Source organism: Enterobacter cloacae complex sp. P14RS (assembly GCF_014895895.1).
In the GTDB taxonomy this organism is placed as follows: Bacteria; Pseudomonadota; Gammaproteobacteria; order Enterobacterales; family Enterobacteriaceae; genus Enterobacter; species Enterobacter bugandensis.
The window spans coordinates 211159-268829 of record NZ_JADBQM010000011.1 but is presented as its reverse complement, the minus strand read 5'-3'; the positions used below and the strand labels follow the sequence as shown (position 1 = coordinate 268829).

At 54.7% G+C, this 57671-nt stretch carries 50 protein-coding genes (2 of these 50 only partly in view); 23 read left to right on the top strand and 27 right to left on the bottom strand.

What is annotated here, in order from left to right; all coding sequences use genetic code 11:
- The 5 genes in view from IM295_RS10520 to IM295_RS10500 are tightly spaced (at most 34 nt apart) and all read left to right on the top strand, a layout consistent with a single transcriptional unit that may run on beyond the window.
- Positions 1 to 2366, top strand: the 3' portion of a protein-coding gene (locus IM295_RS10520; RefSeq protein WP_193066654.1) for an outer membrane usher protein. It extends 214 nt beyond the left edge of the window; 2366 of the gene's 2580 nt are visible here — the last part of the coding sequence; the start codon falls outside the window, past its left edge; the stop codon is at positions 2364 to 2366.
- Between the two features lie 13 nt (positions 2367 to 2379).
- Positions 2380 to 2958 carry a fimbrial protein gene (locus IM295_RS10515; protein ID WP_028015546.1) on the top strand — a complete coding sequence of 193 codons (579 nt, stop codon included), beginning with the start codon at positions 2380 to 2382 and terminating at the stop codon, positions 2956 to 2958.
- Between the two features lie 23 nt (positions 2959 to 2981).
- Complete coding sequence (locus tag IM295_RS10510; RefSeq protein WP_028015545.1) at positions 2982 to 3539, top strand: fimbrial protein; 558 nt, start codon at positions 2982 to 2984, stop codon at positions 3537 to 3539.
- Complete coding sequence (locus IM295_RS10505) at positions 3539 to 4171, top strand: fimbrial-like protein (protein ID WP_367117729.1); 633 nt, start codon at positions 3539 to 3541, stop codon at positions 4169 to 4171. Before IM295_RS10510 ends, IM295_RS10505 begins: the two co-directional genes overlap by 1 nt.
- Positions 4172 to 4205: 34 nt before the next feature.
- Positions 4206 to 5288 carry a fimbrial protein StkG gene (locus IM295_RS10500; RefSeq protein WP_193066652.1) on the top strand — a complete coding sequence of 361 codons (1083 nt, stop codon included), beginning with the start codon at positions 4206 to 4208 and terminating at the stop codon, positions 5286 to 5288.
- 1 nt (position 5289) lies between these two features.
- Here IM295_RS10500 and IM295_RS10495 read toward each other — a convergent pair whose 3' ends face one another.
- The 4 genes from IM295_RS10495 to IM295_RS10480 all read right to left on the bottom strand — a co-directional run bounded on the left by IM295_RS10495 (position 5290) and on the right by IM295_RS10480 (position 8839).
- Entirely contained in the window at positions 5290 to 6537 is a 1248-nt protein-coding gene (locus IM295_RS10495) for a polysaccharide deacetylase family protein (RefSeq protein WP_193066675.1), read from the bottom strand.
- A gap of 63 nt (positions 6538 to 6600) precedes the next feature.
- On the bottom strand, positions 6601 to 7041 hold the full coding sequence (locus IM295_RS10490) for a PTS sugar transporter subunit IIA (protein WP_028015541.1): 441 nt from the start codon (positions 7039 to 7041) through the stop codon (positions 6601 to 6603).
- 104 nt (positions 7042 to 7145) lie between these two features.
- A complete protein-coding gene (locus tag IM295_RS10485; RefSeq protein WP_193066651.1) occupies positions 7146 to 7916 on the bottom strand; it encodes an ABC transporter permease in 771 nt (256 codons plus the stop codon).
- Positions 7913 to 8839: an ABC transporter ATP-binding protein gene (locus IM295_RS10480; RefSeq protein WP_028015540.1), complete on the bottom strand. Its 927-nt coding sequence runs from the start codon at positions 8837 to 8839 to the stop codon at positions 7913 to 7915. The genes IM295_RS10485 and IM295_RS10480 overlap by 4 nt, the downstream gene beginning before the upstream one ends.
- A 107-nt stretch (positions 8840 to 8946) precedes the next feature.
- On the opposite strand from IM295_RS10480, the gene can reads away from it, so the two are divergent.
- Positions 8947 to 9609 carry a carbonate dehydratase gene (gene can, locus IM295_RS10475; RefSeq protein ID WP_014882586.1) on the top strand — a complete coding sequence of 221 codons (663 nt, stop codon included), beginning with the start codon at positions 8947 to 8949 and terminating at the stop codon, positions 9607 to 9609.
- A 61-nt stretch (positions 9610 to 9670) separates the two neighbouring features.
- Here the strand turns inward: can and hpt are convergent, their stop codons facing one another.
- Positions 9671 to 10207 (bottom strand): hypoxanthine phosphoribosyltransferase, encoded by a 537-nt coding sequence (gene hpt, locus IM295_RS10470; protein WP_032644976.1) that lies wholly within the window; start codon positions 10205 to 10207, stop codon positions 9671 to 9673.
- 208 nt (positions 10208 to 10415) lie between these two features.
- Between hpt and IM295_RS10465 the strand changes: the two genes are divergently transcribed.
- On the top strand, positions 10416 to 12806 hold the full coding sequence (locus IM295_RS10465) for a glucose/quinate/shikimate family membrane-bound PQQ-dependent dehydrogenase (protein ID WP_045259476.1): 2391 nt from the start codon (positions 10416 to 10418) through the stop codon (positions 12804 to 12806).
- A 74-nt stretch (positions 12807 to 12880) separates the two neighbouring features.
- Here IM295_RS10465 and cueO read toward each other — a convergent pair whose 3' ends face one another.
- Positions 12881 to 14440: a multicopper oxidase CueO gene (gene cueO / locus IM295_RS10460; RefSeq protein WP_193066650.1), complete on the bottom strand. Its 1560-nt coding sequence runs from the start codon at positions 14438 to 14440 to the stop codon at positions 12881 to 12883.
- Positions 14441 to 14585: 145 nt separating this feature from the next.
- Here cueO and IM295_RS10455 point away from each other — a divergent pair, with 145 nt between their 5' ends.
- The 3 genes from IM295_RS10455 (at position 14586) to speD (ending at position 16713) form a co-directional block, all read left to right on the top strand.
- Positions 14586 to 14933 carry a YacC family pilotin-like protein gene (locus IM295_RS10455; protein ID WP_014882582.1) on the top strand — a complete coding sequence of 116 codons (348 nt, stop codon included), beginning with the start codon at positions 14586 to 14588 and terminating at the stop codon, positions 14931 to 14933.
- A gap of 115 nt (positions 14934 to 15048) precedes the next feature.
- Complete coding sequence (speE, locus tag IM295_RS10450) at positions 15049 to 15918, top strand: polyamine aminopropyltransferase (RefSeq protein ID WP_193066649.1); 870 nt, start codon at positions 15049 to 15051, stop codon at positions 15916 to 15918.
- Complete coding sequence (gene speD / locus IM295_RS10445; protein WP_028015535.1) at positions 15919 to 16713, top strand: adenosylmethionine decarboxylase; 795 nt, start codon at positions 15919 to 15921, stop codon at positions 16711 to 16713.
- 31 nt (positions 16714 to 16744) lie between these two features.
- Here the strand turns inward: speD and yacL are convergent, their stop codons facing one another.
- On the bottom strand, positions 16745 to 17107 hold the full coding sequence (gene yacL / locus IM295_RS10440) for a protein YacL (RefSeq protein ID WP_041911228.1): 363 nt from the start codon (positions 17105 to 17107) through the stop codon (positions 16745 to 16747).
- A 190-nt stretch (positions 17108 to 17297) separates the two neighbouring features.
- Complete coding sequence (acnB, locus tag IM295_RS10435) at positions 17298 to 19895, bottom strand: bifunctional aconitate hydratase 2/2-methylisocitrate dehydratase (protein ID WP_193066648.1); 2598 nt, start codon at positions 19893 to 19895, stop codon at positions 17298 to 17300.
- Between the two features lie 893 nt (positions 19896 to 20788).
- Here acnB and IM295_RS10430 point away from each other — a divergent pair.
- Together IM295_RS10430 and IM295_RS10425 are read left to right on the top strand one after the other, a co-directional pair.
- A complete protein-coding gene (locus tag IM295_RS10430) occupies positions 20789 to 22336 on the top strand; it encodes a DUF3300 domain-containing protein (protein ID WP_193066647.1) in 1548 nt (515 codons plus the stop codon).
- Between the two features lie 10 nt (positions 22337 to 22346).
- The gene (locus IM295_RS10425; protein ID WP_193066646.1) at positions 22347 to 23138 is read left to right on the top strand and encodes a DUF2950 family protein; all 792 of its coding nucleotides are present in this window, start codon (positions 22347 to 22349) and stop codon (positions 23136 to 23138) included.
- A gap of 48 nt (positions 23139 to 23186) precedes the next feature.
- Here IM295_RS10425 and IM295_RS10420 read toward each other — a convergent pair whose 3' ends face one another.
- The 5 genes from IM295_RS10420 to pdhR all read right to left on the bottom strand — a co-directional run bounded on the left by IM295_RS10420 (position 23187) and on the right by pdhR (position 31912).
- Positions 23187 to 24581: a hypothetical protein gene (locus tag IM295_RS10420; RefSeq protein WP_226859467.1), complete on the bottom strand. Its 1395-nt coding sequence runs from the start codon at positions 24579 to 24581 to the stop codon at positions 23187 to 23189.
- A 266-nt stretch (positions 24582 to 24847) separates the two neighbouring features.
- A complete protein-coding gene (gene lpdA / locus IM295_RS10415; protein ID WP_193066673.1) occupies positions 24848 to 26272 on the bottom strand; it encodes a dihydrolipoyl dehydrogenase in 1425 nt (474 codons plus the stop codon).
- A 175-nt stretch (positions 26273 to 26447) separates the two neighbouring features.
- Complete coding sequence (gene aceF, locus IM295_RS10410; RefSeq protein ID WP_045259471.1) at positions 26448 to 28346, bottom strand: pyruvate dehydrogenase complex dihydrolipoyllysine-residue acetyltransferase; 1899 nt, start codon at positions 28344 to 28346, stop codon at positions 26448 to 26450.
- A 14-nt stretch (positions 28347 to 28360) separates the two neighbouring features.
- Positions 28361 to 31024, bottom strand: a complete 2664-nt coding sequence (gene aceE / locus IM295_RS10405) for a pyruvate dehydrogenase (acetyl-transferring), homodimeric type (RefSeq protein ID WP_028015529.1) — start codon at positions 31022 to 31024, stop codon at positions 28361 to 28363.
- Between the two features lie 123 nt (positions 31025 to 31147).
- Positions 31148 to 31912, bottom strand: a complete 765-nt coding sequence (gene pdhR, locus IM295_RS10400) for a pyruvate dehydrogenase complex transcriptional repressor PdhR (RefSeq protein WP_006173806.1) — start codon at positions 31910 to 31912, stop codon at positions 31148 to 31150.
- Positions 31913 to 32175: 263 nt separating this feature from the next.
- On the opposite strand from pdhR, the gene IM295_RS10395 reads away from it, so the two are divergent.
- From IM295_RS10395 to IM295_RS10380, 4 genes are all read left to right on the top strand, one after another.
- Positions 32176 to 32403, top strand: coding sequence for a hypothetical protein (locus IM295_RS10395; protein ID WP_071993741.1), 228 nt, complete (start codon positions 32176 to 32178; stop codon positions 32401 to 32403).
- Between the two features lie 46 nt (positions 32404 to 32449).
- Complete coding sequence (gene aroP / locus IM295_RS10390; protein ID WP_028015528.1) at positions 32450 to 33820, top strand: aromatic amino acid transporter AroP; 1371 nt, start codon at positions 32450 to 32452, stop codon at positions 33818 to 33820.
- Between the two features lie 164 nt (positions 33821 to 33984).
- The gene (locus IM295_RS10385; RefSeq protein WP_028015527.1) at positions 33985 to 35382 is read left to right on the top strand and encodes a glycoside-pentoside-hexuronide (GPH):cation symporter; all 1398 of its coding nucleotides are present in this window, start codon (positions 33985 to 33987) and stop codon (positions 35380 to 35382) included.
- 10 nt (positions 35383 to 35392) lie between these two features.
- A complete protein-coding gene (locus tag IM295_RS10380; RefSeq protein ID WP_048960896.1) occupies positions 35393 to 36343 on the top strand; it encodes a family 43 glycosylhydrolase in 951 nt (316 codons plus the stop codon).
- Positions 36344 to 36361: 18 nt separating this feature from the next.
- Here the strand turns inward: IM295_RS10380 and ampE are convergent, their stop codons facing one another.
- Together ampE and ampD are read right to left on the bottom strand one after the other, a co-directional pair.
- Entirely contained in the window at positions 36362 to 37216 is an 855-nt protein-coding gene (ampE, locus tag IM295_RS10375) for a beta-lactamase regulator AmpE (protein WP_193066645.1), read from the bottom strand.
- A gap of 9 nt (positions 37217 to 37225) precedes the next feature.
- Entirely contained in the window at positions 37226 to 37777 is a 552-nt protein-coding gene (ampD, locus tag IM295_RS10370) for a 1,6-anhydro-N-acetylmuramyl-L-alanine amidase AmpD (RefSeq protein ID WP_028015524.1), read from the bottom strand.
- 87 nt (positions 37778 to 37864) lie between these two features.
- Between ampD and nadC the strand changes: the two genes are divergently transcribed.
- The 4 genes from nadC to hofC all read left to right on the top strand — a co-directional run bounded on the left by nadC (position 37865) and on the right by hofC (position 41937).
- Positions 37865 to 38758 carry a carboxylating nicotinate-nucleotide diphosphorylase gene (nadC, locus tag IM295_RS10365; protein ID WP_045259465.1) on the top strand — a complete coding sequence of 298 codons (894 nt, stop codon included), beginning with the start codon at positions 37865 to 37867 and terminating at the stop codon, positions 38756 to 38758.
- A gap of 174 nt (positions 38759 to 38932) precedes the next feature.
- Positions 38933 to 39370: a prepilin peptidase-dependent pilin gene (ppdD, locus tag IM295_RS10360; protein WP_045259464.1), complete on the top strand. Its 438-nt coding sequence runs from the start codon at positions 38933 to 38935 to the stop codon at positions 39368 to 39370.
- A gap of 10 nt (positions 39371 to 39380) precedes the next feature.
- Entirely contained in the window at positions 39381 to 40763 is a 1383-nt protein-coding gene (gene gspE / locus IM295_RS10355; RefSeq protein WP_193066644.1) for a type II secretion system protein GspE, read from the top strand.
- Positions 40753 to 41937: a protein transport protein HofC gene (gene hofC / locus IM295_RS10350; RefSeq protein ID WP_193066643.1), complete on the top strand. Its 1185-nt coding sequence runs from the start codon at positions 40753 to 40755 to the stop codon at positions 41935 to 41937. The genes gspE and hofC overlap by 11 nt, the downstream gene beginning before the upstream one ends.
- 41 nt (positions 41938 to 41978) lie before the next feature.
- Here the strand turns inward: hofC and IM295_RS10345 are convergent, their stop codons facing one another.
- Positions 41979 to 43022, bottom strand: coding sequence for a GMP reductase (locus tag IM295_RS10345; RefSeq protein ID WP_193066642.1), 1044 nt, complete (start codon positions 43020 to 43022; stop codon positions 41979 to 41981).
- A 228-nt stretch (positions 43023 to 43250) separates the two neighbouring features.
- Between IM295_RS10345 and coaE the strand changes: the two genes are divergently transcribed.
- From coaE to yacG, 3 genes are read left to right on the top strand one after another with little or no spacing between them, the layout of a single operon-like run.
- The gene (gene coaE / locus IM295_RS10340) at positions 43251 to 43871 is read left to right on the top strand and encodes a dephospho-CoA kinase (RefSeq protein WP_028015518.1); all 621 of its coding nucleotides are present in this window, start codon (positions 43251 to 43253) and stop codon (positions 43869 to 43871) included.
- Entirely contained in the window at positions 43871 to 44614 is a 744-nt protein-coding gene (gene zapD, locus IM295_RS10335) for a cell division protein ZapD (RefSeq protein ID WP_193066641.1), read from the top strand. The genes coaE and zapD overlap by 1 nt, the downstream gene beginning before the upstream one ends.
- A gap of 9 nt (positions 44615 to 44623) precedes the next feature.
- Positions 44624 to 44818, top strand: a complete 195-nt coding sequence (gene yacG, locus IM295_RS10330) for a DNA gyrase inhibitor YacG (RefSeq protein WP_028015516.1) — start codon at positions 44624 to 44626, stop codon at positions 44816 to 44818.
- Between the two features lie 34 nt (positions 44819 to 44852).
- Here yacG and mutT read toward each other — a convergent pair whose 3' ends face one another.
- The 11 genes from mutT to ftsW all read right to left on the bottom strand — a co-directional run.
- The gene (mutT, locus tag IM295_RS10325; RefSeq protein ID WP_028015515.1) at positions 44853 to 45245 is read right to left on the bottom strand and encodes an 8-oxo-dGTP diphosphatase MutT; all 393 of its coding nucleotides are present in this window, start codon (positions 45243 to 45245) and stop codon (positions 44853 to 44855) included.
- Between the two features lie 57 nt (positions 45246 to 45302).
- A complete protein-coding gene (gene secA / locus IM295_RS10320) occupies positions 45303 to 48008 on the bottom strand; it encodes a preprotein translocase subunit SecA (protein ID WP_193066640.1) in 2706 nt (901 codons plus the stop codon).
- A gap of 58 nt (positions 48009 to 48066) precedes the next feature.
- Positions 48067 to 48570 carry a secA translation cis-regulator SecM gene (secM, locus tag IM295_RS10315; RefSeq protein ID WP_028015513.1) on the bottom strand — a complete coding sequence of 168 codons (504 nt, stop codon included), beginning with the start codon at positions 48568 to 48570 and terminating at the stop codon, positions 48067 to 48069.
- 280 nt (positions 48571 to 48850) lie between these two features.
- Positions 48851 to 49768, bottom strand: coding sequence for a UDP-3-O-acyl-N-acetylglucosamine deacetylase (gene lpxC, locus IM295_RS10310; RefSeq protein ID WP_006810110.1), 918 nt, complete (start codon positions 49766 to 49768; stop codon positions 48851 to 48853).
- A gap of 101 nt (positions 49769 to 49869) precedes the next feature.
- Complete coding sequence (gene ftsZ / locus IM295_RS10305) at positions 49870 to 51021, bottom strand: cell division protein FtsZ (protein WP_008501978.1); 1152 nt, start codon at positions 51019 to 51021, stop codon at positions 49870 to 49872.
- 63 nt (positions 51022 to 51084) lie between these two features.
- On the bottom strand, positions 51085 to 52341 hold the full coding sequence (gene ftsA / locus IM295_RS10300; RefSeq protein ID WP_006173845.1) for a cell division protein FtsA: 1257 nt from the start codon (positions 52339 to 52341) through the stop codon (positions 51085 to 51087).
- Entirely contained in the window at positions 52338 to 53180 is an 843-nt protein-coding gene (gene ftsQ / locus IM295_RS10295) for a cell division protein FtsQ (RefSeq protein WP_045259458.1), read from the bottom strand. Before ftsQ ends, ftsA begins: the two co-directional genes overlap by 4 nt.
- A gap of 1 nt (position 53181) precedes the next feature.
- Complete coding sequence (locus IM295_RS10290; protein WP_047367325.1) at positions 53182 to 54102, bottom strand: D-alanine--D-alanine ligase; 921 nt, start codon at positions 54100 to 54102, stop codon at positions 53182 to 53184.
- On the bottom strand, positions 54095 to 55570 hold the full coding sequence (murC, locus tag IM295_RS10285) for a UDP-N-acetylmuramate--L-alanine ligase (RefSeq protein WP_028015510.1): 1476 nt from the start codon (positions 55568 to 55570) through the stop codon (positions 54095 to 54097). Before murC ends, IM295_RS10290 begins: the two co-directional genes overlap by 8 nt.
- 56 nt (positions 55571 to 55626) lie before the next feature.
- Positions 55627 to 56691 carry an undecaprenyldiphospho-muramoylpentapeptide beta-N-acetylglucosaminyltransferase gene (murG, locus tag IM295_RS10280; protein WP_028015509.1) on the bottom strand — a complete coding sequence of 355 codons (1065 nt, stop codon included), beginning with the start codon at positions 56689 to 56691 and terminating at the stop codon, positions 55627 to 55629.
- A protein-coding gene (gene ftsW / locus IM295_RS10275) for a cell division protein FtsW (RefSeq protein WP_028015508.1) crosses the window boundary here: on the bottom strand, positions 56688 to 57671 show its 3' portion. The gene runs 261 nt beyond the window's last position; 984 of the gene's 1245 nt are visible here — the last part of the coding sequence; its start codon lies beyond the right edge, outside the window; its stop codon occupies positions 56688 to 56690. Before ftsW ends, murG begins: the two co-directional genes overlap by 4 nt.

Below are 57671 nucleotides of genomic sequence, written 5' to 3'. Positions count from 1 at the left end.
CCATTACCACGGATCTTGTGTTTAAGGAGAATGGTACACCGCGCGCTACGCCCTGCATCACGCGTAAACTGCTCACCCAGACAAATGTAGCAACCGAGCAACTTAAACCAGCCGGAGATGATTCCGAAGATACGTGCATCTCTGTGTCAGACGCCTATCCCGGCTCACGTGTGGCTTACGATCCTTCCACGCAGGAGTTGGACCTTTCTATTCCTCAGGCTTTCGTCATTCAGCGCCCGGCGGGATTTGTCGATCCTTCACTTTGGGAAGACGGGATCCCGGCGGCGATGCTCTCCTGGGATCTTAACGGCTGGCACGCGGACACGTCTGATTACAGCACCGATACGGCCTACGCAGGGTTACGCTATGGAGCAAACCTGGGCCCGTGGCGGCTCCGGGCACGAGGTAATCTGAACTGGGATCGGGATTCCGGTACCCATTACGCCAGCCAGGACATTTATCTCCAGCGTGATATCACGCCGCTGAAAGCACAGTTTATCGCGGGAGATTCCTACACCCGTGGAGATGCTTTCGATTCCATTAGTCTGCGCGGGGCGCGTTTATATAACGATGATCGTATGCTTCCTAATGGCATATCGACTTATGCGCCGGTGATTCGGGGTGTGGCAAACAGCAACGCCAAAGTCACGATCGCCCAGAGCGGAAACACGATTTACGAAACCTCCGTCCCGCCGGGGCCCTTTGAAATCTCAGATCTCAGTACGACGGGTTATGGCAGCGATCTTATCGTCACTGTAGAAGAAGCGGATGGCAGCAAACGTTCCTTCTCGGTCGCGTATTCCTCGGTCGCGCAAATGCTGCGCCCAGGCTACTCCCGATGGGATGTCGGCGTGGGTGAACTGCGTGACGATAACCTACGTGACAAGCCAAAGGTAGGTTACGCCACGGGCTATTATGGATTATCCAATACCTTCACAGGTTATGCGGGTCTGGAGTACACCGATAGCGATTTTTACGCCGCATTGGTGGGTTTGGCTATGAACACCCGCATTGGCGCATTCGCCTTTGATGTCACGCATTCAGATGCCCGGATCGACGGCTTACGGCATCTTAAGGGTGAGAGTTATCGTATCTCGTACAGCAAACTCATGGAAGCCACGAATACCTCTTTCAACGTAGCAGCATACCGGTTTTCGACATCTGACTATCTCAGCCTGAGCGATGCAGCTTCCTTGACCAACGAGATCAAATACCGTGACAGGGAGCTTAACCCTGACCGCGATAACAGCGATGTGTACCAGACTTTTCAGCGCATGAAGAACCAGATCCAGGTGAACATCAGCCAGCCGTTGGCCTTTAACGGCCTTGATTTGGGATCGCTGTATGTCAACTCCACCTGGCAGGACTACTGGAATGAAAGCAGCTCATCAGCGCAGTACTCGGTTGGCCACAGTCAATCGTTAAGCTGGGGAAGTTACAGCCTCTCCGTGCAGCGCACCTACAACGAGTTCGGGGAAAAAGATGATAGTGTCTATTTGAGCCTCACAATTCCTTTCGACACGCTGATGGGTAACGGCAAGCGTGCAGGCGGGTTCTCATCCCTCACCACGGGCATCGGCAGCGATCTAAAAGGCGGTGGAAGTTTTAACGCCAGCGCCAACGGCAACACCGAAGATAACCGGTTCAGTTACAGCATAACCGAAAGCACCACGCGTAACGACGATACATTAAATCAGCTAAGCGGTTATGGGAGTTATAACGGCCCGCATGGACCGGTGAGTCTTTCCGTCTCCGCATCCGATGACGATAGCCGACAATATTCCGCCAGCTATAGCGGCGGGATGATTCTGCACTCAGGTGGCATAACACTCGCCCCTGGCAGCATTAGCGAAAGCGATACGCTTGCGCTGATTAAAGCTGAGGGAGCAGAAGGTGCCCGAGTTTCCATCGGTAACGGTGAAATTGGCTCTTCAGGCTATGCCCTTATGCCCTATCTGTCTGCCTACCGTGAAAACAACGTCGGTCTTGATATCAGCGATATGCGCTCTGACGTTGAAGTGAAAAATACCCGTTCCACTACTGTCCCGCGTAGCGGTGCCGTTGTGCTGGTTAATTTTGAGACCGATCAAGGGCGTTCAGTGTTAATGGAACTGACGCGTGACGACGGTGGGTTTATTCCGCTAGGTGCCGATGTTCAAACGGAGCAAGGCGTATCCGTTGGTAGCGTAGGCCAGGCCGGGCAAGCCTGGATTCGCGGAATTGAAGATAAAGGGTTGTTAAAAATCGTCTGGGGAAGTGAGTCCGGCACATCCTGTACTGTCTCCTATCAGATTCCGCCCAATGCGAAAAAGATTGGACCAACAACGCTGCTGACAGGCCAGACCTGCCGCATCACAGTATTATAAAAGGAGTTAGAGCATGCTTTTTAAACCTGGGAAAAAAACAGGATTATGGGTATTAAGTTCGAGTCTGATGGCGCTGTCGCTTGGAACATACGCCGATAATCTCGATATTACCTTTACCGCTAATATCCGTGACACCACCTGCGATATGAAAATTGAAGGTGGCAGCGGTGATGGCTCCAGCAACGTTATTCCCATTGGCACCGACGGCAAGGTGCGCCTGGATTACATCATCCTCAAAAATGCCAAAGCAACAACAAATTTTAAACTCAAAATGGTCTCATGCCCTTCGAGTCTGACAAAGCTGAACACGACCATTAGCGGTAGTGCCAGCCCACTGAATACGGCAATTAAAAATTCACTCTCCGGTGAGGGCAGCGCAGAAAATATTGGCGTGGCGATTTCCCGCACCGCCACTCCGGATGACCCTTTTGTCATCAATTCATCCACTGATACTCAGCGCCTCGTCTGGTCGAGCGGAGAAATAAGTGCTGGCGAAGTTCAACTCCTGGCGACGCTGGTGGAAACTGCAAGCGGGCAAGGCATGACCGGCAACTTTAGCGGTATCGCTACGTTTAATTTCACCTATGAATAACTGGCGCAATACGGAGCGTTAATATGAAAAAGAAAATGACATCACTGGTGTTTGCGATGACTGCCATCCTGCCTTCCGTTTGTTTAAGCGCCATTACGGGTACGACGAGCGTTCAGGCCACCTTTACGTCCACCATTGAAGCCGGAACCTGTAATGCCGAGATTCAGGATGCGAGCGGGGCTCCCATTAGCATTTTGCCGTTTGGCGATGTATTTAAGTCCGATCTGGTGAGCCAGAACCGAACAGGGGCATTCAAAATCGCGTTCACTAACTGTGCCGGGGTCAAAAATGCCTCCGTTCAAGCCACGCCGGGTGCTGGCGGGTCCTGTACTGGCAATGCCAAAAATGGGAACTCATATGCAGCCGGGCATAACGTTGGTTTTGAAATCTGGAAAGGTTCTGTCGACTCAGGTTCCCTGCTGAACTGCGCCACGGCCCCAACTTCTATCGTCAACCTGTCTGACGGGGCGGGAAAATTTGAAATGGATGCGCGCATCGTTATTGCTAAAGATAAAACCATTTCTGACGTGACCACTGGTTCGGTCAGCGCCCCTGTGACTTTTATCGTGACCTATCAATAATGTTTATTAAGACTGGTAGCTTTAACAGGATGTTCCACTCCCGCTTAAACTTTAGAAGTGCGATGTTATGGCTCGCCTGCTGTCTGGGGTTTCCCGCAGCAGGTTTTGCCTCGAGCCTGGAGATGGATATGACGGCAAACATCATCAACAATACGTGTCAGGTAAGTATTCCGAATGATGGCAAAGTTATTTTACCGATCGTTGGCAAAGGTTGGTTTTATAACTCCGACGGCAGCCCACGGCTACAACCCGGTGACGCAGCTGGGGGAACTCGCTTCGAAATACAGCTGAAAAGCTGTGCGGAAAGTGAATCTGGACTGGCAAAAACCCTGCATTTTGAGTTTAAACCTCAAAGTGGGATAGTTATCGGAAGCTCTCAACAGGTGTTCGCCAATGAAATTCCCGCCTCTGGGGGGGGAGCAGAAAACGTCGGCGTTGTGATTTTCTCAGAAAAAGACAATACCAATGTGGTCAATGCGTCAGGAACGTCAGATGTTATTTTTGATGTATCTAACCAAACCGAAAGCCAGTATTTAACAAATTATAATTTCTATGCCCGTTATCAAGACACAGGGATTGTCAGCGCGGGGAAAGTTACCACAAGCGTGCTGGTCAGCGTTATTTACAATTAAAATATACCAAGCATCCGATATAAGGAATTTTTGAATGTGTTATATAGCAGGAGCCGGAAAAAGTCATTTCTTCATAAAAGGTGCAGGCCTTGCTTTGTCAATTCTTGCAATAAGTTTTTCTGCATCGGCCGATTTGTATGAATGCAAATTTAATGGTTACAGTGTTCAGCCTATTTCGGATGTCAAAGGTGCTAAGCCCAAGATCGTTCCCCTGGAGAGCGTCAGCGCGCCAACAAAAATAAGCGGCCTTATTGATTTGCAGGTGAATCCGGGCCTCTACTCCTGGTGCTCAATGGGTAAAGATGGCGAGCGCGTCTATCAGAAAACGGACAGTACACTGGTCGTCGGTGGCGTGGACGGTAAAGCACTCTTTAAAACTAACGTAACGGGGATCGCCTATACGCTGGCCATGTACCCGGCCAACAACGCTTTTAACGCCTTTTTCCCTTCGACTACAGGAAGTTACGTAGAAACGGCCAATCAGGGTGATAATTCAGATCTGGTTAAAGCAGTATGGTGGTATGCCCGTATGGAATTTTATCAATTACCCTCATATGCTGGCGTGCCCGCAAGCGTCACACAGATAGGTCCAGTGGCCGGGAATATTGGCAATATTGTCGTAGGTAACCCCAACACATCAGATGAACAGGACCATCCACGTCCGTTAATCACGATACCCGATATGGCCTTCAATGTTCCTGTTGAAAAACCGACCTGCACTCTTACGGCCCCTAAAAGCGTAGATCTGGGGGAGTATGATGTTTCCGATGTCGAGAACGATAACACGCAAAAAGTCTCTGCTACCGTGTCAGGGAATTGCACCAACACACGCAAAATTACGATGAAGTTGACCACCAGTAAGACAACCGGGACTGATGGCTCTTTACTCGCGAACACCGCATCGTCGAATGCGGCAAAAGGCGTGGGCGTGTTGCTGAAGTGGCCGGACAACAGCCTGGCGGTGCCTAATTCTACTAACAACTATGCGACAAAAGGGAACACTATCATCCCGTCATTTAGCGAGTCTCTCACGGCTCAGTTGGTTAAATCTGGTACAGAAAAAGTCACTTCAGGAACGTTCAGCGCCATCGGCACGTTGCAGATCACCTACGAATAGCTTATCCCTGCGGCTGATTGCTGATCAGCCGCGACATCGTCTCCAGCGAATCCGTTCTTAAGATATAGAGTCGTTTCAGTAAGAACGGATTATCCCCCGGCTTCACCTTCCCCTTCACCGTGGTCACGGCCAGATGGAAACCGGCATCATTCGCCGCCTTGACCGCCTTATTGTCATAGCCGCCAAACGGATACGAAAGGTAGAGCACACGCGGGTTGAACTGTGACAGCGCGCGACGAGAACGCTCAAAATCAAACAGGATCACGTGATAGCTGCGGCTCAGTAAGATCGGGTGTTTATACCCGTCCACGCGGTGCAGGAAGTGCGTGTGCGACTGAATGTCGAACACATCCTGAATGCCTTTGATTTCCTGAACGCTCATAAACTGCAGCGATTTCGGATCCCACTTCTGCGGATGGCCTTTAATACGTGACGAAATGATAAACGCCGTCGCGTTGAAGCCATACTCTTTCAGCACAGGATACGCGTAGCGGCTCACCGACTTCAGGCCGTCGTCAAAGGTAATCACCACCGCCTTCGCGGGCAGGTTCAGCTTGTTGCGCCCGTAGCCTTCCAGCTGATACATCGTCAGCGTGGTGTACCCCTGGTCGCGAAGCCAGGTCATCTGGTTGCTGAACGCGCGCACGCTGGTGGTGGTAGAGGTATGACGAAAACGGGTGTTCTCCTCATCGCGCAGGATATGGTGATAGGTCAGAACCGGAATGCCGTTATCTTCCTGCGCGTCCAGGCTGCTTATCCACGCCAGGCGGTTGCCGATGCGGATCTGATACCAGGTCTGGTTCAGGCGGTCTTTGAGTTTATTCAGAATGGGATAGCGCAGGTTGGCGCTCAGGGTGCCAAAGGGCGCGCTTCCGCTATTGGGCGCGTTATAGACGGGCGTATCTTTCCAGGTGATGAGGTTCTGGTTACTGAGCGGCTTGTTCAGGTCGCCCAGGCTGTCCTCAACGCGTTGCTTGCCCTGCACTTTCTCAAGGTGGTCTTTATCAATAAAGCCGGTACCGAACCCGAAGCGAAATTCGTAATAATCCGCCGCCGCGGGAAAGACCGCGATGATCTGCCCTGCGCGAATATTGCCCACATTAACCACAGAGTTACCTACCTGAGCCCAGATGGCAGCATCCTCAGTGGTTTGCATATATTGAGCAGGAAGCCCTTGCTGACTTATCAGGCTGGCAGACGCCCCGCCGGAAACCAGCAGCAAAAGGAGAAAGAACACGCGCATGAACATAGGATATAAATCGACACGGGAAATCAGTCGCCATTGTAGCAAAAGCGACATCAATACCAATGTTTAATGCTTATACAGATCGTGAAGCAGAACGAAAGGCGGGTTTTTCTGCTGCTGGTGCCACAGGCTGCTCACCTCCGGCTGTCCCTCCGCCACGATAGCGTGCCGAAACTCTGCGCTGCTCAATGAGGCGCGAAGCGGATAGAGGGCTTCGAGTAAAGGCAGGCTGATACCGGAGATCACTTCACAATTATCATGCTTGTGGCTCAGCAAAGCGGCCGCGCGGTAAGGCGCCGCGCCGGATTTATCGGTAAGAAAAATCACCCCATCACCGGTATCCGTTTCATGCAGGGCATCGCACATCATCCGGCTGAGCATGTTGGTGCTCAACCCGCGCCAGTAGTTAACCACCCGGCATTGCGCCAGCGGGCCAAATTTGGCCTCAAGCGTATCCAGCATGTCCTGCGCTCGTTCATCGTGGCAGGTGATCACCCATCCCAGCATAACTCTCTCCTTAGCAGGCAAGTAGTTTAGCGGAGTGAAGGTTTGCTTACGGTGATAACCGTCAAAGAAAGTGCCCGGCAACCAGAGCGTCGCCGGGCAGAGGGTTAACTACGCAGACCGCGCCCGCGCTGGATCAGATACCAGCACAGCAGGTAGAAGGCGATGATGAACACCACCAGCACCGCCACCGTGTTAAACAGCGGAACATCGGTAATGCCGAGGAAGCCAAAGCGGAAGCCGCTGATCATGTAGACGATCGGGTTCAGATGCGACAGCGCCTGCCAGAACGGCGGCAGCAGCGTCAGGGAGTAGAACACCCCGCCGAGATAGGTCAGCGGCGTCAGCACAAAGGTCGGGATCAGACTGATGTCGTCAAACGTTTTAGCGAACACCGCATTCAGCAGACCGGCCAGCGAGAACAGAATTGCCGTCAGCAGCAGAGTCAGCGCCACGAACAGCCACGAGTGCACCTGGAACGGCACGAAGAACAGCGAAATCGCCGTCACCAGGATGCCCACGCACAGCCCGCGCGCCACGCCGCCGCCCACGTAACCGGCTATGATGACGTGCGTTGGCACCGGCGCCACCAGCAACTCTTCAATATTGCGTTGGAACTTAGCGCTGAAGAACGACGAGGCCACGTTTGCGTAGGCGTTGGTGATCACCGCCATCATAATCAGGCCCGGCACGATAAACTGCATATAGGTAAAACCGTGCATCTCACCAATGCGGGAACCAATCAGGTTGCCGAAGATGATGAAATAGAGCGTCATGGTGATGACCGGCGGTACCAGGGTTTGCACCCAGATACGCATAAAGCGGTTAATCTCTTTCGCCCAGATACTTTTCAGCGCGACCCAATAAAGATGCGTCATGCCTTGTCTCCTTGTTTATCCTGCACCAGAGAGACAAACAGCTCTTCCAGTCGGTTCGCTTTGTTACGCATGCTTAAAACCTGAATCCCCTGCGCGCTCAGTTGGGAGAACACGCTGTTGATCCCCTGCTCGCGCAGCACTTCCACTTCCAGCGTTGAGGTATCAACCAGGCGATACTGGTATCCTTCAAGCTTCGGTAGCGGGCTTTTTGCCGCCAGATCGAGAATAAACGTTTCGGATTTCAGCTTGGAGAGCAGATCCTTCATCGAGGTGTTCTCCACCAGCTCGCCGTGCTGAATTATGCCGATGTTTCGGCATAGCATCTCTGCTTCTTCAAGGTAGTGGGTGGTCAAAATGATGGTGGTGCCTTTGTCATTAAGATCCTTTAGGAAACCCCACATAGAACGACGCAGTTCGATATCCACGCCTGCGGTGGGTTCATCAAGGATCAGCAGCTTCGGCTCGTGCATCAGCGCACGGGCAATCATCAGGCGGCGCTTCATCCCGCCGGACAACATCCGCGCACGTTCGTTACGCTTTTCCCACAAATCGAGCTGTTTCAGGTACTTTTCGCTACGCTCAAGCGCCTCTTTACGCTCAACGCCGTAATAACCCGCCTGGTTAACGACAATCTGCTGCACCGTCTCAAACGGGTTGAAGTTGAACTCCTGCGGTACCAGCCCCAGCTGGCGCTTGGCGTTTACCACATCTTTTTGCAGGTCGTAACCAAAGACGCTCACCCGTCCGGACGTTTTATTCACCAGCGAGCTGATGATCCCGATGGTGGTGGATTTCCCCGCCCCGTTCGGCCCCAGAAGCGCGTAAAAATCCCCGGCCTCTACTTTTAGATCTATCCCGCGTAGCGCCTGAACGCCACCCGGATAGGTTTTTTTAAGCTGCTCAAGCTCCAGTGCAATTGCCATGAATTTAACTTACCTTCAGTTCTTACACACGTTGTGTGGTTTCATTAAAAGTCGGGTTACCCTATAGTAGCGCAACGCAATTACTCGGTTACAGGTCGCTAACCTCCATGAACGACATAGATACACTCATTAGCAACAATGCACTATGGTCAAAAATGCTGGTGGAGGAAGACCCCGGATTTTTTGGAAAACTCGCACAAGCCCAGAACCCGCGCTTTCTCTGGATTGGCTGTTCAGACAGCCGCGTACCTGCCGAGCGTCTGACCGGCCTTGAGCCCGGCGAACTGTTTGTTCACCGCAACGTCGCCAACCTGGTGATTCATACCGATCTCAACTGCCTTTCCGTGGTTCAGTATGCCGTTGACGTCCTGGAAGTCGAGCACATCATTATTTGCGGCCACTACGGCTGCGGCGGCGTGCAGGCGGCGGTTGAAAACCCGGAACTGGGTTTAATTGATAACTGGCTGCTGCACATCCGCGATATCTGGTTCAAACATAGTTCACTGCTCGGCGAAATGCCGCAGGAGCGACGCATGGACACGCTGTGCGAGCTGAACGTGATGGAGCAGGTATATAACCTTGGGCATTCGACCATCATGCAGTCGGCGTGGAAACGCGGGCAGAAGGTATCAATCCACGGCTGGGCGTACGGTATTCACGATGGCCTGCTGCGCAATCTGGAAGTCACCGCCACCAACCGCGAAACGCTGGAGCAGCGTTACCGTTCGGGGATTGCCAACCTCAAGCTTAAGCATGTGAACCATAAATAAAGCCGGGGGTTTTCGCCCTCTCCCCGTGGGAGAGGGTCGGAGTGAGGGCATCAGCCCGCAATTACTCGTCCAGCAATACCACTTTCCCAACATACGGCAGATGACGATAACGCTGCGCGTAATCAATGCCGTAACCCACCACGAACTCGTCCGGGATGGAGAAACCGACAAACTCCACCGGCACCTGCACTTCACGACGCTCCGGTTTATCCAGCAGCGTACAAATCGCCAGCGATTTTGGCTCGCGCAGGCTCAGGATCTCGCGCACCTTTGAAAGGGTGTTGCCGGAGTCGATAATGTCCTCAACGATCAACACATCTTTGCCACGAATATCTTCATCCAGATCTTTCAGGATTTTCACATCACGGGTTGTGGACATGCCGCTGCCGTAGCTGGAAGCGGTCATAAAATCGACCTCGTGCGGTACCTGCACTTCACGGCACAGGTCTGCCATGAACATGAAAGAACCGCGCAGCAGACCAACCAGCACCATTTCGCTGCCGCTGTCCTTGTAATGCTCGGTGATTTGACGACCCAGTTCGGCGATACGCGCTTTGATCTCGGCTTCCGGGATCATCACTTCAACAGTATGTTTCATATTACTAACCAAATGATTTTGATGAAAATCTTTCAATGCGGATGAATCTTGCTCCGGCATCGATACGCAAGCCAGCCATTATATCAGTAAATGGATAAGCCTGGCGTATGAGTTATAAAAAGCAAATATTGTGATTCCGATCACACTTGTTAACACCTATAATTAGTTGCTAGCAAATTATTAACAAAAACTGACGAGTACACTTTTTATGGCTGAAACAAACACTAAACAGCCGCGTCTACTGGTGACACTAACAGCGCTATTCGCCGCCTTCTGCGGCCTGTACCTGTTAATCGGTGGCGTGTGGCTGGTCGCGATCGGCGGCTCCTGGTACTACCCGATTGCGGGCCTGGTTATGCTTGGCGTAACCGTCCTGCTCTGGCGTAGAAAACAATCCGCACTGTGGCTGTATGCCGCCCTCCTTCTTGCCACCATGCTCTGGGGCGTCTGGGAAGTCGGTTTCGATTTCTGGGCCCTGACGCCGCGCAGCGACATCCTGGTCTTCTTCGGTATCTGGCTGATCCTGCCGTTTGTCTGGCGCCGCCTGATTGTCCCTTCCAGCGGTGCCGTTGCAGCCCTGCTGGTGGCGCTGTTAATCAGCGGCGGCATTCTCACCTGGGCTGGCTTTAACGACCCTCAGGAGATCAACGGTACGCTGAACGCGGAGTCCACGCCTGCGGCAGCTATCTCGCAGGTCGCTGACGGTGACTGGCCTGCTTATGGCCGTAACCAGGAAGGTCAACGTTACTCCCCGCTGAAGCAGATCAACGCGGACAACGTTAAGAACCTGAAGGAAGCCTGGGTATTCCGTACCGGCGACCTGAAGATGCCGAACGATCCGGGTGAACTGACCAATGAAGTGACGCCAATTAAAGTCGGCGATATGCTCTACCTGTGTACGGCGCACCAGCGTCTGTTCGCGCTCGACGCGGCCACCGGTAAAGAGAAATGGCACTTCGATCCGCAGCTAAACTCCAACCCGTCCTTCCAGCATGTCACCTGCCGCGGCGTTTCTTACCACGAAGCGCGCGCCGATAATGCCAGCCCGGAAGTCATTGCTGACTGTCCTCGCCGCATTATGCTGCCGGTGAACGATGGCCGTCTGTTTGCCATCAACGCTGAGACCGGCAAGCTGTGCGAAACCTTCGCCAACAAAGGCATTCTGAACCTGCAGACCAACATGCCGGACACCACGCCGGGTCTGTATGAGCCAACCTCCCCGCCAATCATCACCGATAAAACCATCGTGATTGCCGGTTCGGTAACGGATAACTTCTCTACGCGTGAAACCTCCGGCGTTATCCGTGGTTTCGACGTGAACACCGGTAAACTGCTGTGGGCTTTCGACCCGGGCGCGAAAGATCCAAACGCGATCCCGTCTGACGAGCACACCTTTACCTTCAACTCGCCGAACTCCTGGGCACCAGCCGCGTATGACGCGAAGCTGGACCTGGTCTACCTGCCGATGGGCGTATCCACGCCGGATATCTGGGGCGGTAACCGCACGCCGGAGCAGGAACGTTATGCGAGCGCTATCCTGGCGCTGAACGCAACCACCGGTAAGCTGGCGTGGAGCTATCAGACCGTTCACCACGATCTGTGGGATATGGATATGCCGTCCCAGCCGACGCTGGCGGACATTACCGTTAACGGTAAAACCGTGCCGGTCATTTACGCTCCGGCTAAAACCGGCAACATCTTCGTGCTGGATCGCAGCAACGGTAAGCTGGTTGTGCCTGCCCCGGAAAAACCGGTTCCGCAGGGTGCGGCCAAAGGCGATTACGTCAGCAAAACCCAGCCGTTCTCTGACCTGAGCTTCCGTCCGAAGAAAGACCTCAGCGGTGCAGACATGTGGGGTGCCACCATGTTTGACCAGCTGGTGTGCCGCGTGATGTTCCATCAGCTGCGCTATGAGGGCATCTTCACGCCGCCGTCTGAGCAGGGTACGCTGGTCTTCCCGGGCAACCTGGGAATGTTTGAGTGGGGCGGTATTTCCGTCGACCCTAACCGTCAGGTGGCGATTGCCAACCCAATGGCGCTGCCGTTCGTTTCCCGTCTGATCCCACGCGGTCCGGGTAACCCGATGGAGCAGCCGAAAGACGCGAAAGGCAGCGGGACCGAAGCCGGTATCCAGCCGCAGTATGGCGTACCGTTTGGCGTTACCCTGAACCCGTTCCTGTCTCCGTTTGGTCTGCCGTGTAAACAGCCAGCCTGGGGTTACATCTCCGGTCTGGATCTGAAAACCAACCAGATCGTCTGGAAAAAACGTATTGGTACCCCACAGGACAGCATGCCGTTCCCGATGCCGATTCCAGTGCCGTTCAATATGGGTATGCCAATGCTGGGTGGTCCAATCTCCACAGCCGGTAACGTGCTGTTCATCGCGGCAACCGCAGATAACTACCTGCGCGCGTATAACATGACCAACGGTGAAAAACTGTGGCAAGGCCGTCTGCCGGCCGGTGGACAGGCAACGCCGATGACCTATGAAGTGAATGGCAAGCAGTACGTTGTCATTTCTGCGGGTGGTCACGGTTCGTTTGGTACGAAGATGGGCGACTATATTGTCGCGTATGCATTGCCGGACGAAGGCAAATAAAAGCAAAACGGCAACGAAAGTTGCCGTTTTTAGCAATGCAGGCCGGGTAAGGCGAAGCCGCCACCCGGTTTTTTTTATACGGTAAAACCGAGCATCATCCCCGTATCTTCATGCTCCAGCAGATGACAGTGCGCCATATAGGCAAACTCTTCAGGCGCTTCGTGGTCGAACTTCACCAGCACCTCGCTGACGCCGCCTTCCACTCTCACCGTATCTTTCCAGCCTGCTCGATGCGCTTCCGGCGCTTTACCGTTCTCAGACAGAATACGGAACTGCGTGCCGTGGATATGGAACGGATGCAGCATCATGTCCCCTTCCCCTGAAACCACCCAGCGCTCAAACTGTCCCTTCGTGGCGGCAAACATCGGCGTGTTCATATCGAACGCTTTGCCGTTGATCTTGTTGGCGTTGTGGAAATCGAACCCGTGACCGCCGTGATCCATACCGCCCATTTTGCCGTGGTCCATATTCATGTGGCCCATCATCTGGCCGTGGTGCATTCCCGCCATGGCCTGATTGCCATACTTTTTCATCAGCGCCTGCATGCCCATCATGTCAAGCATCGGGTCCATGGAGAGCTGAAGCTTACGCTGCGTGAGCCCATCCAGCGACGGGAGAGCTGGCAGCGTGGCTAAGGTGTCCGGCAGCATACCGGAGGCCGTGACCTGTAGCGGCTGAATGCGCAACACCGGATGCGGTTTATCAAACGGCGCCACTGCCATCCCCATCTGGCTGACAGGCAGCGTTACCAGGTCAAACGGCTTGCCGTCGCTGATGTCCACCAGCACTTCGAAGCGTTCGCCCATCAGCATCGGCAGCTCGCTCACTTTTACCGGTTCTGGCAGCAGGCCGCCGTCGCTTGCCACCACGTAAAGCGGGCGCTTATCGCTGGTGGCGAAGTTCAGCGAGCGGGCGTTACAGCCGTTAAGCAAGCGCAGGCGCAGCCAGCCTTTCGGGGCGGCGTGCTGCGGATAGATCGCGCCGTTGGCCAGCAGCGTATCGCCAAACCAGCCGACCGCCGCGCTCATCACGTCCAGCTGGTAGTCAATCTGCCCGTCCGCGCTGAATTTTTTGTCCTGCACAATCACCGGCACATCGTCGATACCCCACTGTTTTGGCAGGCGCAGGAGACTGCTTTCGTCATCCTCAATCAACACCAGTCCGGCCAGCCCCATTGCCACCTGATGGCCCGTTTTGCCATGCTGATGCGGGTGGAACCAGCAGGTTGCCGCCCGCTGGTCAGGGGTAAAGGTTACGCTGCGTTTACCCCCAGGCTTGATAACGCCCTGGGGACCACCATCCACTTCGCCCGGGACTTCCAGCCCGTGCCAGTGCAGCGTGGTCTCCTCGGCAAGCGTATTGTGGATATCCACCGTCACCGCTTTCCCTTTGCGTAACTGAAGTGCCGGGCCGAGCAGATTGCCGTTGTAGCCCCAGGTAGTAGCGCTGTGCCCGCCGAAGGAGGTTTTACCGGCCTGAACAACGAGTTGAATACGGCTACGGGCGTCTGCGGTCAGTAAGTCAGGAATGGGTAAGGCAGGCCTTTCAGCCGCAAAAACCGCGCGGCTCCAGAGTGGTAATGCGCTGGCAACCCCCAGCACAGCGGAATATTTTAAAAAATCACGACGTTGCATGTTCATTTCCTTATTTCCAGCATGCGATCTTTTGAGCATAAACCCTCCCCTTACCGGAAGGTCAAGTAAAGCGGCAATAATAAAGATCGTCGCACTGGCATCAAGTGTGCTAACGTTAATTTTCCGTGAAGAAGTGGTAGAAGCAATGAAGACGTTTTTCAGGACAATTTTGTTCGGAAGCCTGATGGCAATGTGTGCGAACAGCTATGCGCTCAGTGAAAATGAAGCGGAAGATATGGCCGATTTAACGGCGGTTTTTGTATTCCTGAAAAATGATTGTGGCTACCAGAATTTACCCAACGGGCAAATTCGCCGCGCGCTGGTCTTTTTCGCCCAGCAGAACCAGTGGGATCTCAGCAATTATGACAGCTTTGACATGAAGGCGCTCGGTGAAGACAGCTACCGTGACTTGAGCGGTATTGGCATTCCCACGGCTAAAAAATGCAAAGCGCTGGCCCGCGATTCGCTCAGCCTGCTCGCCTACGTGAAATAACCTTCCCGACGCCCCCTGTTCAACCTATACCCGTGCAACCACGGTTATAGTTAGCTATCATGTTTCGCTCATTTTTTGTGAGCGTTACGGATGTTAACAAAGGAGGAGTCCGCGTATGGCCGACCACACGTTGTGGCATGAAACACTGCATGACCAGTTTGGTCAGTACCTTGCCGTTGATAACGTGCTCTATCATGAGAAAACGGATCACCAGGATCTGATCATCTTCGAAAACGCCGCCTTTGGCCGCGTGATGGCCCTGGATGGCGTTGTGCAAACGACCGAGCGCGACGAGTTTATCTATCATGAGATGATGACCCACGTTCCGCTGCTGGCCCACGGACACGCGAAGCATGTTCTGATTATCGGCGGCGGCGACGGCGCAATGCTGCGCGAGGTTTCACGTCATCGTTCCATTGAAACCATCACCATGGTTGAGATCGATGCGGGCGTGGTCTCTTTCTGCCGCCAGTATCTGCCCAACCATAATGCCGGCAGCTATGACGATCCGCGCTTTAATCTGGTTATCGACGACGGCGTTAACTTTGTTAACCAGACCACGCAGACCTTCGACGTGATTATCTCTGACTGCACCGACCCCATCGGCCCCGGCGCGTCGCTGTTTACCTCCTCGTTCTACGAAGGCTGCAAGCGCTGCCTGAACCCTGGCGGTATCTTCGTCGCACAAAACGGTGTCTGCTTCCTGCAGCAGGATGAAGCCCTCGACAGCCATCGCAAGCTCAGCACCTATTTCGGTGACGTCAGCTTCTATCAGGCGGCCATTCCAACCTATTACGGCGGGATCATGACCTTTGCATGGGCAACGGATAACGACTTGCTGCGTCATCTCTCTACCGAAATAATCCAGGCCCGCTTCCATCAGGCCGGGCTCACGTGCCGCTACTACAATCCGGCTATTCATACCGCAGCGTTTGCTCTGCCGCAGTACCTGCAAGACGCATTATCCACTAAGGGGGTGAGCTAATTGAAAAAGCTTAAACTACATGGCTTTAACAACCTGACCAAAAGCCTGAGTTTTTGTATTTACGATATCTGCTATGCCAAAACAGCGGAAGAACGCGATGGTTACATCGCCTATATCGATGAACTCTACAACGCCAACCGTCTGACCGAGATTCTGTCAGAAACCTGCTCGATCATCGGTGCCAATATTCTGAACATCGCCCGACAGGATTATGAGCCCCAGGGTGCCAGCGTCACCATTCTGGTCAGCGAAGAGCCGGTCGACCCGCAGCTTATTGACAAAACCGAACACCCGGGTCCGCTGCCGGAAGTGGTCGTCGCCCACCTCGACAAAAGCCATATCTGCGTTCACACCTACCCGGAAAGCCACCCGGAAGGTGGGCTGTGCACGTTCCGCGCGGATATTGAAGTGTCGACCTGCGGCGTGATTTCCCCGCTGAACGCGCTGAACTATTTAATCCACCAGCTGGAATCGGACATCGTCACGATTGATTATCGCGTGCGCGGTTTTACCCGTGATATCAACGGCATGAAGCACTTCATCGACCACGAGATCAACTCCATTCAGAACTTTATGTCCGAGGACATGAAATCGCTGTATGACATGATGGACGTGAACGTGTACCAGGAAAACATTTTCCATACCAAGATGATGCTTAAGGAGTTCGACCTTAAGCACTACATGTTCCACACGAAGCCGGAAGATTTAAGTGAAGAAGAGCGCAAGGTCATCACCGACCTGCTCTGGAAAGAGATGCGCGAAATCTACTACGGCCGCAATATTCCGGCCGTGTAAGTGTTGCCCGGAGCAGGGACGCTTCGGGGAGTTACTTCTGTTTCATAAACTCACGGTAGGCATTCACTACCTGCAGGAAGTCTTCCACGCCGCACAGCGACAGGCTCTCTTCGTCGTAGTAGCTCATCCCCTCTTCCATCTCATCCCCTGAAAACTCAAGCTGGTTGGCGCGCACCATCACCTCTTCGCCATCCATCCACAAGGTGTATTCATGTCCGGCGCGTTGCCAGGAGCGCTCGCTGCCTTTCACCGTATTTGCCGCCTGTTCGACTTCATCAAGAAGGGCGAGATTTTCTTTCACCTCTTCGTTAAACCAGTGTCCAACGGCTTCGTGCCCCATCGACATGCGCACTTTCACCACGCCGGTGATGTCGCGCAAAAATTCGTAATCCATAGCGTTTTCCTCTGCAAAGCCATTAGGGTAATTATCGCAGCAGAGGGAAAGAAAAAAAGCGGGAGAGGTGGGAGGAATGAAAATAAAAAGGTGAGAGCAAGACCCTGCGGCCTGATGCCCTCACCCCGTCCCTCTCCCACGGGAGAGGGTGCAAATACTAAAAACCGTCTCGTAGAGACGGTTTTGCTGATTATACCGCCGTCTGGAAGATCACCCCGTCAGCCTTCTCGGTGTACTGAGAAAGCTGGTCGAAGTTCAGATAGCGATAGGTATCCACCGCCGTCTTATCCACCTGCGCCACGAAGGTCTGGTACTCTTCCGGCGTTGGCAGTTTGCCAATCAGCGCCGCAACCGCCGCCAGCTCCGCAGAGGCCAGGTAGACGTTCGCACCAGTACCTAAACGGTTCGGGAAGTTACGGGTAGAGGTGGAAACCACCGTCGCACCGTCGGCCACGCGCGCCTGGTTACCCATACACAGGGAGCAGCCAGGGATTTCGATACGCGCCCCGCTCTTACCGAACACGCTGTAGTAACCCTCTTCGGTCAATTGAGCCGCGTCCATACGGGTTGGCGGTGCCACCCACAGGCGGGTCGGCAGTTGGCCTTTGTGGGTATCCAGCAGCTTACCGGCAGCACGGAAGTGGCCGATGTTGGTCATACAGGAGCCGATGAAAACTTCGTCGATCTTATCGCCCTGCACGTCAGAGAGCAGACGCGCATCGTCCGGATCGTTCGGCGCACACAGGATTGGCTCTTTAATATCCGCCAGATCGATGTCGATCACCGCCGCGTACTCTGCGTCTGCGTCAGCTTCCAGCAGCTGCGGATCCGCCAGCCATTTCTCCATGCCCTGAATACGACGCTCCAGCGTACGACGATCGCCGTAGCCTTCTGCAATCATCCACTTCAGCAGCACGATGTTGGAAGTCAGATACTCAATGATCGGCTCTTTGTTCAGCTTGATGGTACAGCCAGCCGCAGAACGCTCGGCGGAGGCGTCGGTCAGCTCAAATGCCTGCTCAACTTTCAGATCCGGCAGACCTTCAATTTCCAGGATACGGCCAGAGAAGATGTTTTTCTTGCCTTTCTTCTCAACGGTCAGCAGGCCCTGTTTGATGGCATACAGCGGGATCGCGTGAACCAGGTCGCGCAGAGTGATGCCCGGCTGCATTTTACCTTTGAAGCGCACCAGCACCGATTCAGGCATGTCCAGCGGCATTACGCCGGTCGCTGCAGCAAACGCCACCAGGCCGGAGCCCGCCGGGAAGGAGATACCGATTGGGAAACGGGTATGGGAGTCACCGCCGGTACCCACGGTATCCGGCAGCAGCATACGGTTCAGCCAGGAGTGGATGACGCCGTCACCCGGACGCAGAGAGACACCGCCGCGGTTCATGATGAAGTCTGGCAGCGTGTGGTGCGTGGTCACGTCAACCGGCTTAGGATAGGCCGCCGTGTGGCAGAAGGACTGCATCACCAGGTCAGAAGAGAAGCCCAGGCACGCCAGGTCTTTCAGTTCGTCACGGGTCATTGGGCCAGTGGTGTCCTGAGAGCCCACGGAGGTCATCTTCGGCTCGCAGTATGCGCCAGGGCGAATACCGGCTACGCCGCACGCGCGACCCACCATTTTCTGTGCCAGCGAGAAGCCGCGGTTGCTTTCTGCCACGTCTTTCGCGTGACGGAAAACGTCGGAGTGCGGCAGACCCAGCGCTTCACGCGCTTTGGTGGTCAGGCCGCGCCCGATGATCAGCGGAATACGGCCACCGGCACGCACTTCGTCAATCAGCACGTCGGTTTTCAGTTCGAAGCTTGCCAGCAGCTCGTTGGTTTCGTGGTTGCGCACTTCGCCTTTATACGGATAGACGTCAATCACGTCGCCCATGTTCAGGTTGCTCACATCCACTTCAATTGGCAGCGCGCCCGCATCTTCCATGGTGTTGAAGAAGATTGGCGCAATTTTGCCACCGAGGCACAGGCCGCCGCCGCGCTTGTTCGGCACGTGCGGAATATCGTCGCCCATGAACCACAGTACGGAGTTGGTGGCGGATTTACGGGAAGAACCGGTACCCACAACGTCACCGACGTAGGCCAGCGGGAAACCTTTTTGTTGCAGCGCTTCGATCTGTTTGATCGGGCCCACCACGCCCGGCTGATCTGGCTCAATGCCTTCACGGGCGTTTTTCAGCATCGCCAGGGCGTGCAGCGGGATATCAGGACGAGACCACGCGTCCGGTGCCGGAGACAGGTCATCGGTGTTGGTTTCACCGGTCACCTTAAAGACAGTCACGGTAATTTTTTCCGCCAGCGCAGGGCGGTTCAGGAACCATTCGGCATCGGCCCAGGACCGCATCACCTGCTTCGCATAGACGTTGCCCGCTTTGGCTTTTTCTTCTACGTCATAGAAGTTATCGAACATCAGCAGCGTGGAAGAGAGCGCTTTAGCGGCAATCGGTGCCAGCTTGTCGTTATCCAGCGCGTCAATCAGCGGATGAATGTTGTAACCACCCTGCATGGTGCCGAGCAGTTCAATGGCTTTTTCAGGAGTAACCAGTGGGGAGGTGGCTTCGCCTTTGGCGATAGCAGCAAGGAATCCGGCTTTTACGTAGGCAGCTTCATCTACGCCAGGCGGTACGCGGTTGATCAACAGATCTAACAGGAATTCTTCTTCGCCCTTAGGCGGGTTCTTCAGCAGCTCGACGAGCGCGGCCATTTGGGTTGCATCTAAAGGTTTGGGTACAATTCCCTCGGCGGCACGTTCTGCTACGTGCTTACGGTATTCTTCTAGCACGACGGTTCTCCTCGCTCTCATTGTCATATGCGGCGGGCGTTCTCTTCACGCTCCTGTGAGACAGCAGTTTGTAGGGTAAATGCCCGATACCGCGTCGGGCAGCATAGCAGGATTTCTGCACAGTGTTAATCCGTTTACAAAAAAGCAACATTAAAAAGTTTGCTGAATCGTTAAGCATGGTGTAGCGGGGAGACGAGGTGAATTTTGGGGACAAAAAAACCGCCTGATAGCGGTTATTTTGTTGCCTTGCGGTGGTAGCACACCGGGTTGGCAGATTTGCGGCAATGCACTCGGCATGAATAATGCTCCTGAGTATGCAGATCCGCAAGCACATGTTTTGTGTTTACGAGCCGCCATCCAGTTTCGAATGTAAAAGGATGAAACTGCATTTCACCTCTTTTCAGTCCATTTCGGCTGTAATACTGTTGCCCCCGGCCTGCTTCGCTGGTGTAGCAACCAGTCACCGGGCCCGGAAGCAGTTCCGTAACCTACGCGGCAATGTACTCATTTGCCTGGTTCTGCCTTTTCCGGTGAAGAAGGAACCCGCGTAGCCTGTACAGGAACGCACGCAATGGAGATGCGAATCACTGCGCTGATCGTTGCGATTGGTTTACTGCTAACTGCGCTGCACGGTGGCTGGAACATATCCGACATCTCGGTGCTGTTTGTCGTCAACCTCGGCAACTAGCTGCTGGCCGCTCGTAAGAGCGGCCTTCTGAATTCCCGGCGCCTTTTCCCGCATCACATATAATTGTGTAATAAATACTCACACTCTTTATCCGGACGTACCGGACGCTTCCCAATAAAAGTCAAAACAGTAAAAGACGGGTGAATAATACTCACGCCAACCGTAACGCCTCACGGCACAGCGCCTGTCTAGTTGGAGTCATTTTATGAAGTTGCCCTTTAAGCCACATCTGCTTGTCCTTCTGTGCAGTGCCGGGCTGTTTGCCGCCTCAGGCGTCATGTTTGTCAAAAGTCGTGCAACGGAACCCGTTGCGCCAGCCCCCGTCGCGCAACCACCGTCAGCGCCTACCGCAGCCCAGCCGGCCCCTGTTGTCGCGCCAACCTACACCGCCGCGCAAATCGATCAGTGGGTTGCCCCCATCGCGCTCTACCCGGATGCTCTGCTGTCACAAATCTTGATGGCCTCGACCTACCCGGCCAACGTGATTCAAGCGGCGCAGTGGTCCAAAGACAACCCCAAAATGGAAGGGGACGCCGCGATTCAGGCCGTTGCCAGCCAGCCCTGGGATCCCAGCGTAAAATCCCTGGTCGCGTTTCCTCAGCTGATGTCGCTGATGGGAGAGAATCCGCCGTGGGTACAAAATCTGGGCGATGCGTTTCTCGCGCAGCCGAAAGATGTAATGGATTCGGTACAACGGTTGCGCGCGCTGGCGCAGAAGACCGGCGCCTTGCAATCTACGCCTCAGCAGACGGTCACCACGGTAACGAAACCCGCACCGGCAAAAACCAGCACCACCGAGTCAACGTCAACCACCACGTCCGCACCGGCCCCGACGGTGATCCAAATTGAATCTGCCGACCCGCAGGTGGTTTACGTCCCCACCTATAATCCCAATACGGTTTACGGAACCTGGCCCAACACCGCTTATCCGCCAACCTATCTCCCGCCGTCACCCGGGGAGCAGTTTGGCAACAGCTTCGTCAACGGCTTAGGTTTCAGCCTGGGTGTCGCCACAACTTATGCCATCTTCAGCAATATCGACTGGGATGATGACGATGACTGGGACCATCATCATGACGGTGACTGGGATAATCACGGCGGCTACAACCGCAACGGTGATAACAACATCAATATTAACGTTGAGAACTTCAATAAAATCAGCGGACAACGCCTGACGGACGCCAACCGTATCTGGCAGCACAACCCGGCCTATCGGGAAGGTGTCCCCTACCCGACAAACCAGCTCAACACGCGTTTCCACTCCACCAACACGGCCACGGGGCTTAGTGCAACGCAACAACCGGTTAATCGCGATAGCCAGCGTCAGGCGGCGCTGAGCCAGATGGAGAAATCGACAGGTAAAACCTTCCCACAGACTGCTCGCCCGGGCACGAAAGCGGCGCAGCGACAGGCCTCAAGTGAACAGCTGAAACAGATTTCTCAGCGCAATAACTACCGTGGCTATGACACCAAACCGCAGACGGCGAAGCGGGCCACCACGCAGCAGCGAGAAAACCGCCAGACCACCGCGCAGAGACAAGAGAAACGGGTCCAGCCTTCTCAGCAACGTCCCTTCCAGCAGCGAAACAGTCAGCTCCGGGCCAATGCACTGAGCGGCAACGACAGCCGTTCCGCCAACTGGCAGGCGCAGCAGCAGCGTGGGGCGCAAAGCAGACACCTCGCCGCTCGTCAGCAGCAGCTACGCCCGGCAGCGGCTGGACGTGCTGAACACCGTGAATTCCGTCATCGCTAAGGGAGCCGACATGAAACGTAAATTACTCAGTGGAATGGTGTTGTTCATGGTCTCGGCGACCGTCATGGCGCAGCAATCCTTCAGCTCACCAGAACAGGCTACCAATGCGCTGGAAAGCGCCATCCGCGAGCAAAACGAAAGCGCGATGAGCAACCTGCTCGGTGAGAACTGGCGCGACTTCCTGCCCCCTGAAGGCGTTGATCCTGACGCAGTCGATCGCTTTCTGCGCGACTGGAAAGTCCGTCATAACACCATTGTCGAAGGCGATAAAGCGCATCTGGTTGTCGGAGACAGCGGCTGGCAACTTCCCATTCCGGTGATCAAAACCGCCTCCGGCTGGCAGTTTGACATCAAAGAAGGCGCCGAGGAGATCCTGACCCGCGAAATTGGGCGCAACGAACTCGCCTCCATTGAAGCTCTGCATGCCTACGTGGCCGCTCAGCAGAGCTATTTTGCGATGAACCAGAAATACGCGCAGAAGATTGTCAGTTCTGAGGGGAAAAAGGACGGTCTGTACTGGCCCGTCTCGCCCGGCGAAGCGCCAAGCCCGCTTGGTCCGGCATTTAGCCCTAAAGAGCCAGGCGCGGGTTACCATGGCTATCGCTTCCGCATCCTGCCAGATAATCACGGTTTCGCGATGGTGGCGTGGCCTGTCAGCTATGGTCAGACAGGCGTCATGAGCTTTGTGATAAACCAGGACGATCGAGTCTATCAGCGAGATCTTGGAAAGGAAACGGAAGATGCAGTGCAGGCAATCGGGCAGTTTACATCAGAAAATCCTTGGCAAAAGGTAACGCCTTAATCACTGCCCGGCGAAAGTGCTGGGCAGCGGTCACTTTTAATTCAAATTTTATTTAACGAAGCTATAGGTGATATTGCCTTTTAAATTTGCCGGCATTTTTGAAATGTCGGTTCTTGCCTCTTCGCCCCACTCAAAGACTTGATCATCATCACGCAACGCGATAAAGCGATAGCCACACGAATAGATAGCGCGAATGTTGTATAATTCCTGAGCTACCGGGGTAGTATCTCCGCCTTCGTATTTATCTCCCCAGGCTAATACAGTGCCATCACGACGAAGCGCCGCAAATGCATTCCAGGCACCACCTGTCAGAGAAACTACATTTGTTACATTTTGGGGCATACGATTAGCGACATGCCCCCAGCAGTATACGTCTCCATCTGATGTTAAAAATGCATAGCTGCCATTAATAGCAGCCTGAACATCGATAATATTAGTCAGACACGCAATTTCTTGTGGCAGCTCGCTTAAGTAATACGATTGTCCCCAAAAAACCACACTACCATTTTTTCTCAAAGCAATGAAAGTTGTATCAGTGCTATGTATAGAAACAATGTCCGACAGGTTTGCTATATTGTCTGGTATATCAGCACCGTATTTAGCACTTCCCCATGCAAAAATATTGCCTGTAGCCCTGAGCGCCACAAATGTACCAGTATTACTGTGTAATGCGATAACATCGTTAACTTCTTTTAAATGAATCGGCAACTCGCCTCCGTATGCACCATCCCCCCATGCGATCACGTGACCATTTTGGGTGATTCCTGCAAAGGCATATTCCGTAGTCTGGATAGCGACGAAATCCTTGCGTTCAGCAATATCTTTCGGAAAATCGTCACGAGGCGCACCGTCTGTCCACTGTACTACCTGATTGTTAGCCCGCAACGCAAGATAAGAATTGCTTCCGCTATCAAACCCATATTCAGCTACTTTAATAGCTACTATGTCGGTCAGTGCTGCAATGTGATCCGGCAGAGGATTATTACCATCAACAGACCAGGTAAAAACCTGTCCATTAGAGTTAATGGCGGCAGAAATTTCTCGCCCACCGTAAATAGCCCTAACATTATGATTACGATCGCTGGTCGGAGAAGTACCACCGCTTTCTGGCATACCCCACGCTTCAACAACACCATCATTTTTAATAGCGGCCAATGCGCCACCTGAACCACCAATATTGCTGATATTAATAACGTCACCCAGACGATAGATATCAGAGTTTGCAAGCAGTCGCACGTCGGGACGTGTATCGGTAAAAATGGGGCCAGTATGGCGAGGTGTGGATTCATCCTCATACCACCAGTCAACGCTCACGGGCAGTAGAGTCTCTTTATCAAGCGCAATCAGTTTGTGTGTTGAACTTGCCCAGGCATTTCCTAATTGCGTTCTGGCTCCCATAACTCTTAAATCACGAATATCAGATATTGAAACATAACTATTCATAATACATCCTTTTATTGAAAATATACCTTCGAAATAGTTATATACCCTTTAAATATTATGTCAAACCGGTAAATCAATTTTTAGAATATTTTTCCAAACGATATTGATAAGAATTTCATATAATAATAATCAATGGTGAACTCTAAAACATTTACCTAATAAATAACCGTTAAATGAAGCGCTAAATATTTAATTATATATTAATAACTAAGAATAAAATTAAAAAAAACGCCTCCGAAGGAGGCGCTTAGCAATCACAACAAAACTTATTTCTTCTTCGCTTTCGCGTTTGGCAGGTCAGTAATGCTACCTTCAAACACTTCAGCCGCCAGGCCCACGGACTCGTGCAGAGTCGGGTGCGCGTGGATGGTCAGCGCGATGTCTTCCGCGTCACAGCCCATTTCGATAGCCAGACCGATTTCACCCAGCAGCTCACCGCCGTTGGTACCGACAATCGCACCACCGATTACGCGGTGAGTCTCTTTGTCGAAAATCAGTTTGGTCATACCGTCTGCGCAGTCGGATGCGATAGCACGGCCAGAAGCAGCCCACGGGAAGGTGGCGGTTTCGTAGCTGATGCCTTTCTCTTTCGCTTCTTTCTCGGTCAGACCGACCCATGCAACTTCTGGCTCGGTGTACGCGATAGATGGGATCACTTTCGGATCGAAGTAGTGCTTCATGCCGGCGATAACTTCAGCGGCAACGTGACCTTCGTGAACACCTTTGTGCGCCAGCATTGGCTGACCGACGATATCGCCGATAGCAAAGATGTGCGGCACGTTGGTGCGCAGCTGTTTGTCAACGCGGATGAAGCCACGGTCGTCCACTTCCACGCCAGCTTTGCCCGCGTCGAGATTTTTACCGTTCGGTACACGACCGATAGCCACCAGCACGGCGTCGTAACGCTGTGGTTCGGATGGGGCTTTTTTGCCTTCCATGGAAACGTAAATACCGTCTTCTTTCGCTTCAACGGCAGTCACTTTGGTTTCCAGCATCAGGTTAAACTTCTTGCTGATGCGCTTGGTGAAGACTTTAACGATGTCTTTGTCAGCAGCCGGGATAACCTGGTCGAACATTTCAACCACGTCAATGTCTGAACCCAGCGCATGGTACACGGTACCCATTTCCAGACCGATGATACCGCCGCCCATAACCAGCAGACGCTTAGGAACGGTTTTCAGCTCCAGGGCATCAGTGGAATCCCACACGCGTGGATCTTCATGTGGAATGAATGGCAGTTCGATAGGGCGAGAGCCTGCCGCGATGATCGCGTTGTCGAAGTTGATAACGGTTTTGCCGTTTCCGCCTTCCACTTCCAGGGTGTTCGCACCGGTGAATTTACCCAGACCGTTAACCACTTTGACCTTACGGCCTTTCGCCATACCCGCCAGACCGCCGGTCAGCTGAGTGATAACTTTCTCTTTCCAGGTACGGATTTTGTCGATATCGGTTTTTGGCTCGCCGAAGACGATACCGTGTTCAGCCAGCGCTTTGGCTTCTTCGATAACTTTCGCTACGTGCAGCAGCGCTTTAGAAGGGATACAGCCGACGTTCAGACAAACACCGCCGAGGGTGCTGTAACGCTCTACGATGACGGTTTCCAGACCTAAATCCGCTGCACGAAATGCTGCGGAGTAACCTGCCGGGCCTGCCCCAAGTACTACGACCTGAGTTTTGATTTCTGTGCTCATCATGACCTCTTAGTTTATACCCGTCGTCCACCGGGTCGTTCTATCCGCCCGCAGTTTACAAAATTGTTAACAATTTTGAAACAACAAACGGCTCACGAATTGTCGCTTTCACCAATAACCTCATAAACACCATGAGATTATCAGAAAAAAGCCGGCCGACTGGCCGGCTTTTCGATTACATCACCAGGCGGCGAATGTCGCTCAGCATGTTGTTGATGATGGTGATGAAACGCGCACCATCAGCCCCGTCGATCACGCGGTGGTCGAAGGACAGAGAGATTGGCATCATCAGACGCGGCACGAACTCTTTGCCATTCCACACCGGCTCCATCGCGGACTTGGACACACCGAGGATAGCCACTTCCGGCGCGTTAACAATCGGCGCGAAGTGGGTGGTACCCAGGCCGCCGATGCTGGAGATAGTGAAGCAGCCGCCCTGCATTTCGCCGGCAGTCAGCTTACCATCACGCGCTTTTTTGGAGATGGTGGTCAGTTCACGAGACAGCTCGGTAATGCTCTTCTTGTTCACGTCTTTGAATACCGGAACAACCAGACCATTTGGCGTATCTACCGCAACACCGATGTTGATGTATTTCTTCAGCGTCAGCTTCTGGCCGTCTTCGGACAGGGAGCTGTTGAAGCGTGGCATCTGCTCCAGAGCAGCGGCAACGGCTTTCATGATGAAGACCACTGGGGTGAATTTCACGTCCAGCTTACGCTTCTCGGCTTCGGCGTTCTGCTGTTTACGGAACGCTTCCAGATCGGTGATATCGGTCTTATCGAAGTGCGTAACGTGCGGGATCATCACCCAGTTACGGCTCAGGTTAGCACCCGAGATTTTCTGGATACGGCCCAGTTCCACTTCTTCGATTTCGCCGAACTTGCTGAAGTCCACTTTCGGCCATGGCAGCATGCCCGGGATACCGCCGCCAGCGGCTGCCGCAGGTGCAGCTTCGGCGCGTTTCACCGCGTCTTTCACGTAAGCCTGAACGTCTTCGCGCAGGATACGACCCTTACGGCCGGTCCCTTTCACTTTCGCCAGGTTCACACCGAATTCGCGCGCCAGGCGACGAATCAGCGGAGTCGCGTGGACGTAAGCGTCGTTTTCAGCGAACTCTGATTTTTCTGCTTTTGCAGCAGGGGCAGCGGCTGGTTTAGCAGCCTGAGCCGGTGCAGCAGCCGGTGCTGGAGCAGCCGCAGCAGCCGGAGCGGCGGCAGGCGCAGCGCCTTCCACTTCGAAGACCATGATCAGGGAGCCGGTAGACACTTTGTCACCGGTGCTGATTTTGATCTCTTTAACGGTACCCGCGAACGGCGCAGGCACTTCCATGGAAGCCTTGTCGCCTTCAACGGTGATCAGTGACTGTTCAGCGGCAACTTTGTCGCCCACTTTTACCATCACTTCGGTGACTTCAACTTCGTCACCGCCGATGTCCGGTACGTTAACGTCTTTCGCACCGCCAGCAGCGGCTGGTGCAGCGGCCGGAGCCGGAGCAGCGGCCTGTGCAGGCGCGGCAGCAGGTGCAGCACCCGCAACTTCGAAGATCATGATAAGCGACCCGGTAGACACTTTGTCGCCGGTGTTGATCTTGATCTCTTTTACGGTACCGGCGAACGGAGCCGGCACTTCCATAGAGGCTTTGTCGCCTTCTACGGTGATCAGTGACTGCTCGGCCGCAACGGTATCGCCCACTTTCACCAGGATTTCAGTGACTTCAACTTCGTCACCGCCGATGTCAGGCACGTTCACTTCTTTCGCTGCTGCGGCAGCTGCTGGAGCAGCGGCGGCCGGAGCGGCTTCTTTCTTCTCTTCCTGCGCAGGTGCAGCTGCTGCTGCACCGTCGGCGGAATCGAAAATCATGATCAGTTTGCCAGTCTCGGTTTTGTCGCCAACGGAGACTTTGATCTCTTTAACGATGCCAGCCTGAGGAGACGGGACTTCCATAGAGGCTTTATCGCCTTCTACGGTGATCAGCGACTGTTCAGCTTCAACTTTGTCGCCCACTTTGACCAGGATCTCGGTGATTTCAACTTCATCAGCCCCGATGTCCGGTACATTGATTTCGATAGCCATTATTCTTTTACCTCTTACGCCAGACGCGGGTTAACTTTTTCTGCATCGATGTTGAATTTGGTAATTGCGTCCGCAACCACTTTCTTATCGATTTCGCCACGTTTAGCCAGTTCGCCCAGTGCTGCTACAACCACGTAAGAAGCATCAACTTCGAAGTGGTGACGCAGGTTTTCGCGGCTGTCAGAACGACCGAAGCCGTCAGTACCCAGTACGCGATAATCATCAGCTGGAACGTATGTACGAACCTGCTCAGCGAACAGTTTCATATAGTCAGTAGACGCCACCGCTGGCGCGTCGTTCATCACCTGAGCGATGTACGGTACGCGTGGGGTTTCCATTGGGTGCAGCATGTTCCAGCGCTCACAATCCTGGCCATCACGCGCCAGTTCGGTGAAGGAAGTCACAGAGTACACGTCGGAACCCACGCCGTAGTCTTTCGCCAGGATCTGCGCTGCTTCACGAACGTGACGCAGGATAGAACCGGAGCCCAGCAGCTGAACTTTACCTTTGCTACCTTCAATGGTTTCGAGTTTGTAGATACCTTTACGGATACCTTCCTCGGCACCTGCTGGCATTGCCGGCATGTGGTAGTTTTCGTTCAGGGTGGTGATGTAGTAGTAAATGTTCTCTTGCGCTTCACCGTACATGCGCTGCAGGCCGTCATGCATGATGACTGCCACTTCGTACGCGTAGGACGGGTCGTAAGAGATACAGTTAGGAATAGTCAGAGACTGAATGTGGCTGTGGCCATCTTCGTGCTGCAGACCTTCACCGTTCAGGGTCGTACGACCGGAAGTACCACCGATCAGGAAGCCGCGAGCCTGCTGGTCGCCTGCCTGCCAGCACAGGTCACCGATACGCTGGAACCCGAACATGGAGTAGTAAATGTAGAACGGAATCATCGGCAGGTTGTTGGTGCTGTATGAAGTCGCAGCAGCCAGCCAGGATGCGCCTGCGCCCAGCTCGTTGATACCTTCCTGAAGGATCTGACCTTTCTCGTCTTCTTTGTAGTATGCAACCTGCTCACGGTCCTGCGGGGTGTACTGCTGGCCGTTCGGGCTGTAGATACCGATCTGACGGAACAGACCTTCCATACCGAAAGTACGCGCTTCGTCGGCGATGATTGGAACCAGACGATCTTTGATCGACTTGTTCTTCAGCATCACGTTCAGGGCACGAACGAAAGCGATGGTGGTGGAGATCTCTTTGTTCTGCTCTTCCAGCAGCTGAGAGAAGTCTTCCAGCGCTGGCAGTTCCAGCTTCTCGGTGAAGTTAGGCTGACGAGCTGGCAGGTAGCCTTTCAGCGCCTGACGACGTTCGTGCAGGTACTTGTGCTCTTCAGAGCCTTCCGGGAAGGTGATGTAAGACAGGTTTTCTACCTGCTCATCGGTCACTGGAACGTTGAAACGGTCGCGGATATAGCGCACGCCGTCCATGTTCATTTTCTTAACCTGGTGAGCGATGTTTTTACCTTCTGCGGTATCACCCATGCCGTAACCTTTGATGGTGTGGGCCAGGATTACAGTCGCTTTACCTTTGGTTTCACGGGCTTTTTTCAGTGCAGCGTAAATTTTCTTCGGATCGTGACCACCGCGGTTCAGGGCCCAGATCTGCTCATCAGTCCAGTCGGCAACCAGCGCTGCAGTTTCTGGATATTTGCCGAAGAAGTGCTCACGCACGTAGGCACCGTCTTTGGATTTGAAGGTCTGGTAGTCGCCGTCAACGGTTTCGTTCATCAGTTGGATCAGTTTACCGCTGGTGTCTTTACGCAGCAGTTCGTCCCAACGGGAACCCCACATGACTTTGATCACGTTCCAGCCAGCACCTGCGAAGATGCCTTCCAGTTCGTTGATGATCTTGCCGTTACCGGTTACCGGACCATCCAGACGCTGCAGGTTACAGTTGATGATGAAGCACAGGTTGTCCAGCTTCTCACGGGTTGCGATGGTGATCGCACCTTTAGATTCTGGCTCATCCATTTCACCGTCGCCCAGGAAGGCGTAAACGGTCTGCTCAGAAGTGTCTTTCAGACCACGGTGTTCCAGATACTTCAGGAATTTAGCCTGGTAGATCGCACCGATTGGGCCCAGACCCATAGATACGGTCGGGAACTGCCAGAATTCAGGCATCAGTTTAGGGTGCGGATAAGAAGACAGACCTTTACCGTGAACTTCCTGACGGAAATTGTTCATCTGCTCTTCAGTCAGACGACCTTCCAGGAATGCACGTGCATAGATGCCCGGAGAGATGTGGCCCTGGAAGTACACCAGATCGCCGCCGTCTTTCTCGTTCGCTGCACGGAAGAAGTGGTTGAAGCACACTTCGTAAACGGTCGCAGAAGACTGGAAGGACGCCATGTGGCCACCCAGCTCCAGGTCTTTCTTGGACGCGCGTAGAACGGTCATGATGGCGTTCCAGCGGATTGCAGAACGGATACGACGTTCCAGATCCAGATTGCCCGGGTATTCCGGTTCGTCTTCAACGGCAATCGTGTTTACGTAGTTGCTAGCCCCTGCACCTGAAGCAACCTTCACGCCGCCTTTGCGAGCTTCAGAAAGCAGCTGATCAATCAGATACTGAGCGCGCTCAACACCTTCTTCACGGATGACCGATTCGATCGCCTGTAGCCAGTCGCGAGTTTCGATCGGATCCACGTCATTTTGGAGACGTTCTGACATGGGGGTATTCCTTATCTATCTAATACGTTGATTTGTCTGGAACCTGTCCCATTGTGCTCTTGGGCAAGAACACAATAAGACAGGTTCTGCGTTTAGTTGCCGCGCTCTAAAAGTACCTGGCGCTTAATCCTTTCGTTGCTGTATGCGGCGTAATGAACGTTCGCGACGCGATTGTTCACGGCTGCGGTCCAGCAAGATTTCCTCAATGAAAGCCAGGTGACGGTGCGACGCTTCGCGCGCCTGCTCCGGCTCCCCGGCCATTATCGCCTCGAATACTCGGGTGCGATGGTTGCTTACCAGCGGGAGCATCTCCCGACGGGCATACAACAATTCAAAATTCTGACGAACGTTCTGGGCCAGCATCGGCTCCATGCAGCGTAGCAGATGGAGGAGCACCACGTTGTGTGCCGCTTCGGTGACGGCGATTTGATACTGGACAACGGCGCTGGACTCGGCGTCTAAATCGCCGGACTGCTGTGCCCGTTCAATGGCCTGATGCAGTTCGCGGATACGCACGCGATCTTCATCAGTGCTGCGAAGGGCGGCGTAATAGGCCGCAATACCTTCAAGCGCGTGACGGGTCTCAAGCAGGTCAAACTGGGATTCTGGGTGGTCAGAGAGAAGTTCTACCAGCGGATCGCTGAAGCTCTGCCACAGGCTGTTTTGCACAAAGGTTCCGCCGCCCTGGCGACGAAGCAGCAAGCCCTTTGCTTCGAGGCGTTGAATCGCCTCACGCAGAGAGGGACGTGAAACGTCGAACTGTTTTGCCAGCTCGCGTTCTGGCGGAAGTTTCTCACCCGGGCGCAGAGTCCCTTCGAGGATTAAAAACTCCAGCTGCTGCTCAATCACATCAGATAGTTTTGGTTGGCGAATTTTGCTGTAGGCCATATTCCCTGTCTTACGCCTTTTTGCCCGGAGTCAATTGGTCTTACCAATTTCTAGTTCGTATCGCTAAAGTAACAAAGTATTCACCTTCTGTCCATATTGGTTTTGATTGAAATCAGTAAACCCTGCACATTTTAACAACCTTACAGAAATAACGTTTCAGAAATGTAACTTTGCACAAATGAGTTGATTACTCCCAAAGAGGGAGTTTTAACCATAATGAAACGAGGGGTTTTGCAATCTGAAGCGATTCAACATGGCAAATAATGAAAATTCGCCCACTTAAGAAGCATTTCTATTCTATAGGTTGGGTTAGGAAGAATAAGCGGGCCGATTTACAAATGCTTTCTTTTTATTCAAGTCGTCAGCATCCCTTCATAAAGCAGGTGCATTCGCAGGCGCTTACCACTATTCTGGCGCGTACGGAAGTCATCTCCGCTTTTTTCGGTTTGTTTAACCGTAAAGAAATAAATACAGAATATGGACTTTCATAATTACACACGCACAGCGTGAACATAACAACCACACACGAGGTTTCAAATGGAAGCTCAACAGCACGGCGATCAGCTAAAGCGCGGACTTAAAAACCGCCATATACAGCTTATCGCACTGGGCGGTGCGATTGGTACCGGCCTGTTTCTGGGCAGCGCATCCGTTATCCAGTCAGCCGGTCCGGGTATTATTTTGGGTTACGCGATTGCGGGTTTCATCGCTTTTCTGATCATGCGCCAGCTTGGCGAAATGGTCGTTGAAGAGCCGGTCGCAGGCTCGTTCAGCCACTTTGCCTACAAATACTGGGGCAGCTTTGCGGGCTTCGCCTCCGGCTGGAACTACTGGGTGCTGTACGTTCTGGTTGCTATGGCCGAGCTGACCGCCGTCGGGAAGTACATTCAGTTCTGGTATCCGGAGATCCCCACCTGGGCGTCTGCTGCAGCCTTCTTCGTGATTATCAACGCCATTAACCTGACCAACGTAAAAGTATTCGGCGAGATGGAGTTCTGGTTTGCCATTATCAAAGTCATTGCCGTTGTGGCGATGATCATCTTCGGTGGCTGGCTGCTGTTCAGCGGCAACGGCGGCCCGCAGGCTACCGTGCGTAACCTCTGGGAACAGGGCGGCTTCCTGCCTCACGGCATGACCGGTCTGGTGATGATGATGGCGATCATTATGTTCTCCTTCGGCGGCCTGGAGCTGGTGGGTATTACCGCCGCCGAAGCCGATAACCCGGAGCAAAGCATTCCGAAAGCCACAAATCAGGTTATCTACCGTATTCTGATCTTCTATGTGGGCTCACTGGCCGTGCTGCTCTCCCTGCTGCCATGGACGCGCGTGACCGCTGACACCAGCCCGTTTGTTCTCATCTTCCACGAGCTGGGCGATACCTTTGTCGCCAACGCCCTGAACATCGTGGTGCTGACCGCAGCGCTCTCCGTTTACAACAGCTGCGTATACTGCAACAGCCGTATGCTGTTCGGCCTGGCCCAGCAGGGCAACGCGCCGAAGATGCTGCTCAACGTGGATAAACGCGGCGTGCCGGTGAATACCATCATTGTTTCAGCCATCGTGACCGCGCTGTGCGTGCTGATTAACTACATGGCACCGGAATCGGCGTTTGGCCTGCTGATGGCGCTGGTAGTCTCTGCTCTGGTTATCAACTGGGCGATGATCAGCCTGGCGCACATGAAGTTCCGCCGCGCGAAACAGCAGCAGGGCGTGACCACGCGCTTCCCTGCCCTGCTCTATCCGCTGGGTAACTGGATTTGCCTGCTGTTTATGGCGGCCGTGCTGGTGATCATGCTGATCACGCCGGGCATGGCGATTTCCGTCTACCTGATCCCGGTCTGGATTGCGATCCTTGGCGTTGGCTATCTCTTCAGCCAGAAAAGCCGTAATGCCATGAAGGCGCACTAAACCTCTCGCCGCGGCACCTGCTTTTGCGGGTGCCGCGCGTTGTTACCTCCTTCACACTTTCACGCCAACAGCACATTTATCCATATCACCGCCCTGATACTGCAACGCATATATTCCTTTGCCAGCGAATAATTCTCCCCATACCGTAAACCGGAGAGCTGTCGATGGATAACAACAAACTGTCAGTAAAAGAAAAGATCGGCTATGGGATGGGCGACGCGGGATGCAACATCATCTTCGGCGCCATCATGCTGTTTGTTAACTATTTCTATACGGATATTTTTGGCCTGGCGCCTGCGCTGGTCGGCGTGCTGCTGCTGTCTGTCCGCGTGATTGACGCCGTAACGGACCCGATCATGGGGGCGATTGCCGACCGTACCCGCAGTAAATATGGCCGGTTTCGTCCATGGCTGCTGTGGATTGCGTTCCCCTACGCGCTGTTCAGCATTCTGATGTTCACCACCCCGGAGTGGAGCTATAACAGCAAAGTTATCTATGCGTTTGTCACCTACTTCCTGCTCTCGTTAACCTATACGGCCATCAACATCCCTTACTGCTCGTTAGGTGGAGTGATCACCAACGATCCAAAAGAGCGCGTGGCCTGCCAGTCGTATCGCTTTGTGCTGGTCGGCATCGCCACGCTGCTGCTCTCCTTAACGCTGCTGCCGATGGCCGACTGGTTTGGCGGGGATAACAAAGCCAAAGGCTACCAGATGGCGATGACCGTCCTGGCGCTGATTGGTACCTGTATGTTCCTGTTCTGCTTCGCCACCGTGCGCGAGCGCGTGCGTCCGGCAGTGCAAACCAACGACGAACTGAAAAACGACCTGAAAGACGTGTGGAAAAACGACCAGTGGGTGCGCATTTTGCTGCTCACGCTGTGCAACGTCTGCCCGGGCTTTATCCGCATGGCGGCGACCATGTATTACGTCACCTGGGTGATGGGCCAGAGCACCCACTTCGCCACGCTGTTTATCAGCCTGGGCGTTGTCGGCATGATGCTTGGCAGCGTGCTGGCGAAAGTGCTGACCGACCGCTGGTGTAAGCTGAAGGTCTTCTTCTGGACCAACATCGTGCTGGCGATTTTCTCCTGCGCCTTCTATTTCTTCGACCCGAAAGCCACCGTTACCATCGTGGTGCTCTACGTCCTGCTGAACATCCTGCACCAGATCCCGTCTCCGCTGCACTGGTCGCTGATGGCCGACGTGGACGACTACGGCGAGTGGAAAACCGGGAAACGCATCACCGGGATCAGCTTCTCGGGTAACATCTTCTTCCTGAAACTGGGCCTGGCGATTGCCGGGGCGATGGTCGGCTTCCTGCTCTCCTGGTACGGTTATGACGCGGGCGCAAAAGCGCAAAGCGCGGACGCCATTAACGGGATCGTGCTGCTCTTTACCGTCATTCCGGGCATTGGATACTTAATTACCGCTGGGGTGGTACGTCTGCTGAAGGTGGACCGCGAAACCATGAAGCAGATCCAGGCCGATCTGGAAAAGCGCCGTACCAACTACCGCGAGCTGAATGACTATCAGGAACTCAAAGCCGCTGAGACTAAATAAGGAAAGCCGCATGCATAACTGGCCAAACCCGTTTATCGAACAACGCGCCGACCCGTACATTTTACGCCATGAGGGACAGTACTATTTTATTGCCTCCGTGCCGCAGTACGACAGGCTGGCGATCCGCCGCGCAGACTCGCTGGAAGGACTACGCGACGCTGAAGAGGTGGTGGTCTGGCGCAAACCCGAGACCGGCCCGATGAGCCAGCTAATCTGGGCGCCAGAACTGCACCACGTTGACGGCAAGTGGTACATCTATTTTGCCGCGACGCACACCCAGGCGCTCGACGCGCTCGGGATGTTCCAGCACCGCATGTTTGCGATTGAGTGTGTGGACCGCGATCCGCTCAGCGGTACCTGGATCGAGAAAGGGCAAATCAACACCCCGTTCGACACCTTCGCCCTGGACGCCACCACCTTTGTTCATCAGGGCAAACGCTGGTACCTGTGGGCGCAAAAAGCCCCGGATATTTCCGGTAACTCTAACCTCTATCTGTGCGAAATGGAGAACCCGTGGACGCTGAAAGGCGAGCCGGTGATGCTCAGCAAGCCAGAATACGACTGGGAATGCCGTGGTTTCTGGGTCAACGAAGGTCCGGCGGTGCTGGTTCACGGCGATAAGCTGTTTATCAGCTACTCCGCCAGCGCCACCGATGAGAACTACTGCATGGGGTTACTGTGGATAGACCTGAACGCCGATCCGCAAAACCCGGCAAACTGGCACAAATCCCCTCGCCCGGTTTTCGTCACCAGCTACGAGAACCGCCAGTACGGGCCAGGCCACAACAGCTTTACGCAAACGCCGGAAGGGGAAGATGTATTGGTGTACCACGCAAGAAATTACACCGAAATTGAAGGCGATCCGCTTTACGATCCGAACCGTCATACTCGCCTGAAGCTTGTCCGCTGGGACGAAAACGGGATGCCTGATTTCGGCATCCCGCCTGCGGATACGTTATAGCGTCTGCGGCGCGCTGGGTTACACCAGCGTGCCGTAAATCGTCAGCAGCGCCACAATCACCACCACCACAAACGAGGTTTTCTTCGCCATGGAGACGGCGGCTTTTGGCGTTTCGATCTTGTCGGTATGCGGTTCGCGCGCCAGCGAGAACTGCGCCAGGCGCGTCAACACCTGGTACTGGGACGTATGGCGGTCCCCAAGAGAAGCGAACCATGCGGGCAGCGCTTTTTCACCGTGGCCAATTAAGGCGTACACCACGCCCACCAGACGCACCGGAAGCCAGTCGACCACGTGCAGGATGGCATCAATGCCGGACAGCAAACGCTCATGCGGCGTCAGATAACGGGCAAGCCAGGTCTGCCAGGCGCGCAGGAGCGCATAGCCCATCAGCAGTACCGGCCCCCACGGGCCGCCCACCACAAACCAGAACAGCGGAGCAAGGTAGTAGCGGAAGTTAATCCACAGCAGCGCGTTTTGCAGCTCGCGCAGGAACTCGCGCTCGTCGCAGTCCGGCGGCACGCCGTGGATCATCGTCAGCTCGCTCGCCATCGCGCCGCGCGCGTGGGCATCGTCACGGGAGGCGGCTTTCAGGTAGGCGTGATAGTGCAAACGCACCTTGCCCGCACCAATGCACAGCACGCCGAGCAGGATCCACACCACCAGCAGCGGCACGTTGAAAAAGAGTCCGTACAGCGAGCGCAGCAGCAGGAAGGTAATCAGCATGACGCCCGCCATCATCAGCAGCGTGCGCAGCATGGAAAAGTGCTTAATGCGGCGGAATAACACCTCCAGCCGGTGATCCAGTTGCCAGTGCTCGCCGAGCTTGAACAGGCGTTCAGCGATGATAACCAGCAGCATGGTAAACAACGTCATGGTATCTCCTTATTCTGACGACGCGGCAAGCATGGCGCGAAACCGCGGCCAGTCAAATGCCGGGCCGGGATCGGTTTTTCTCGCCGGAGCGATATCGCTGTGCCCGGTAATATTGTCGGCGATTGCCGGGTAGAGTCCGATAAGCGTGTGGGTAATAGCAACCAGCTGCTGATACTGGGCATCGGTGTAGGGGGTAGTATCCGTGCCTTCCAGCTCAATCCCAATCGAGAAATCGTTGCACCGTTCGCGCCCGTGATACATCGATACCCCGGCATGCCAGGCGCGCTTATCAAAAGGAACATACTGAACCACCTCACCATCACGGCGAATCAGGCAGTGAGCCGACACGCGCAGATGCGCAATCTCAGCGAAGAAGGGATGAGCATTGGGATCTATCGTTCCCGTGAATAACGCATCGATCCACGGGCCGCCAAACTCACCCGGCGGGAGGCTAATATTATGAACCACCAGCAGTGTGGGCTTTTCATCCTCCGGGCGGCAGTCGTGGTGCGGCGAGGGCACATGCCGCGCATCCACCAGCCATCCGTTTTCTAACAACATGCTGGAACTCCTTCTGTATGGTGCAATGACTCGGTTCAGAGTAGCATGTTTCAATATTATGATTCGTTACCAATTTGGAGTTTTATCATGCCGCCTCGCCGCTACAACCCCGACCACCGACGTGAAGCGCTTCTGGAACGTATTAATATGGATATTCCGGCAAGCGTCGCCCATGCGTTGAAAGAAGACCTGGGGGGTGACGTTAACGCCGATAAAGATATTACCGCACAATTGTTGCCAAAAGAGACACGCTCGCACGCGGTCATTATCACCCGTGAGGAGGGCGTTTTTTGCGGCAAGCGTTGGGTTGAAGAGGTCTTTACTCAGCTGGCGGGTGACGATGTACAGGTGACATGGCACGTTGATGATGGTGATGCAGTGACCGCCAATCAGCCGCTGTTCGAGCTGGACGGTCCTTCCCGCGTATTACTGACCGGCGAGCGTACCGCGCTCAATTTTGTCCAAACGCTCTCTGGCGTCGCCAGTGAAGTGCGCCGCTACGTTGATCTGCTGGCCGGCACCCGTACCCAGCTGCTTGATACCCGCAAAACGCTGCCGGGCCTGCGCACTGCGCTGAAGTACGCGGTGCTCTGCGGCGGCGGCGCAAACCATCGTCTGGGCTTATCCGATGCTTTCCTGATTAAAGAGAACCACATTATTGCTTCTGGCTCCGTGCGTCAGGCGGTGGAAAAGGCCTTCTGGCTGCATCCGGATGTGCCGGTTGAGGTGGAGGTCGAAAGCCTGGAAGAGCTGGAGCAGGCGATCAAGGCCGGGGCCGATATCATCATGCTCGATAACTTCGAGACGGAGCAGATGCGCGAGGCGGTGAAACTGACCAACGGCCGGGCCCAGCTTGAAGTGTCCGGAAACGTCACTTTCGAGACGATCCGTGAGTTCGCCGAAACCGGCGTGGATTACATCTCCGTTGGCGCGCTGACCAAGCACGTTCGCGCCCTCGATCTCTCAATGCGCTTCAAATAACGCACGCTCCCCTCTCTGCCCGGAGAGGGGAATTTCAGCCTCGCTCGCAAATCCATTGTCCTTCTCTGCAACACGGAATGAATTCTCTGAAGCTCCTTTCTCGTTCTCTTTTTTGCCCCTCGTTTCTGCCCTGTCCCGCTGACAAAGTAGCGCCACTTTGCATAAGGAGCAGATATGGACAGACAACAAGGATTCACACTCATTGAGCTGATGGTGGTCATTGGCATTATTGCGATTCTGAGCGCCATCGGCGTTCCCGCCTATCAGAACTACCTGCGTAAAGCAGCCCTCACCGATATGCTGCAAACTTTCGTTCCCTATCGCACTGCCATTGAGCTTTGCGCACTCGATCGCGGCGGCGTGGAAAGCTGCGATGCCGGCAGTAACGGTATACCCTCTCCTGCCACGACGCGTTACGTTTCAGGAATGAGCGTGGCGAAAGGGATCGTGACCTTAACAGGCCAGGAGAGCCTGAACGGGCTGACGGTAACCATGACGCCGCAGTGGAGCAACGGCAACGGTATGACGGGCTGGACGCGTGACTGCAATATCAGTGCTGACAGCGCGCTTAAGCAGGCCTGCGAAGACGTCTTCCGCTTCGACACTAACTAAGGAGCGGATAATGAACACCGATCAACTCGTGGCGCTTTGTCTTCGCCACCATGCCCTGCTGCTCACCAGCGACAGCGACATGATTAGCATCGCCGTCGTGGGAACCCCCGCGCCTGAACTTATGGAGGCCCTGCGCTTCGCGACCCAGAAGCGGATTGATATCGAATGCTGGAGCGCTGAACGCATGGAAAAGCACCGGCAGTTAACCGCGCAATCGCATCTGCCCGTCGTTTCGCAACCCCACTCCGCGGTGGACATCCTCAACCACACGCTGCAGCAGGCAGTAAACCAGCGCGCGTCTGACATCCATATCGAACCAATGGAGCACGCGTGCCAGATCCGCTTACGTATCGACGGGGTTCTTTATCCGCAGCCTCCTCTTTCCGCCGCGCTGGCGACGATGCTCAGCGCCCGGTTAAAAGTGCTGGGTAATCTGGATATTGCGGAACGACGCTTGCCGCAGGACGGCCAGTTTACGATTGAGCTGACAAACGAGCCGGTCTCGTTTCGTATCGCCACGCTTCCCTGCAATGGCGGTGAGAAAATTGTGCTGCGTTTGCTACATCAGGTTCAGCAGGCGCTGGAGCCGAACGCGCTTGGCATGAGCGCTAAACAGCTGGCCTGTTTTAATGAGGTACTCCACCAGCCTCAGGGGCTAATTCTGGTCACCGGCCCGACGGGCAGCGGCAAAACCGTAACGCTCTACAGCGCGCTGCAGGCGCGTAACATCCCTGACGTCAACATCTGCAGCGTGGAGGATCCCATCGAGATCCCGCTTGCGGGGTTAAATCAGACGCAGGTTAACCCCCGCGCGGGCTTAACATTCCAGAGCGTACTGAGAGCGCTGCTCCGTCAGGATCCGGACATCATTATGGTAGGGGAAATTCGCGATGGTGAAACGGCAGAAATTGCCATTAAAGCCGCGCAGACCGGGCATCTGGTATTGTCGACGCTGCACACCAACTCGACGACGGAAACCCTCATTCGTCTGGAGCAGATGGGCGTGGCGCGCTGGATGATCTCTTCCGCGCTTTCGATGGTGATTGCCCAGCGGCTGGTTCGGCGCCTTTGCCCGCACTGCCGACAGAAAACAGGGGAGCATACGGACCTGCCGCGTTCGATTTGGCCGCGGCAACTTCCTCGCTGGCAGCCTGCAGGCTGCGATCGTTGTTATCATGGTTTTTACGGGCGCGTGGCCATTTTTGAAGTACTTGCGATCGATAATCCCCTGCGCCAGGCTATTGCCAGCGGGGCAGGCACCGAGGTGATTGAAGCCAGCGCCCGACAGGCTGGACTCATCTCGCTGTTTGAACACGGCTGCATGGCCGTTGAACAAGGGATGACCACGCTTGAAGAGTTAGTGCGTGTTCTGGGTATGCCCGATGGCTGCTAATCAACTCTGGCGCTGGCGAGCACTCTCCGCTGAAGGAGAACCCCGAAACGGGGTACTCTGGGCCACCGACCGCAACGCAGCCTTCACCAGGCTGATGCGTAACGACCTCCATCCTCTGGCCCTGACCCGATGCGCTCAAAGGCACCGCTGGCGTCCACATCACTGCTACGAGATGTTTCGTCAGCTCGCAACGCTCCTGCAGGCCGGGCTGACGCTCGCGCATAGTCTGCAAATGCTGGCAGACCAACATCCAGTAGAACCGTGGCGGGGGCTACTGCAAAACGTTGCCGATGAACTCAGTGAAGGCTGTCCTTTTTCTGAGGCGCTCAAACGGTGGCCAGCGGTCTTTAGCCCACTGCATATCTCAATGGTGAAAACCGGAGAGCTAACGGGGAAGCTTGAAGCGTGCTGCCGAGAGCTTGCAGAGCAGCAAAAAGCGCAGCAGCAGCTCAGCGCGAAGGTGAAAAAAGCGCTGCGCTACCCGGCGATCGTCCTGACGCTGGCCGTGCTCGTCGTGCTGGCAATGGTCACCCTGGTTTTGCCCGAATTTGCCGCGATCTACAAAACCTTTAATACCCCGCTTCCGGCGCTGACGCGAATTGTTATGGGGATAGCCGCGTTTATGCAGTCATATGCCCTTGCGCTGTTCGCGATGCTGCTTGTTCCCGTAACCGCAGCCTGGCCTCTGCGACACCATCCTCGCTGGCAGCGTATTCTGCTGGGTTTTCCCGTAATGGGAGCGCTGGCGAAAGGGCAAAAGCTGGGACAGATCTTCACCGTGCTGTCGCTCACGCAGCAGGCGGGCATTGCATTCTTACAGGGGCTTGAAAGTGCAGAAGAGACTGTTGAAAGCCGATACTGGGAGGGAATACTCCGCAGCATACGCGAGAACATTGAAAAAGGTCTCCCCGTCTGGTCGTCCTTTCAGAAGGCGGCAATGTTTACCCCGCTCTGTATTCAGCTTTTGCGAACCGGCGAGATGTCAGGTTCGCTGGACGTCATGCTGGCAAACCTTGCTCGCCATCACACGGAACAGACCTTTCAACGGGCAGACAATCTGGCGGCGCTTCTGGAGCCACTGCTCCTGGTTGTTACGGGGGTTATCATCGGCACGCTGGTGGTGGCAATGTATCTGCCGATTTTCCATCTGGGTGATGCGATGAGCGCGGGGTAGTGCAGCAGCGCTGGCGCACGAACATGCGCCAGCGAAAGCCGTTACAGGCTATTGAAAACGCGGTTTTCCTGCTCCTGAACGCGAATAAACGTTGTGCGTTTCGTCAGCTCTTTCAGGCGGGATGCACCCACGTAGGTACAGGCTGAGCGCAGGCCGCCCAGGATGTCGCGCGCGGTGTTTTCAACCGGGCCGCGCAGAGGCAGCTTCACGGTTTTGCCTTCTGCCGCACGGTATTTAGCCACGCCACCGACGTGACGGGTCATCGCAGATTCAGAGCTCATACCGTAGAACAGCATGAATTTCTCGCCGTTCTCTTCCACCACGATGCCGCCGCTCTCTTCGTGGCCTGCCAGCATACCGCCGAGCATCACGAAGTCCGCGCCGCCGCCAAAGGCCTTTGCGACATCGCCCGGCATGGTGCAACCGCCGTCGCTGATGATCTGGCCGCCCAGGCCGTGCGCCGCGTCGGCACATTCAATGACCGCGGAAAGCTGCGGATAACCAACTCCGGTTTTCACGCGCGTGGTGCATACGGAGCCCGGGCCAATGCCCACTTTCACGATGTCGGCACCGGAAAGGATCAGCTCTTCACACATTTCACCGGTCACCACGTTGCCCGCAATGATAGTTTTGGTCGGCCAGGCTTCGCGCGCCTTGCTGACGAACTGCACGAAGTGCTCGGAGTAACCGTTCGCCACATCAATACAAACGAAGCTAAGCGCCGGGTTGGCATTCAGGATCTGTTTGGTTTTCTCGAAATCGGCGTCGGAAGTACCGGTGGAAACCATCACGTGCTTCACCACGTCAGCAGAGGCGGACGCAACAAACGCATTCCACTCTTCAGGAGTGTAGTGCTTGTGGACTGCAGTAAGAATATCGAACTGAGCCAGCGCCGTTGCCATCTCAAAGGTACCGACTGTATCCATGTTGGCAGCAATGATTGGCACGCCAGACCACGTCTGACCGGAATGCTTAAAGGTGAATTGACGTTCGAGTTCAACGTCTGAGCGACTTTTCAGTGTAGAGCGTTTAGGGCGGATAAGAACGTCTTTGAAACCTAACTTCAGATCTTCTTCGATACGCATGTGCGGATTCCTGGGGTTAGAGGCAAATATGTTAAAAGCACAACTCCAGTGACGCTATCATACGCACTAATACCTGCTCCGCAAGACTGCGAAATTCTCTTTTTTTACGCTACAATCCTATAAATTTACCTGGTAAAAAGCCGGTAAAGAGAATCAAACAATTACTGTCGCACGTTTGTTTTTTAAGCAACTGATTTCCATAATGAATAATTCCCAGGATTTGATTTAATGGGGTATATCGTCGCAGTAACCGGCGGCATCGGTAGTGGCAAAAGTACCGTTGCGGACGCGTTTTCTCGTCTCGGCATCGCGATTATTGATGCTGATATTATTGCCCGTCAGGTGGTAGAGCCCAATACACCCGCGCTAAAGGCCATCGCCGACCATTTCGGTCAGGCAATCATCAATGCCGATGGCACACTGAACCGCCGTCAGCTTCGCGAATATATTTTTTCCGATTCTGCGGAAAAAGCCTGGCTTAATGCCCTGCTCCACCCCATTATCCACCAGGAAACTCAGCGTCAGATAGCCGCAGCCCGCTCGCCCTATGTCCTGTGGGTGGTTCCGCTCCTGGTAGAAAATCAGCTGCATAAGAAAGCCAATCGGGTATTGGTGATTGATGTCACACCCGAGACGCAAATCCAGCGAACCATGACGCGCGACCACGTCTCGCGTGAACATGCTGAACAAATTCTTGCCGCTCAGGCCACTCGCGCTCAGCGCCTTGCCGTTGCGGATGATGTTATTGATAATAACGGCGCACCAGATGCCATTGCATCGGATGTTGCCCGCCTGCACGAGCAGTATCTAACCTTCGCCGCGCAGGCCGTTGCACAGGAAAAACCATAATGTCGACTCACATCCTTTTTGAGCACCCGCTTAATGAAAAAATGCGTACCTGGCTGCGCATTGAATTTCTCATCCAACAGCTTTCACAACATCTGCCTGTTAACGATCATGCCACGGCGTTGCACTTCTTTCGCAACGTAGGCGATCTGCTGGATGTGATTGAACGTGGCGATGTCCGCACGGAGCTGTTGAAAGAGCTGGAGCGCCAGCAGCGTAAATTACAGGCCTGGGCCGAAGTACCGGGCGTGGATCAAAATCGAATTGACGCCTTACGCCAGCAGTTGAAAAACAGCAGCACGACGCTGATGGCCGCGCCGCGCGTTGGGCAATATTTACGAGAAGACCGTTTGATAGCGCTGGTGCGCCAGCGCCTGAGCATACCGGGCGGTTGCTGTAGCTTTGATCTGCCAACGCTGCATATGTGGCTGCATATGCCGCAGGAACAGCGCGATCGCCAGGTAAACAGCTGGCTGGGTAGCCTGGAGCCGATGAATCAGACGCTATCGCTGATCCTCGATCTTGTGCGTAACTCTGCCCCGTTCCGCAAGCAAACCAGTCTCAACGGTTTTTATCAGGACAACGGCGACGACGCCGATCTTCTGCGTCTAAATTTGTCGCTTGGCGAGCAGCTTTATCCGCAAATTTCCGGGCATAAAAGCCGTTTCGCGATCCGCTTTATGCCGCTGGACAGTGAAAATGGCACCGTGCCGGAACGCCTCGATTTTGAACTGGCCTGTTGTTAAGGAGTGCCAATGTCTGACGTCACCACCGTAAACTGCCCAACCTGTGGGAAAACTGTCGTCTGGGGAGAAGTGAGTCCGTTTCGCCCGTTCTGCTGCAAGCGCTGTCAGCTCATTGATCTGGGCGAATGGGCGGCAGAAGAGAAACGAATTCCGAGCGAAGGCGACCTCTCGGATAGCGATGACTGGAGCGAAAGCCAGCAGTAACGTTCAAAGCCTGCTGGCGATTCGTTCGGCAGGCCTACATGTTTGTCGCTAAGCGGCGGATCACAGGCTCATTGGCTGGCGGGAATTTGTCGGCATCACTGACCTGAAGTTCCACCCAGTTACCCGGCTGTCCCTCTTTTCCCCAGGGTTCACCTTCCCAGCTTTCCACCAGCCAGAACCACAGCGTGATGTGCCTGTCGGGAAACTGATACTCCAGCTTATCGAACAGCGTGGCGCCAAGCGGGGTAATCCCCACCTCTTCCTGCAGCTCACGCACCAGCGCCTCTTCCGGGGTTTCTCCTGATTCGATTTTCCCGCCAGGAAACTCCCACTTGTTCGCCATATGGGCGTCAGCAGCGCGCTGGGTGATGAAGATTTGGTTTTGCGGGTTGCGAATAATCCCGACGGCAATTTGCAGTATTTTCATAGCGTCACTTCCATAAAAAAGGCGCAGATATCTGCGCCTTTTCAGTTAGTTATGTTCTTAGCTCAGGCGGCCGTGGCACGCCTTGTATTTTTTACCGGAACCACACGGACACGGATCGTTACGACCGACTTTACGATCGCCGGTCTGCGCGGCGATCGCTGCTGCGGCTTCGCTTTCGTCAGTCTGGTGGCTCAGCTGTTGCATCTGCGCCAGACGCTCAGCTTCTTCACGACGCTGCTGCTCCATCGCTTCCACTTCTTCCGGCATGCGCACCTGAACCTTGCTCAGGGTGCTGATCACTTCGTACTTCAGTGACTCCAGCATAGAGGCAAACATGGAGAAGGATTCACGCTTGTACTCCTGCTTCGGATCTTTCTGCGCATAGCCGCGCAGGTGGATACCCTGACGCAGGTAGTCCATCGCCGCCAGGTGCTCTTTCCACAGGGAGTCCAGCGTCTGCAGCATCACCCCTTTTTCGAAGTGACGCATCATCTCAGCGCCAACCACTTCTTCCTTACGCTTATAAACCTCCAGCGCGGTTTCAAAGATACGTTCGCGCAGGGTCTCTTCATGCAGCTCAGGCTCTTTATCCAGCCACTCTTTGATTGGCAGATCGAGATCGAAGTCGTTTTTCAGACGTTCCTGCAGGCCTTCAACGTCCCACATCTCTTCCAGAGACTGCGGTGGAATATGCGCGTCGATGGTGGCTTTGAACACATCTTCGCGGATGCTGTTGATGGTTTCGCTCACGTCGGACACGTCCAGCAGTTCGTTACGCTGGGTGTAGATCGCGCGACGCTGATCGTTGGCCACGTCATCATATTCCAGCAGCTGCTTACGAATATCAAAGTTGCGGCTTTCCACTTTACGCTGGGCGTTAGCGATCGCTTTAGTCACCCATGGGTGCTCAATGGCTTCACCAGGCTTCATGCCCAGCTTACGCATCATGCCGGACACGCGGTCGGAGGCGAAAATACGCATCAGCGCATCTTCCATAGACAGGTAGAAGCGGGAAGAACCGGCATCACCCTGACGGCCCGCACGGCCGCGCAGCTGGTTGTCGATACGACGAGATTCGTGACGCTCGGTACCAATGATGTGCAGACCACCGGATGCCAGCACCGCGTCGTGACGCACCTGCCAGTCGGCTTTGATCTGCTCGATCTGCTCTAGCGTTGGGTTTTCCAGCTCTGCGACTTCAGCCTGCCAGCTACCTCCGAGCATAATATCGGTACCACGACCCGCCATGTTGGTGGCGATGGTCACGGCTCCCGGATAGCCCGCCTGAGCAACAATGTCCGCTTCTTTAGCGTGGAACTTGGCGTTCAGAACGTTGTGCTTGATGCCTGCTTTGGTCAGCTCATTGGAAACCACCTCGGATTTCTCGATGGAGATGGTCCCCACCAGAACCGGCTGACCATTGGCAGTACGGTCGCGAATATCTTCGATGATCGCCTGAATTTTTTCCGCTTCGGTCATGTACACCAGGTCCGGCATATCCTTACGGATCATCGGACGGTTGGTTGGCACCACCACGGTATCCAGCTTGTAGATGGAGCTGAATTCAAACGCTTCGGTATCTGCGGTACCGGTCATCCCCGCCAGCTTCTCATACAGACGGAAGTAGTTCTGGAAGGTGATGGATGCCAGCGTCTGGTTTTCGTTCTGGATATCCACGCCTTCTTTCGCTTCAACGGCCTGATGCAGGCCATCGGACCAGCGACGACCCTGCATGGTACGGCCGGTGTGTTCATCAACAATGATGACTTCGCCGTCTTTCACGATGTAGTCAACGTCGCGGGTGAACAGCGCGTGGGCGCGCAGCGCGGCGGTCACGTGGTGCATCAGCATGATGTTGCTCGGAGAGTACAGAGACTCACCTTCTTCCATAATGCCTTCAGCCACCAGCAGCTCTTCGATTTTCACCAGACCGCGTTCGGTCAGGTTCACCTGGCGCGCTTTTTCATCTACGGAGAAGTGGCCTTCACCCTGGAAGGTATCGGAGTCTTCTTTCTCCTGACGCAGCAGGTGTGGAATGATTTTGTCGACTTTACGGTACATCTCGGAGCTGTCTTCAGCCGGGCCTGAGATGATCAGCGGGGTACGCGCTTCATCGATCAGAATGGAGTCCACCTCATCCACCAGCGCATAGTGCAGCTTACGCTGGACGCGCTCTTCAGGGCTGAACGCCATGTTGTCGCGCAGGTAGTCGAAGCCGTATTCGTTGTTGGTGCCGTAGGTGATGTCCGCGTTATACGCTTCGCGCTTGGCGGGTGCCGGCAGGCCGGACATGTTGATGCCGACGGTCATGCCGAGGAATTCGAACAGCGGACGGTTGTTTTCGGCGTCACGCTGCGCCAGATAGTCGTTGACGGTAACGACGTGAACGCCTTTCCGGGTCAGCGCGTTCAGGTAAGCCGGCAGCGTTGCGGTCAGGGTTTTACCTTCACCGGTACGCATTTCCGCGATGCAACGTTCGTTAAGCACCATACCGCCCAGCAATTGAACGTCGAAGTGACGCATGCCGAACACGCGTTTGCTCGCTTCACGCACAACGGCGAAAGCTTCCGGGATCAGGCTCTCTAAGGTTTCGCCTTTTTCCAGGCGTGCGCGGAACTCCGCGGTTTTCGCCTTCAGCTCATCATCAGAGAGCTTCTCCATCGCCGGTTCCATACCGTTGATGATGTTTACAGCTTTGCGCATACGGCGCAGGGTACGATCGTTACGACTACCAAAAACTTTGGTTAATAATTTGATTAGCATAATAAATTCTCAAACGCCCCAGACGGGCAGATAAATTAAGGTATTGAAAAAGGTTAATTTAGCTGAGGCGTTGAGGCCCGGCACGGATGCCGTGAACCTGGCTAATCCATGTCGAAACGGAGAATGATACAGGAGGAACAAACCAGGTTTGCGCCGTCTGACTCACGGTCACGGGCGGCTGGTTATCCTGCGTCAGAAGCGCATTAAGCGTATCGAGCAGGGCAAGATGCTGAGCCTGAACCGGCAGCGACTCTTCAGCAACAGGCATCGTCTGCGGCGCCATCGCGAACGACAGATGACGAATAACCGTGCGGATGGCGTGCTGCTGCCAGTAATCAACTGAGAAATTAGGACGACGGCTGGCTTCAAGCCACGCGAGATTAGTAAAGTTAACCCGCGTCGAGAGATCGTGTTTAGTTGTCGTGGAACGTGCTGGCGTCGCCGCTTCCGCACTGTTGCTGAGCGCAGGCAAGCCGAAACTCGCCGCGACCATCCCTAATAAGAGATGCGGCCAGAAGTAACGTCTGCCAAATTGTCGCCAGCGCGTCAGTATTCCGCTCACTTGCTCCACCACAATCGCCCGCCAGTGCAGGCTGAGTTCAGTTTTTCTTTTTTAGCGCCCAGATATTACCACTAAAGCCAATACGCAGCAGCAGGAATGACACCTTGCAGCAGGTAAAAACGGTCAATAATGCAACGAACACACCGTTATTCGGCACCCGACAATGGCCAGGGAGTAGAGGGGCAAATCAAAGAAGGGCAGAAATAAAAACGACTGGCTTCCCTGGTCGGAGAGAGTACCAGGTGAACCAGTCGCTTTTCTTACGAAACGGCGTTAACCGTTACGCTAGGACCATAGTCGGTGCTTTGAACGCCAGCGGCAGTTCCGCTTCGTCTTCAAAGGTCACATATTCCCAGGCTTCCTGTTTTGCCAGGACGGCCTGCAACAATTTGTTGTTCAGTGCATGACCGGATTTGAACGCGGTAAATGCACCAATGATGTTGTGACCACACATGAACAGGTCGCCGATCGCATCCAGCATTTTGTGACGAACGAATTCATCTTCAAAACGCAGGCCGTCTTCGTTCAGTACGCGATAATCGTCAACAACGATGGCACAATCGAAGCTGCCGCCCAGGCACAGGCCGCGGGACTGCAGATATTCGATATCACGCATGAAGCCAAACGTACGTGCGCGGCTGATCTGGCGCATAAACGCATCAGCAGAGAAGTTCATCGCGTAGCGCTGGGTGCTGGAGTCAATCGCCGGATGGTTAAAGTCGATGGTAAAGTCCAACGAGAAACCATTGTACGGTTTGAATTCAGCCCACTTGTCGCCATCTTCGACGCGAACGGTCTCTTTGATGCGAACAAATTTCTTCGCACAGTTCAGTTCTTCGATGCCGGCATCCAGCAACAGATAAACGAACGGCGCAGCACTACCATCCATAATCGGGATTTCTGGCGCATCGACTTCAACAATAATGTTGTCGATACCCAGACCCGCCAGGGCGGCGTTCAGGTGCTCTACGGTAGAAATCCGCACGTCATGCTCGTTCACCAGACAAGTACAGAGCATTGTATCACGCACAGATTTGGCATCGGCCGGAAAATCTACCGGTGGATTCAAGTCGGTGCGACGATAGATGACCCCGGTATTGGCCGGCGCAGGGCGTAACGTCAGTGTGACTTTCTTGCCGGTATGTAAACCGACACCCGTCGCCTGAACGATACGTTTAAGTGTCCTTTGTTTGATCATCGTATAATCTCGCCAAATTAACTATCCAACCGAGAGTGTATATCACTAACGGTGGGCCAGTTTAGCACAAAGAGCGCAAATCCCCAAATTCCAGCCAATTCTTAGTCAGCTTGCTTACGCAGGAACGCCGGGATGTCCAGATAATCTGGCTCTTTTGCCGTTTGCGGCGTTGGGTCGTTCACCACTTTCGCGGCTGGTTTTTGCTCCTGAGTCAGAGGAGACATACCGTGCTGCTGGTAACGATCCATTACCGGTTGCTGAGTCTGCTTGTTGGTCACGAGGGTGATCTCAGGACGCTTGTCCATACCGATACCGGTCGCAACAACGGTAACACGCAGCTCGTCGTTCATTTCCGGGTCAAGGGAAGTACCGATTACCACGGTCGCGTTGTCAGAGGCGAACGCGCGGATGGTATTACCCACGGTTTCGAACTCATCCAGACGCAGGTCAAAGCCAGCGGTAATGTTGACCAGCACGCCGCGCGCACCGGACAGATCGATATCTTCCAGCAGTGGAGAAGAGATAGCCATTTCAGCCGCTTCTTCCGCACGGTCTTCGCCGCTCGCCACGCCAGAGCCCATCATCGCGTAGCCCATTTCGGACATGACGGTGCGAACGTCTGCAAAGTCAACGTTCATCAGGCCAGGACGGGTAATCAGTTCTGCGATACCCTGGACCGCGCCTTTCAGCACGTCGTTTGCTGCGCCGAAGGCGTCCAGCAGGGAGATACCACGACCCAGAACTTTCAGCAGCTTGTCGTTCGGGATGGTGATCAGCGAGTCCACATGCTTGGACAGCTCGGTGATACCCTGTTCCGCGAAGGCCATACGCTTTTTGCCTTCGAAGTTGAAAGGCTTGGTCACGACAGCAACGGTCAGGATACCTAAATCTTTAGCTACTTCAGCGACAACAGGTGCTGCACCGGTACCGGTACCGCCGCCCATGCCCGCTGCGATGAAGACCATGTCCGCACCTTCCAGTGCAGCACGCAGGGCTTCACGATCTTCTTCAGCCGCGTTGCGACCGACTTCCGGGTTAGCCCCAGCGCCCAGTCCTTTGGTGATGCCACCGCCGATCTGGATAGTCTGGCCAACTGCCGTTTTACGCAGTGCCTGCGCATCGGTGTTAACTGCGAAGAATTCAACACCTTCAATGCGTTCACGCACCATATGCTCTACGGCGTTACCGCCGCCGCCACCGACGCCGATGACTTTAATCACCGCGTCGTTGGTCAGTTCCATAGGTTCAAACATAATTTCTCTCTCCGTTGTGCCTGTCGCCCGAGACCGCTAATTCTCTCCGGTCTCTTTAAAAAATTAAAACTCTTTTCGCAGCCAGTTGTTCAGTCGTTTGACCCACGACCCCACTGAGACGCGTTTTTCCACTTCCGCTTCACCACTGAGATGAGATTCCTTCCCGTAGTGGAGCAGGCCCACAGCCGTTGAATAGTACGGCTCCTGAGCATAATCCGTTAAACCGGTAATATTCAGCGGCGCACCAATACGCACCTGCGTATGGAACACGCGCTGAGCGCAGGCCGCAAGACCTTCAATTTGCGCTGCACCGCCGGTTAATACAATCCCCGCCGCAAGATGATGCTTAACACCCTGCTGACGAAGCTGTTCCTGAAGCTGTAAAATCTCTTCGTTGACCAGGTTGAGCAGCTCGGTATAGCGCGGCTCAATTACCTCTGCCAACGTCTGGCGCTGCAGGCTACGCGGCGGACGGCCGCCCACGCTCGGCACCTCAACGCTCTCATCTTTACCAACGATAGACCCCAGCGCACAGCCGTGGCGTACTTTAATCGCTTCTGCATCGCTCGGTGGCGTACCAAAAGCGTAAGCAATATCGCTGGTCACAACGTTCCCTGCGTAAGGGATCACTTTGGTGTGGCGCAGCGCACCGCCGGTATACACGGCCATGTCCATTGTACCACCACCGATATCCACCACACAGACACCCAGTTCACGTTCGTCTTCGGTCAGCACGGAATAACTTGCCGCCAGACCGGCGAAAATAAGTTGGTCAACTTTCAGGCCACAACGTTCAACGGCTTTTACGATGTTCTTCGCCATATCGTTGTGACATGTGATCAGGTGCACTTTTGCCTGCATACGCACGCCAGACAGACCAACCGGGTTCTTGATCCCTTCCTGGTAGTCAATCGCATATTCCTGCGGGATCACGTGCAGCACGCGATGCTCATCGCGAACGCGCACGGACTTCGCCGTATGCACAACGTTTTCAACGTCTTCCTGCGTCACTTCTTCTTCAGAAATCGGCACCATACCGATTTCGTTCTGGCAGCTAATGTGCTTGCCAGAAAGGGCCAGATAGACAGAAGAAATCTGGCAATCTGCCATTAATTCAGCCTGGTCGATGGCGCGCTGTACGCATTTCACCACCGACTCAAGGTCGTTTACCCCACCTTTATCCATACCACGGGACGGGCAACTGCCCACGCCAATGATATTGACCATACCGTCGGGCAGAACTTCCCCTACTAAAGCGGCAACCTTCGCGGTGCCAATCTCCAGTCCAACTACCAGTTTTCTGTCCGTCGCCTTGATCATTGTTGTTCTGCCTGTACCTGTGCCTGATTCTGTTGCTGATTAGGTTCCTCGACCGGAGCCGGCTCCCAACCGACTGCTGCGCCTGAGTCATAGCGCAAATCAACGTAGCTTATCCGTTTGCCGTCCGCCTGCGCCTGCTGTTGTAAAACCGGGTAAAGTTCTACAAAACGCGCAAGACGTTTCATTGTGTCGCCGCGTCCCAGGTTGAGCTTAATGCCGTTCGTCAACGTCAGCTGCCAGGAGCGGCGCGCCGTCATCGCAGCATCTTTTAACGTAAACCTGTCCTTCGCCAGCACCTGCCCCATTTCACGAAAACCCTGCAATACTTCGTTTTCGCTGCCTTCAGGGCCATACAACATCGGTAAATTTTGCTTGTTGACACGATCGCTCGGGACGCTGAAGGAATTTCCATCTACGTCAACCATGTGCTGATCATTCCAACGCGCAATGGGCACATATTCAACCAGATGAATCTTCAATTCATCAGGCCATTGTTTTCTGACACTCGCCTGTTTTATCCAGGGCAGACGTTCAATCTGGCTCTGAATAATATTGACGTCCTGCGTCATAAAGGTGCCGGGCGATCCCAGCGCCAGAATAGACTGGCGAATATCATCGTTACGCGTGTAGTGACGCTCGCCGGTCACCACCAGCTTTGACAGCGGCAACCGCTGTGCGTCTTCCATCCAGCCCAGCACCATCCAGCCGCTGATAAACACGGTGCACAGCACCCCGAGCAGGAAAATTATTCCTGCAAGACGCGTTCCATTACTCCGGCGTGAAGAAGTGTATTCTTCTTCGTCATCGCGGTTGCGCGTGTTCAATGCAGCCTGAGACATATCAGCCCGCCTGGTCCAGAATACGTACGACTAACTGCGAGAAGCTCATTCCCGCCTGACGCGCCGCCATCGGCACAAGGCTGTGGCTGGTCATTCCTGGTGAGGTATTGGCTTCCAGCAGATAAAACTGCCCGTCATTGTCCTGCATCACATCAATGCGTCCCCAGCCGCTGCAGCCCAAAACATTCCAGGCTTTAAGCACCAGGGACTGTAATTCGGCTTCGCGCTCTGCTTCAAGACCACAAGGGCAGAAATATTGCGTCTCATCAGAGAGATACTTCGCCTCATAATCATAGAAGACTCCGGCGGGTTGGATGCGAATTGACGGTAAAATTTCTTCGCCAAGCATCGCGACGGTAAATTCCGGCCCGCTGAGCCATTTTTCAATCAGAACTTCTTCATCGTGTTGAAATGCCAGCGCTAAAGCAGATGTTAAATCTTCAGCTTTATCGACCTTTGACATCCCGACGCTCGACCCTTCCCTGCTCGGCTTTACAATAACCGGTAAGCCCAGTGCCGCAATGCGTGTATTAACGCTGTCCGACAGGCCCAATTCAAATTCGCCGCGCGTCAGCGCCACCCACGGCGCAACGGGTAAACCCGCTCCCTGCCAGAGTAACTTACTGCGAAGTTTATCCATAGAGATGGCGGATGCCATCACGCCGCTGCCGGTGTAAGGAAGGCCGATCAGCTCCAGAAGCCCTTGCAGGGTTCCGTCTTCACCGCCACGACCATGTAACGCGATAAAGACCTTATCGAAGCCCATCGCTTTTAATTGCGTCACGTCGACCTCTTTTGGATCGACAATATGTGCGTTTACGCCGCCTTCACGCAGGCCCGCCAGCACGGCTGCACCGGAATTCAGAGAAACCTCGCGCTCGGCGGAGTTGCCGCCAGAGAGGACTGCAATCTTATTAGCCATGATGCTCATCCTCCTGGGTTTGCGGCTTCAGTTTGATTTCAGCTAAGGTACGGGCGATCTTGCCGATATTTCCCGCACCCTGAATCAGGATGAGATCGTTACCGGTCAGGACCGGTGCCAGAATTTCCGCCACTTGTGCCGGGTCAGAAACCAGAATAGGGTCAACTTTACCGCGCCCGCGGATGGTACGACACAGGGAACGGCTGTCTGCGCCTGGAATTGGCGTTTCGCCGGCGGCGTAAACATCCAGCATCAGCAGGGTATCCACCTGTGACAGCACGCTGGCGAAATCGTCATACAGATCGCGGGTACGCGTGAAGCGGTGCGGCTGGAAGATCATCACCAGATTCTTCTCCGGCCAGCCCGCGCGTGCGGCTTTGATGGTCGCGTCGACTTCCGTCGGATGGTGACCGTAGTCGTCCACCAGCATCGCGGTACCTGGCTTACCATTCACCGCATCCAGCGGGAACTCGCCGAGGAAGTCGAAGCGACGCCCTGTCCCCTGGAAGCTTTCCAGCGCGCGCAGGATCGCCTCATCATCAATGCCTTCTTCCGTCGCAACAGCCACTGCCGCTGCGGCGTTAAGTGCGTTATGGCGCCCTGGCGCATTCAGCGTGACGTGCAGCAGCTCTTTGTCCTGACGCGCCAGAGTGAAATGCCCCTGCGCACCAATCTGTTTGTACTCTTCCACGCGGACGTCAGCGTCTTCGCTGAAGCCGTAGGTGGTGATTTGACGACCGACGCGCGGCAGCAGCTCGCGGATCACCGGGTCGTCCACGCACATCACCGCGCGGCCATAAAACGGCAGGTTGTGCAGGAAGTTGATGAAGGTCTGCTTTAAGTTTTCGAAGTCGCCCTGGTAGGTATCCATATGGTCGGCTTCGATATTGGTGACAATCGCCACCATCGGCTGCAGGTGCAGGAACGACGCGTCGCTCTCATCCGCTTCCGCAATCAGATAACGGCTGTGGCCCAGACGCGCATGGACGCCTGCGGCTTTCACCAGACCGCCATTGACAAACGTCGGATCGAGACCCGCTTCCGCATAAATGCTGGAAACCATCGCCGTGGTCGTGGTTTTACCGTGGGTACCGGCAATCGCAATGCCGTGACGGAACCGCATCAGTTCCGCCAGCATTTCTGCGCGGCGGATCACCGGAATGCGCGCTTCGTGCGCGGCAACGATTTCCGGATTGTCAGAGGAGATGGCGCTCGATACCACCACCACGCTTGCATCGCGCACGTTTTCCGGGCGATGGTTGAAATAGATAGTCGCCCCAAGCGACGCCAGCTGCTGCGTGACAGGGTTTGGCGCCAGGTCAGACCCGCTGATCTGATAACCTTCGTTAGCTAACACTTCGGCAATACCGCCCATGCCGGCACCACCGATGCCAACAAAGTGAATGTGCCGGACGCGACGCATCTCGGGCACGATTGAACGCAGTTTTGCCAGTTGTTGTGTATTCATTCTCTAAACGCCATCGACTACTTAAAATTCGTGCAGCGCAACACGCGCTGCGAGGGTTAAGCCTGGGCTGCCAGGCTCACTTCTTTTGCCACCCGTTCTGTCGCATCCGGGATAGCGGCAGCGCGCGCGCGCTGCGCCATCTCCAGCAGTGCGTCTCTGTTCCAGCCCGCCAGGGTGGTGGCGACCGCATCGGCGGTAAAGTGTGGCTGCTCAAAAATTTTCGCCGCGCCGGCTTTCTCAAGCGGCAGCGCGTTCCAGTACTGCTGTCGGTCCTTGTGCTGGAACGGCACGAACAGCGCTGGCAAGCCGGCGGCGGCGATTTCGCTCACCGTCAGCGCGCCAGAGCGGCAGACCACAACATCGGCCCAGGCATAGGCTGCGGCCATATCGTCAATAAATTCCGTCACTTTATGCTGCGGCTGGCCTTCATCAGCGTACGCCTGCTCAACGGTCTGCTGAGCGCCTTTACCGCTTTGGTGCCAGATAGTCACGGCATCACCCAGCTTTGCGGCCACCTGCGGCATTGTCTGATTCAGAATGCGCGCACCCTGAGAACCACCAACGACCAAAACACGAACCGGGCCTTCACGTCCCGCCAGGCGGGCATCCGGTAGAGGCAGCGCCAGCACGTCGACGCGCACCGGGTTACCCACCACGTCCGCTTTCGGAAACGCGCCGGGAAACGCCTGCATCACTTTGGTGGCGATTTTCGCCAGCCACTTGTTGGTCAGACCGGCAATACCGTTCTGCTCGTGCAGAACAACGGGAATGCCTAACGACCACGCGGCCAGCCCGCCGGGACCAGAAACATAGCCGCCCATACCCAGCACCACATCGGGCTTAAAGCGCTTCATGATGGTGCGCGCCTGACGCCAGGCGTTAAAAATACGCACCGGCGCCAGCAGCATGGCCTTGAGGCCTTTGCCTCGCAGGCCGGAAATACGAATAAAGTCGATCTCAATACCGTGCTTCGGTACCAGATCGGCTTCCATGCGGTCTGCGGTTCCCAGCCAGCGTACCTGCCAGCCCTGCTCCATTAAATGGTGCGCAACCGCCAGCCCCGGGAACACGTGTCCACCGGTACCGCCTGCCATCACCATTAACCGCTTCGGTTGATTCATCGTGAACCTCGTGTAAACGCCTGGGCTTTCTCCAGACGCGTCTCATAATCTATGCGTAACAAAAACATAATGGCCGTCGACATGATCAACAGGCTCGAACCACCATAGCTGATCAGCGGCAACGTCAGACCTTTGGTCGGCAGCATACCCGCTGCGGCCCCGACGTTAACCAGTGCCTGGAAGCTAAACCAGATACCAATTGAGCAGGCTAAGAAGCCTGAGAAGCGGTGATCGATCTCCAGCGCTTTTCGGCCAATCGACATGGCGCGGAAAGCGACGAAGAATACCATTAAAAGCGCTAATACCACACCGATATAACCCAGTTCTTCCCCAATAATGGAGAAGATGAAGTCGGTGTGCGCCTCCGGTAAATACTCCAGTTTCTGCACCGAGTTGCCCAGGCCTTGCCCCCAGACTTCACCGCGGCCAAACGCCATCAGCGACTGCGTCAGCTGGTAACCGCTACCGAACGGATCTTCCCACGGGTTCCAGAACGAGGTCACGCGGCGGATACGGTAAGGCTCGGCGAGGATCAGCAGCACCACCGCTGAAATCCCCATCCCGATGATAGCGATGAACTGCCACAGCTTGGCCCCTGCCAGGAACAGCATCGCCAGCGTGGTGACAAACAGTACGACAACGGTCCCGAGGTCAGGCTGCGCCAGCAGCAGGATCGCCAGCACCAGAATGACGCCCATCGGCTTTAAGAAGCCGCGAAGGTTGTTTCGCACCTCATCGACTTTTCGCACCAGGTAGTTTGCCAGGTAGCAGAATAACGAAAGCTTGGTGAACTCCGCAGGCTGAATACGCAGCGGACCGAAGGCGATCCAGCGTGATGCCCCGTTAACGGAGCTCCCGACAACCAGCACGATCAGCAGCATGATAATGGAGGCGATCAGCATCGCGGTACTGTGGCGCTGCCAGAAGGCCATCGGCAGACGAAGCGTTACCAGCGCCAGGCAGAACGCCAGAATGATGTA

Bases quoted from the DNA above. Each gene is read 5' to 3' on its own strand.
- IM295_RS10515 (WP_028015546.1), top strand. From the start codon at position 2,380: ATGCTTTTTAAACCTGGGAAAAAAACAGGATTATGGGTATTAAGTTCG.
- IM295_RS10510 (WP_028015545.1), top strand. From the start codon at position 2,982: ATGAAAAAGAAAATGACATCACTGGTGTTTGCGATGACTGCCATCCTG.
- IM295_RS10505 (WP_367117729.1), top strand. From the start codon at position 3,539: ATGTTTATTAAGACTGGTAGCTTTAACAGGATGTTCCACTCCCGCTTA.
- IM295_RS10500 (WP_193066652.1), top strand. From the start codon at position 4,206: ATGTGTTATATAGCAGGAGCCGGAAAAAGTCATTTCTTCATAAAAGGT.
- IM295_RS10495 (WP_193066675.1), bottom strand. From the start codon at position 6,537: ATGTTCATGCGCGTGTTCTTTCTCCTTTTGCTGCTGGTTTCCGGCGGG.
- IM295_RS10490 (WP_028015541.1), bottom strand. From the start codon at position 7,041: ATGCTGGGATGGGTGATCACCTGCCACGATGAACGAGCGCAGGACATG.
- IM295_RS10485 (WP_193066651.1), bottom strand. From the start codon at position 7,916: ATGACGCATCTTTATTGGGTCGCGCTGAAAAGTATCTGGGCGAAAGAG.
- IM295_RS10480 (WP_028015540.1), bottom strand. From the start codon at position 8,839: ATGGCAATTGCACTGGAGCTTGAGCAGCTTAAAAAAACCTATCCGGGT.
- can (WP_014882586.1), top strand. From the start codon at position 8,947: ATGAACGACATAGATACACTCATTAGCAACAATGCACTATGGTCAAAA.
- hpt (WP_032644976.1), bottom strand. From the start codon at position 10,207: ATGAAACATACTGTTGAAGTGATGATCCCGGAAGCCGAGATCAAAGCG.
- IM295_RS10465 (WP_045259476.1), top strand. From the start codon at position 10,416: ATGGCTGAAACAAACACTAAACAGCCGCGTCTACTGGTGACACTAACA.
- cueO (WP_193066650.1), bottom strand. From the start codon at position 14,440: ATGCAACGTCGTGATTTTTTAAAATATTCCGCTGTGCTGGGGGTTGCC.
- IM295_RS10455 (WP_014882582.1), top strand. From the start codon at position 14,586: ATGAAGACGTTTTTCAGGACAATTTTGTTCGGAAGCCTGATGGCAATG.
- speE (WP_193066649.1), top strand. From the start codon at position 15,049: ATGGCCGACCACACGTTGTGGCATGAAACACTGCATGACCAGTTTGGT.
- yacL (WP_041911228.1), bottom strand. From the start codon at position 17,107: ATGGATTACGAATTTTTGCGCGACATCACCGGCGTGGTGAAAGTGCGC.
- IM295_RS10430 (WP_193066647.1), top strand. From the start codon at position 20,789: ATGAAGTTGCCCTTTAAGCCACATCTGCTTGTCCTTCTGTGCAGTGCC.
- IM295_RS10425 (WP_193066646.1), top strand. From the start codon at position 22,347: ATGAAACGTAAATTACTCAGTGGAATGGTGTTGTTCATGGTCTCGGCG.
- IM295_RS10420 (WP_226859467.1), bottom strand. From the start codon at position 24,581: ATGAATAGTTATGTTTCAATATCTGATATTCGTGATTTAAGAGTTATG.
- lpdA (WP_193066673.1), bottom strand. From the start codon at position 26,272: ATGAGCACAGAAATCAAAACTCAGGTCGTAGTACTTGGGGCAGGCCCG.
- aceF (WP_045259471.1), bottom strand. From the start codon at position 28,346: ATGGCTATCGAAATCAATGTACCGGACATCGGGGCTGATGAAGTTGAA.
- aceE (WP_028015529.1), bottom strand. From the start codon at position 31,024: ATGTCAGAACGTCTCCAAAATGACGTGGATCCGATCGAAACTCGCGAC.
- pdhR (WP_006173806.1), bottom strand. From the start codon at position 31,912: ATGGCCTACAGCAAAATTCGCCAACCAAAACTATCTGATGTGATTGAG.
- IM295_RS10395 (WP_071993741.1), top strand. From the start codon at position 32,176: ATGAAAATTCGCCCACTTAAGAAGCATTTCTATTCTATAGGTTGGGTT.
- aroP (WP_028015528.1), top strand. From the start codon at position 32,450: ATGGAAGCTCAACAGCACGGCGATCAGCTAAAGCGCGGACTTAAAAAC.
- IM295_RS10385 (WP_028015527.1), top strand. From the start codon at position 33,985: ATGGATAACAACAAACTGTCAGTAAAAGAAAAGATCGGCTATGGGATG.
- IM295_RS10380 (WP_048960896.1), top strand. From the start codon at position 35,393: ATGCATAACTGGCCAAACCCGTTTATCGAACAACGCGCCGACCCGTAC.
- ampE (WP_193066645.1), bottom strand. From the start codon at position 37,216: ATGACGTTGTTTACCATGCTGCTGGTTATCATCGCTGAACGCCTGTTC.
- ampD (WP_028015524.1), bottom strand. From the start codon at position 37,777: ATGTTGTTAGAAAACGGATGGCTGGTGGATGCGCGGCATGTGCCCTCG.
- nadC (WP_045259465.1), top strand. From the start codon at position 37,865: ATGCCGCCTCGCCGCTACAACCCCGACCACCGACGTGAAGCGCTTCTG.
- ppdD (WP_045259464.1), top strand. From the start codon at position 38,933: ATGGACAGACAACAAGGATTCACACTCATTGAGCTGATGGTGGTCATT.
- gspE (WP_193066644.1), top strand. From the start codon at position 39,381: ATGAACACCGATCAACTCGTGGCGCTTTGTCTTCGCCACCATGCCCTG.
- hofC (WP_193066643.1), top strand. From the start codon at position 40,753: ATGGCTGCTAATCAACTCTGGCGCTGGCGAGCACTCTCCGCTGAAGGA.
- IM295_RS10345 (WP_193066642.1), bottom strand. From the start codon at position 43,022: ATGCGTATCGAAGAAGATCTGAAGTTAGGTTTCAAAGACGTTCTTATC.
- coaE (WP_028015518.1), top strand. From the start codon at position 43,251: ATGGGGTATATCGTCGCAGTAACCGGCGGCATCGGTAGTGGCAAAAGT.
- zapD (WP_193066641.1), top strand. From the start codon at position 43,871: ATGTCGACTCACATCCTTTTTGAGCACCCGCTTAATGAAAAAATGCGT.
- yacG (WP_028015516.1), top strand. From the start codon at position 44,624: ATGTCTGACGTCACCACCGTAAACTGCCCAACCTGTGGGAAAACTGTC.
- mutT (WP_028015515.1), bottom strand. From the start codon at position 45,245: ATGAAAATACTGCAAATTGCCGTCGGGATTATTCGCAACCCGCAAAAC.
- secA (WP_193066640.1), bottom strand. From the start codon at position 48,008: ATGCTAATCAAATTATTAACCAAAGTTTTTGGTAGTCGTAACGATCGT.
- lpxC (WP_006810110.1), bottom strand. From the start codon at position 49,768: ATGATCAAACAAAGGACACTTAAACGTATCGTTCAGGCGACGGGTGTC.
- ftsZ (WP_008501978.1), bottom strand. From the start codon at position 51,021: ATGTTTGAACCTATGGAACTGACCAACGACGCGGTGATTAAAGTCATC.
- ftsA (WP_006173845.1), bottom strand. From the start codon at position 52,341: ATGATCAAGGCGACGGACAGAAAACTGGTAGTTGGACTGGAGATTGGC.
- ftsQ (WP_045259458.1), bottom strand. From the start codon at position 53,180: ATGTCTCAGGCTGCATTGAACACGCGCAACCGCGATGACGAAGAAGAA.
- IM295_RS10290 (WP_047367325.1), bottom strand. From the start codon at position 54,102: ATGGCTAATAAGATTGCAGTCCTCTCTGGCGGCAACTCCGCCGAGCGC.
- murC (WP_028015510.1), bottom strand. From the start codon at position 55,570: ATGAATACACAACAACTGGCAAAACTGCGTTCAATCGTGCCCGAGATG.
- murG (WP_028015509.1), bottom strand. From the start codon at position 56,691: ATGAATCAACCGAAGCGGTTAATGGTGATGGCAGGCGGTACCGGTGGA.